Consider the following 56,282-nt stretch of genomic DNA (forward strand, 5'->3'; position numbering starts at 1 on the left):
CCACTAGTCGACTTGGCGCAGCCTCAGATCGTTGCCGAGACGTGCCGTTCGCGGCCGTAGAGTGAGACCAGCAGCACGATGGTGAAGCCAAGCGCGGCCTGCACCGCCGAGGGCTGGAAGCCGAGGCCGATCAGCAGCGTGTTGATTTCGGTCAGCACCAGAACGCCGGCGATCGTGCCGAGATAGCTGCCCCGGCCACCAACCAGCGCCGCGCCGCCGACAACGACCGCCGCAATGGTCTGGAACAGATAGGGCTGGCCGACATCGCCATAGGCCGAACCGGTGAAGCCGAGCAGCAGCACCCCCGCCACGGCGGCGAAGAAGGCGCTTGCCGCATAGGTGACGACCCACATGCGAACCGGGTCGATCAGCGCCAGCGGTGCGGCGCCGGGATTGCTGCCCAGCGCGTAGAGCCGGCGTCCATAGGGTGTTCGCTCCAGCACCAGAACGACGAATGCCGTCAGCACGACGAGACAGGGCACCAGCCACGGCACCGGCAACGGCCCGGCCGAGCCGCCGATCGACACGAAACTGGAAACGGCTTGCGGCGCGGAGCCTGACGGAAAGCCCGCTGTCCACAACAGCACCAGCCCTTGCACGACCATGCCGATGCCGAGCGTGACGATAAGCGGCTGGATGTCGAGGCTGCGCGAGATCAGCCCGTTAAGTCCGCCGATAATGATCGCCAGCACCCCGACGAGGCCGCAGACGAGAAAAAAGTTCCAGCCGTCGCCATAGAGCTGCGCCGCGACGACATTGGCGAAGCCGATGACGAAGGGAATGGACAGGTCGATGCCGCCCATGATCACGACCAGCGTCTGCCCGATCGAGGCGACGGCAAGCAGCGAGGCGAGCACCAGCATGGCGCGTACGGCAAACGGCGTCGAGTAGCCCGAAATGAGAGCGGTGCCGACCGCGTGCAGAAGGGCGGCGACGCAGAAAGCACCGATGACACGGGCGTTGGTGGTGGCAAACAGGTTTCGGCCAAAGCTCATGTCGGCCTCCTGTTGGCTAGACGTTCCTGCAACGCCGTCAGCATCACGGCCAGCACCAGTATCGCGCCATAGGCGATCTGCAGGACGAAGGTCGAGACATTGAATGTCGTCAGCACGCTTTGCAGGAGGAAGATGTCGATGGCGCCGATCGCCGCGCCCGCCACACCGCCACGGCCGCCGGCCAGGCTGACGCCGCCGAGAGCGACGGCGGCAATCGCGATCAGCGTGTAGGTCGGTCCGATATTGGGATCGGCGGAGCCGATCAGTGCGGTCAGCATCAGCCCGGCGCATCCACCAAGAATGCCGGTCATGACATAGGCGATGAAGCGCACGCGCGTGACGTCGACACCGGCGGTGTAAGCGGCGCGGTCGTCGCTGCCGACCGCCATGAGTTGATCGTAATAAGGGGTGCGCCGCACCAGCCACCAGGCAATGAACATTGCCGCCAGCGGCAGCATCGACAGCGGGCCGGACAAAGCCTTGAGCCAGGCCGGTGCGGGACCGATCGGCGCCGGCAGGATTGTCAGCGTGACGCCGGTGAGGATCAGATAGGTGCCAAGCGTGGCGACGATCGGCTGGATGCGCACGATCGTCGCCAGAAAGCCGTTCGCCGCACCGACCAGCGCGCCGACGAGCAGCGCGGCAGGCACGAGGATCAGGGGCGAGGAGATGCCGGCTCCAAGGAAAAGCACCTGGATCACCACGGCGTTGACGAAACCCATCAGCGGCCCGACCGAGATGTCGATGCCGCCACGGCCGGCAAGGATCACCGGCGTCGAGGCGATGGCCGCGCCGATCAAGGGCGCGGCCAGTCCGATCAGCGCGCCCCACGACCCCGGCTGGAACCGCGCCGGACCGAGGGTGAGATTGACCGCAAGCAGGATGACCAGCAGCACCGCGGCGAAGCCGACGCTTCGCCAGAGAGCCGGGAAGCGTTTGGTCAGGCTCATGCCGCACGTCCGAACATGGCTGATATAACGGTGTCGGTGGTCAGCGCCTGGCCGGCAATCTCAGCGGCGACCTCGTTCTCGCGAAACACCAGCACGCGATGGCACAGGAGAAGAATCTCCTCGATCTCGCTGGAAAGGATGACAAGTCCCATGCCGTCGGACGCCAGGCCCCGAAAGACGTCGTAGAGCACGTGCCGTGTTGCGACATCGACGCCACGTGTCGGGTCGTTGAGCAGCAGGATCGCGGGTTCCAGAGCCAGTGCTCGTGCCAGCAGCACCTTCTGCTGGTTGCCGCCCGACAGTGTGGTGATCGGCGCATCGGGCCGGGGCGCCACGATCGACAGTTTCTCCCGGTAGATGTCGTAGCGCGCCCTTCGTGCCGCCGGACTGATCAGGCCGAGGCGCGTATCGCGAGACAGCGTCGAGACGGCGAAATTGTCGAGCACCGACTGGGTCGGGAAAATGCCGTTCGCCCGCCTGTCGCGCGGCAGGTAGGCGATGCCGCTGGAGACGGCCTTGCGGAACCCGGTGATCTTGCCGCCTCCGCCGGGCAGGTCGAGCACGATCGAGCCGCCAAGCGGTGGCGCAAGGCCGGCGAGCATCTTGAGGAACAGCTCCTGGCCATGGCCGTCGAGGCCGGCAAGGCCGACGATCTCGCCGGGAGCAATCGCTTGGCGGATCGGACTGGCGCCGGGCGCGATGACGAGGTCGCGAATGGCGAGACCACCAAAGTCAGGGCCACGAAAGTCGGGGCCACCAAAGTCAGGGACGTGGCGATCAGCCATGCGCCAGCTCCGCCGCGGTGCGTGGCGCCATTGCCTTGAGAAGTTCAGCCGGTGACGAGGCGCCACGCTCTTCGGTACGCACCACGCGGCCCCCGCGCAGGATCGAAATACGATCCGACAGCGACATCACTTCATCCATGCGATGCGTGATGAACAGGATGAGGCAGCCTTCGCCGGCAAGGGCGCGCATCAGCGAAAAGACGGACTCGCGGTCGGCGAAGTCGAGCGCGGCGGTAACCTCGTCGAGAATGAGGATTTTTGGGTTGCGCACGATCGCGCGGGCGAGAACGACCAATTGCTGCGCGGCAAGCGGCAACAGGCCGGCTTGTACGTCAAGGGGAACGTCGGTGACCGCGAAACGCTTCAGCGCCAGCGCTGCCCTGTCGCGGCGCTCGTTGCGGGCAACGGTGCGCCGGACCAGTCCGTCGAGACCAAGCAGGATGTTGTCCGTCACGCTGCGATCCGGTGCGATCAGCACCTCCTGGAAGACCGTCGCGAAACCTTGCGGCTGGAAGGCAGAGGGGTTGGTGCCGGAGAACGGCTTGCCGTGCAGCAGGATCGCGCCACTGTCCGGCTGGACGATGCCGGACAGGAGCTTGACCATCGTGCTCTTGCCCGAACCGTTCTCACCCAGAATGGTGTGGATCGTCCCCGACCGGAACTCGATCGAGGCATCGGCAAGAGCGATCGTCTCGCCATAGCGTTTGGAGATGTTTCGGATTTCAAGCATATCGCGTTTCAATGATGGCAAGCCGGCTCCCAGAAAGAAGCCGGCTTGTCGAAACCTTATTTCGCGCAGGCGTCACTTTGCACAGGCATCTGGCACCTTCGAATAATCCCAGCCCTTGGTTGGCGCCGGGTTCGAGAAATAGGCGTCGAGCCATTCTTCCGGCATCGGGTCCGTCGGCGGCACCGGGAAAATCGACACCGCATCCGTCGTCATGCAGTCCTTGTACCACGCACCGAGATCGGCGCTGTGAACAGGCGGGATCGGGATCAGCAGCGTGTTCAGCTTCGGCTTCTGGCCGTCGAGCATGCGTTCGCCGACGCGGAACAGCGTCTCGGCGGTCCAGTGCGGCAGCACGGCATGGCCTTCGAAGCGGTACTTGTCGGGATTGGCCTTCCAATAGCCCAGCGCATCGCCGGTAATCGAGCCGGTGATCAGCGGCGCCGGCCGTCCGGCCTCGGCGAAGGCTTCGGCAACGACGCGGCTTTCGCTGCCTGTCGTCCACACCGCGTCGATCGGCGCTGGATTGGTGGCGATCGCCTGCAGCACCACGGTCTTGGTGACGTTGGCCGTCCAGTTGCCGTTGACGTTGCGCGAGATCTTCAGCTTCGGATTTTCGGCCAGCGCCTTGTCAGCGCCCTGGCGCTCCTGGACCACGATCGGGTGGCCGGCGATGCCTTCGACCAAAAGGATGCTGGCACCGTCCGGCTGGGCCTTGCCGATCGCCGTCATCATGTCATAGCCCCAGCGCGCATAGTTGGAATCGACATTGATCGCGTTCGGGCTGGTCACCGAACCGGCCGCCGTGATGAACGGGATGCCGGCCTTGGCGGCCGCGTCGATGGCATCGTCCAGCGCCGTCGCCGAACCCGGGATCGACGTGATGATCGAGCACTTCTTGTCGATGAAGGCGCGGATCTGGTTGATCTGCTGGCTGGCGTCATTGTTGGAATCGGAAACTTCGAAGCTGGAGACGGTGCCGTCGGCGATCAGCCCGTCGACAAGACGCTTCAACTCCTTGGTCACCGTGACCCGCCACGGGTTGCCTTGGTAGGATTCCGAATGACACCACTTCCATGGCTTCGGCGGCGGCATGAAATTGTCCCAGGCCGAAGGCAGTACCTTCTGCGGCGCGCCGTCATATTGCGCCTTGAGTTCGGCCGGCAGCCCGCCGATGACGCCTTGCACGTCCTGCGCCAGGGCAGTCGTTGCAATCGAGGCAAGGGCGGTTGCGGCCAGCATGCCGCGGATCATTCCTGTCATCTTTTTCTCCTCCATTCGGTTTCGTTCAGGCTCCTCCACCGGCAGCGCCGGACGCCTGCGCCGGAACACTGTCCCGAAACAAGCGATTGAGATCGGCAACGACCCGGGCGGCTTGGCGCCCGGAGGTCATGCCGGAAATGATGTAGTTGGATGCCGCCTGCTGGAACGCCATGTAGCCGTCATGGCGCGGCCGCACCCATGCGCCTTCCAGCGTCGAGCGCGTATCCCTGTAGAAATTGCCGGTCGCGGCGTTGACGGTTCGGTCCTCCCACGCCGCCGCATGGCCGGGCTGGCCACCCGAGGCGGCATAGGCCCCGCGCTGGACTTCGCCGCTGGCGACCCAATAGGCGAAATCGATTGCGGCATCCTTCGCCCTGGAGAAGGCAGAGACCGCTATGCCCGTGCCGCCAAGCGCCGAGCCCATCGGACCACCAGAACCGACCAGCGGAATGTCGGCAAATGCCAGCCGGTTCGCGCGGAAACCAGTCGCTGCATAGGAAACATAGCCATAGATCAGCGGTGCGCAGACGATCCTGGAACCGGCCTCCGCCATGCGTTCCGAAACGGCGATCGGATCCATCTCGAAGCAGGCAGGATCGACCAGCGCCGCGATCTCGCGCATCGTCTCGAAGACGTTGCTGCCGGCCCCGCTATCGATGAGATCGACTGATGGATCGGTCGCGCAGGGATGGCCGAGATTGCCGGCAAGCGTGAAGAACGTCATCAGGCAATGGGGCGGGCGCAGCGGCAGCAGCACACGGCCTTGCCGGGCGAGATCGAGCACCTCGCTCCAGCGCGCGGGCGGTGCATCAAGCGCGTCCGGCCGCCAGGCCTGGACTTGGCTTGCCGCATCGATCGGAAATGCCCATTGCCGTCCCTGCCAATTGTAGCTCGGATAGGATTGGCCGACGCTGCCTGAGGCCAAGGCCGCAAGCTCCGCCTCGCGGCCGGCGACATCCAGCGGTTCGAGGCAGCGTTCCGCCGTTATCTGGCCGACATGCGGATGGTCGATGACGATCAGGTCGTAGGCCCGCGCCAGTTCCTCGACCGGGAAGGATTCGAAATCCTGCAGCGAGTGCTTGTCCCATTCGATGGCTACGCCGGTCTTCTGCTCCCAGAGGGAAGAGCAGGCGACCATGGGGTCGTAGCCGCGCGTATGGCTCCAGGTCATGCCTTTGAGCGTGCGTGTGCTCACAGGCCGAACTCCTCGCGGATTTTCGTGCTGTGCTCGCCGATGCGGGGTGCCGCCCGGTCGACCTTGGCTCTGATACCGTCGACCCTTAGCGGCGAACTGGTGGTGAGGATCGAGACGTTGTCCTCACGCGTTACGGTCTGCAGCATGTCGAGCGACCGGAACCCCTCGCTTGCCAGCATTTCCGGCCAGCTCAGCACCTTGGCGCACCAGATGTCGGCCGGCTCCAGAATGGCCAGCCATTCGTCGATCGTCTTGGTGGCGATCCTTTGCGCGATGATCGCCTTGATGTCGTCGCGCGCTGTGAACCACGATGCCGGTTTGTCGCGATAGGGCGCCAAGTCGCTAAGCGACAGCAGATCGGCGAGCTTGGGGATCGGCGTCATGGCGACGGCGAGGTAGCCGTCCTTGGCGGGGTACACGCCATAGGGCGCCGACAGATAGGCATGCGCGCTGCGGAAGCTGGAGCGCCTGGGTAGGCGGCGGCCGTCATTGAGGTGCGTGGTCAGCACTTCAAACTGGAAATCGATCAGCGCTTCCAGCAGGCTGGTTTCGATATGACTTCCCTGGCCGGTGATGCCGCGCCGCACAAGTGCTGCCAGGATGCCTTGCGCGCAGGCAGCACCCGCCAGCATGTCGCCGATGGCGAGGCCGAACGGCACCGGTCCCTGGTCCTCGTCGCCGTTCAACCACATCACACCGGAGCGCGCCTGCGCCAGCAGATCCTGGCCCGGCCGCTTGACCCATGGGCCATCCTCGCCATAGCCGCTGATCGAAGCATAGACCAGGCGCGGGTTAAGCTTGCGGACGGACTCATAGTCCAGGCCGAGCCGCTCGATGACGCCCGGTCGGAAGTTCTGGATCAGCACGTCGGCCTTGGCCAGAAGGCCGCGCAGTACCTTGAGATCGGCCTCGTTCTTGAGGTCGATGGCGAGGCTTTCCTTGGCCCGGTTGATGGCATGGAAGATCGTGGAATCGCCACCGATCTCGGTGTCGCTGAGGTAGAGCCTGCGTGACAGGTCACCGCCATCCGGCCGCTCGATCTTGATCACGCGGGCGCCAAGATCGAGCAGCCGCAGCGAGCAATAGGGACCGGACAGGAACTGGCTCATGTCGACGACGGTGAGACCGGCAAGCGGCAATTCGGCTGCTGCCGGCATTGTTATTTCTCCGTCTTGCCGACGAAATCGGCAGGGTTGCGGTACTTCACCGTCTGCAAGTGCTCACAGTAGAGAACAAGCTCGCCTTCGCCCTTGAACACTTCATAGCTGGCGCGGATCAGCCCCATCTCCTTGTAGCGGGGCTTCTTGTCGAGGTTGGAGCGGATCGAATAGATCGTGTCACCAATGAAGACAGGCTTTATGAAGCGAAGCTTGTCGTAGCCATAGGAAAAGGCGTTGACGCAATTGGTGGCGACCAGCCCCAGCCCGGCCGAGAAGACAAAGGCGCCAGCGATCAGCCGCTTGCCGAAAATGCCTTCGCTCTCGGCAAACATCTGGTCCTGCACATAAGGGTGGATATCGAGCACCAGCGTGTTGAAGAGGTGGCTGTCGCCTTCCGCCATCGTGCGGCGCAACGAGCGGATTTTCTGCCCTACCGGCCAGTCCTCATAAAACCAGTTCTCCGCATTCCACACCGGCAGCGCGGCGTGATCCCCGGGCATGTTGGCAGGATGCGTCGAGGCGACACCGACAGTTGGCGCAAAGTCGTTCATGCCCGGCTCCGCCAGCCCTGGGCGCGAAGCCGCACAACCGCTTGAACATGCAGCAATGCGTCGAAAAGCACGACGTCTCCTCCGGTCAATCTTCTTTTGTAAATAGTATTTTCACATATGGGGTTGCGTTGCAAGCGTGAACAGGCGAAATTTTGGCTGTTCCCGCGCGCCGAAGCGCTGGCGGGGCAGGGAGGAAATCATGCGCAATGCCTGTCTGGTCTTCATCGGCAGCCTGAACCGTGAGGCGCCGTATTTTCAGGGCGCGCGCGGTGTCGGCCTCAGCGTCCACGGCTTCAACGAAGAGACGCTGGAAACGCGAAAACTGGCCGAGACCAATGACATCGACAATCCGACGTTCCTGTCGGTGACCCCCGACGGCGCACGCATCTACGCCAACTCGGAAGTCTTCACCTGGCGGGAAGGAACGGTCTCCGCCTACAGCTTTGACCGCGCGACGGCTACGCTAAGCTATCTGAACAAGCAGCCTTCGCTGGGCAGCATCACCGCCCACAACGCCATCACCCGCGACGGGACGAAGCTTTTGGTGGCGAATTACGGCATGGGCGAGGGTGGACCGGATCGGGCGGTGGCGGTCTATGGTTTTGAGGAGAACGGCGCACTGTCGGCGCCGCTGGCCAGCGTATCGCATACCGGCACGGGTCCGAATCTGGCGCGGCAGGAGCGGTCCCATGCCCACAGCGTAACCGAAACCATTGGCGGTGGAACAGTGGTCGTCGCGGACCTCGGCATCGACCGGCTGGTCTCCTACCATATCGAGCCGGATGGGAGGCTGAGCAAGCTCGCCGAGTCCGCCCTGCCGCCGGGCGCCGGCCCACGCCATCTTGCCTTGCATCCCAATGGACGGTTCGTCTTCGTCATGAACGAGCTGGACTCGACCATCGTTTCGATGGCGCTGGATGAGGACACTGGCAAGCTCTCGATCATCGACGCCAAGCCGGCGGTGCCGGCCGAGGCGCGCGACAGCAACCATTGCGCCGATATCCAGATCGCGCCGGACGGCCGTTTTGTCTATGGCTCCAACCGTGGTCACGACAGCATCGTCATCATGGCGGTCGACCAGCAGACAGGAGCATTGAGCCTTGTCGATTATGTCCCTTGTGGTGGTTCAACGCCACGCAATCTTGCGCTGACCCCGTCCGGCGGCCATCTCTTCTCAGCCAACCAGAATGCCGACCGCATTTCGATCTTCGCACGCGGCGCCGACAGTGGCATGCTGACCGACACTGGACGGGCTATCGAGATCGGCACACCGATGTGTGTGAAGATGGTGCGTTGAGGTGTTTTCTGCGCTACTCGACGGCGTCGGCTGGGCACCTGAGAGATCCAAATCCTTAGCCCAGCAGACCGACCAGCACGTCGAAGGCCGCATCGATGTCGGCGCGGACCGCGGCCCGAACCGCCTCCGCATCGCGGTCGCGCAGCGCCGCGAACATCTCCTGATGGTGCTCGTTGGCGGTCGAATAGTTCCCGGAATCGTGCAGCATGTTGAAATAGGGGCTGATCTGCAGCCACAGGTTCTCGATGATGTTGAGCATGTTCTCGGAACCGGCCGCCCGATAGATCGAGAAGTGAAAGGCGTAGTTGGCTCTGAGATACGACTTCACGTCGCCGGCGGCATTGGCCTGTTCGAGCGCATCGAGATGCTGGCGCAGCAGCGCCACGCCTCGGTCGTCCATGCGCTCCGCTGCCCAGGCGGCGGCGATCGCTTCGATCTCGTATCGGACATTCCTGAGGTCGATGAGGCGCGCGCGACTGAGCGCCGGAATGCCGATCGATCGGCCCGAAACCACCATGAGCGCATTGGCGGCGGTCAGGCGCCGTAGCGCTTCCCTGACCGGCATCGGGCTGACGCCGAAAGCATCGGCGAGGCTCTGAACCGTAACCATCTCGCCGGGCACGATGCTGCCGTCGAGGATCAGTTCGGTGACATGGCGATAGACCCTGTCCTGCAGGGTTTCCCGGGACAAGGGAGTTATCTCGACCCCCGGCTTCCTGAACGCCGATCCAGCCATCTCCCGTCAACCTTCCCGCCCTAATGCATGTCGCGCAAAAGCGTGCGGCGGTTTTGCGATAACGACATGCATAAAAACAACAACCTAAAGCGCGTCGCATGAGGCCGGTCAAACGCGGCGCGCTTTAGGGCGACGCTACCGCCTGTGTCCGGAATGCAAGGTTCGGATTGCCGCGTCAAGCCGCCTCGACCACCGGTTTGGAGTTCAGCAGATTTCATCATTGATCTTTGATCAAATCATGATACGGTCGATGGCATCGAATGACAAGGGTTACGTTTCGTGCCCTTGGGAGGCATTCGGTCGTTCGGATTGGGAGGAATACATGGGTATCGGATTGAAAGTCCGGCCGCTCGCGCTGCTGGCCGGCATGGCTGCATGCGCTTTTGGCCTGTCCGCCGCGCAGGCGGCTGAAAAGCACAAGATATTTCTCAGCATGAGCTACATCGGCAACGATTGGCAGGCGGAGGCGGCCAACATGGTCAAGGCCATGGCCGCTCATAAGAGCCTGGCCGACAAGGTCGACCTGCAGGTCCAGGTCGCCGGACCCAACGCGCAGCGCCAGATCCAGCAGATCAACGCAATGGTGCAAAGCGGCGCCGAGGCGATCGTCGTGTATCCGATCTCGCCGACCGCGCTCAATCAGGTCGTGAAAAATGCCTGCGACAAGGGTGTGAAGGTCTTTGCCTACGACGCGGAGATCACCGAGCCTTGTGCATACAATGTCCATATCGACCAATTGGAAGCGGGCAGGGTGACCGCCGAATGGCTCGCAAAGAAGCTCAATGGCAAAGGTAATATCATCGCCATCACCGGTGTTCCCGGAACATCCGTCGACGATCAACGCACAAAGGCGGCCAAGGAAGTCTTCGCCAAATATCCTGACATCAAGATCGTCGGCGAGGCCGTCGGCATGTGGAGCCAGGCGGTTGCCCGCACCGAGCTTTCGAAAATCCTGGCCACCCGCAATTGGGACGACATCAACGGGCTGTGGATGCAGGTCGGCTGCTTCACCGCCAATTCGATGCAGCTCGAGGCCGGCAAGAAGACCAGCGAACTCCTGCCCTGCGCCGGCGAAGGCTCCAATGGCGGCCGCATCCAGATGCTGCCGGAGGGCACCGAGGTCGAAGGTGCGGCTTCCCCCTATGCGCCGCTCGGTGCGCAACGCATTTCCTACGCCTCGCCGCCTTATTCCGGGGCACTCGCCTTGAAGCTGGCCGTCGAAGCGATTGAAGGCAAGGATGTGCCGAAGACCACGATCCTGCCGCTGCCGGTCGTCACCAGTGAGACGATCAAACTATGCGATGAAGGCACCTGGGCGGAGATGAAGGCCGGCTGTAACGCCTTCAAGCCGTCGCTCGTCTCCAATCCCGGCTGGTTCGCCTCGATCTTCTCGGATCAAACACCCGAGATCGGCCTCGCAGCTGCTCTCGTCGGCCAGCCGGAAGAATAGTGCATGTCGCCCAAAAGTGTGCAGCGGTTTTGGCACAACGACATGCACAAAACAGAGACGTAAAGCCTCCCAAGGCGATCGTGACGATGCACGGACATCGCTGTCCGTGCATCGTCGATACGGGCGAAGGCTGGCGATCGAGGACAATGACAGAACACCCCGAGCTTCCCGCCGTCGAGATCGACGGCATCAGCAAGGCCTTCGGCCCCACCATTGCGCTGGACGGCGTGTCGTTCCGGATCGCGCCCGGCAGTGTCCATGCGTTGCTGGGTGAAAATGGCGCCGGCAAGTCGACACTGGTGAAACTCCTGTCGGGACTGGTGCGGCCGAGCGAAGGCCATGTCCGCGTCTTCGACAAGGAGATCGGCTACGGCGCACCGCGCGCAGCACACGCGTTGGGCGTGCAGACCGCGTTCCAGGAGATGACGCTGGTGCGCGATCTCACCGTCCTCGACAACATGTTGCTGCCTTACGCTCCCGTCGGCGTCTCCGGCCTGATCCGTCGCGCTGCCGCGCGCAAGGCGGTCCGCCGCCACATCGACGATCTCGGCTTTTCCGTCGATCTCGATGCCGAGGTGGGCGAACTTGAGCTTTCGGTGCGCCAGAAGATCGAGATCGCGCGCGCCGTCTATCGCAAACCGCGCATCCTGCTACTCGACGAGCCGACCTCGACGCTCGCCGGCCGCGACGTCGACTGGCTGGGCGACATCATCGCCAGGTTGAAAGCGGAAGGCACGACCATCGTCTTCATCACCCATCGCATGCGCGAGGTCCGCGCCTTCTGCGAGACGCTGACGATCCTGAGGAACGGCCGCCATATCGTCACCGCCCCGGTCGCTGATGTCTCGGACGCAGACGTGATCGAAAAGATCATCGGCCGCAGCATCGAGCAGACCTTTCCGCCCAAGCCCGACGGCGCCCAGGCTTTCGGGCCGCCGGTCCTGGGCGTGCGCGACCTGAAGGTCGGAAGCAAGCTCGACGGCGTCGGCTTCGACCTGCGCAAAGGCGAGATCCTCGGCGTCGCGGGATTGCAGGGCATGGGCCAGCAGGACCTGTTCCTGGCCTGCTTCGGCATGGCCGAAATCACCAGCGGCGACATCCTGGTTGACGGCCGCAAGGTATGGCTTGGTTCGCCCGCGGATGCATTGCGGCCTAACATGGCGATCGGCCTGGTGCCCGAGGACCGAAAATCCGAAGGTCTGTTCCTGAAATTGTCGGGCAGTGAGAACGCCACGCTGCCCGTGGTGTCGCGCTTCACACGTTTCGGCCTCGTCGATGCAGAGGCCGAGACGCGCTCCGTCGAGGAGGCGTTCGTCACTGTCAAAGTCGACCGTCGCGCACTGTGGACGCGGGCCGGCGCGTTTTCCGGCGGCAATCAGCAGAAGATCGCCATTGCAAAATGGCTGGTGGCGCAGAGCCGCATCCTGCTTCTGTTCGATCCCACCCGTGGCATCGATGTCGGCACCAAGCACGAACTCTATGTGATGATGCGAAACTACGTGGCCGCCGGCGGCTCGATCCTGCTGCACTCGACCGAGATTCCCGAACTGGTCCATCAATGCGACCGGGTCCTGGTTCTCTATGACGGACGCATCGCGGCCGAGCTCGAAGGTGACGCTATCACCGAACCGGCCATCATGCGCCCGGCGCTCGGGCATGCCGGGGACGCCGCCGCATGAGCAGCGCAGCGCTTCCATCCCCTGCCTCCAGCGGCGTCGGGCTGCGCCGCGCGCTGGTGCGAAATAGTGGCGCGCTGATCGCCGCGGTCGTCCTGGCGATCCTGCTCTTCATCGTCGACTGGGTCAGCGCCGGGCCGCTCACCTATTTTGACGTGTCGTTCCTGTCGAGCGGCGGCGCGACCTCGGCGCTCGCGGCGATCGGCCAGACCATCGTGATCCTGTCGGGCGGCTTCGACCTGTCCGCCGGCGCGGCGATATCGCTGGTCAATGTCGTGTTGGCCTCAAGCATGGATCCGATGGCGCCTGGCGCCAGCGTCATCCTGTGGACGGCGGCCGGCATCGGCGTCGGCATGGCGGTTGGCGCCTTCAACGGCTTCTTCATCGCGGTGCTGCGCATGCAGCCGATCGTGGTGACGCTGTCCACCATGTTCATCCTGCAAGGCGTGACGCTGCTGGTGATGGACAAGCCCGGTGGCTTCGTGTCGCCCGATCTCGGCACATTCTACCTCGGCGACGCGATCGCCAACTGGCTGCCGATGCCGCTGGTGGTGATCGGCGTCGTCCTGCTCGCCTGGTTCTGGCTGAAGGGGACCCGCTTCGGTACCGCGCTCTATGCCGTCGGCAGCGACGCGGATTCGGCCGCGGCGGTCGGCATCAACGTCGTGCTTGTGCGCTTTGCAGTCTATGTGATCGCCGGCGGCTGCTACGGTCTTGCCGGCGTGTTCATCAGCGCTCAGACCGGCAGCGGCGATCCGCTGGTCGGCAATCCGCTGCTGCTCTCGATGTTCGCGGCGGTCGTAGTCGGTGGCACGCGTCTCGGCGGCGGGCAGGGCGGCCCGGTGGGCACCGTCTTCGGCGCCTATGTCCTGATGATCGTGGTGAACATCCTGCTGGTGCTGAACGTGTCGGCCTACTATTCGACGATCGCCGAAGGCACCATACTCGTGCTGGCGGCTCTTGCCGGCTCGATCTCTCACGCTTCGGTGCTTGCGGTTCAGCTTCGTGCCGCGCGAGCCAGGGTCGCCGCCTGGCGCGCCGGCATATTGCCCTCGCAGCTCGAGCGCGTGGACCGGCGTCTCAAGATCGCCCGGCCATCGCATGACCAACGCAGCGAGATATCGCCGCGCCCGGCTTTCCGTCTGCGCAATGCCGAGACGCTGCGCTATGCGCTGCCCGCCTACGTCTGCCTCATCATCATCGTGGTCGTCACCCAGATATGGCTCGGCCGCACCATCCTCAATCCGGGTTACTGGAACTCGTTGCTCGTGTTGTCGACGTTCCTCGCCGTCCTGGCGCTAGGGCAGGGAACCGTCATCCTGACCGGAGGCCTCAATCTCTCCGTGCCGTGGACGATCGGCATTTCCGGCATCATCCTGGCCGGCATGGTCAACGGCTCCGATGCGGCGCTCGTCTATGCCTTGCCGACCGTGCTCCTGATCGCTTGCGCCATCGGCTTCGCCAATGGTTTCGGCATCGTCTATCTCGGCATCTCGCCGATCGTCATGACGCTCGCCACCAACGGCATTCTGCAAGGTTGCGCGCTGCTCTATTCGCAGGGAACGCCAGCCGGATTTTCGTCGCCGATGCTGCGCTGGTTCATGACGGCCAGGCTCGGTCTCGTGACGCCGGTCGTTCTGCTGATGGTCGTCTTCGTTATAGCGGCGGTGCTGCTGCTGGGGCGCACGCCGTTCGGACGCCGGGTCTACGGCATCGGCAACGGACTGCGCGCGGCACGAATGTCGGGGATCGGCGTCGAGCGCACGCTGATCCTGGTCTACATGCTTTCGGCTGTCTGTGCTGCGATCGTCGGCATCATGCTGACCGGCTTTTCGGGCCAGGCGAGCCTCGGCATGGGCGACGACTATCTCTTGCCGTCGATTGCCGTGGTGGTGGTCGGTGGCGCGCTGATCACTGGCGGGCGCGGCCACTATCTCGGCATGCTCGGCGGCGTTTTGTTGCTGACGGCGTTGCAGATGCTGTTGGCCGGCACCACGCTTCCCTACGCCACGAGGGCAATTCTTTACGGGCTGGTCGTTCTGGGCGCCGTCATGGCGCTGCGCGAACGGCGACTGCAATGAGAAGGACAGGATGATGAGTGCAAAGGCGCCTGAAACGGCGGACGAATTTCTGGGTGGGCTGAAGGGACAGCGCGTGCTGGTGACGGCCGGTGCCGGCGGCATCGGCCTGGCCATCGCCGACACGCTGTCGCGGCTCGGCGCGCGCATCGTGGTGTGCGACGTTTCCGACGAAGCGCTGGCAGCCGCACCCGGCAAGATCGCGCTCGTCGATACGGTCAAGGCCGACGTCTCGCGTGAGGCCGATGTCGACCGGCTATTCGAGGCGGTCAAGGAGAAGCTCGGCGGGCTCGACGCGCTGATCAACAATGCCGGCATCGCCGGGCCGACCGGCGGCGTCGACGAGATCGATCCGGCGGACTGGCGGCGCTGCATCGACATCTGCCTGACCGGCCAGTTCCTCTGCGCCCGGCGCGCCGTGCCGTTGATCAAGGCGGCGGGCGGCGGTTCGATCGTATCGATGTCGTCGGCGGCGGGCCGCCATGGCTACGCGTTCCGCACGCCCTATTCGGCGGCCAAGTTCGGCGTCATCGGCCTCACGCAGAGCCTCGCCAAGGAACTCGGGCCGCACGGCATCAGGGTCAACGCCATCCTGCCCGGCATTATCGAAGGCCCGCGCATCGAAAGCGTCATTGCGGCACGCGCCAGGCAGGTCGGCATCAGCCATGAGGAGATGACGGGGCGCTATCTCCAGAACATTTCGCTGCGCCGCATGACCAGCCCCTACGACGTCGCCTCGATGGTCGCCTTCCTGCTCTCCGATGCCGGCGTCAACATTTCCGGCCAGTCGCTCGGCGTCGACGGCAATGTCGAAACACTCTGAGGAACCGATCGATGGCAAAGGTGGCGATTGTCGGCAGTGGCTTCATCGGGCGGGCCTGGGCGATCAGCTTCGCCCGCGCCGGCCACGATGTGCGCATGTGGGACCAGTCGCCGGCTGCGACAGGCGGCGCCCGCGACTATATCAGCGGTGTGCTGGGTGATCTCGCGTCGAACGACCTGCTGCGCGGGCAGACGGTCGACGCCGTGCTCGATCGCATCGCCGTCGTCGCGGAGCTCGAGGAGGCGCTGACCGAGGCCGTTCATGTCCAGGAGAACACGCCGGAAAACCTCGACGTGAAGCGCGAGGTGTTTTCCCTGATCGATGCGCTGGCCGGTCCGCAAGCGGTGATCGCCAGTTCGACCTCGGCGCTGCTGCCGTCGAAATTCACCGACCATCTCAAAGGACGGCACCGCTGTCTCGTCGTGCACCCGATCAATCCGCCCTATCTCATCCCGGCGGCCGAGGTGGTGCCGGCGCCATGGACCTCCGCTGAGACGGTCGAACGGACCAGCGCCTTCCTCGTTGACGCCGGCCATGCGCCGCTGGTGATGCAGCGCGAGCTCGACGGCTTCATCATGAACCGTTTGCAAGGCGCGCTGCTGGAAGAGGCTTTCCGGCTCGTCGCCGACGGCTATGCCAGCGTCGAGGATGTCGATATCGGCATCCGCGACGGGCTGGCGCTGCGCTGGTCGTTCATGGGACCGTTCGAGACGATCGACCTCAATGCGCCCGGCGGCGTGCGCGACTATGTCGAGCGCTACCAGTCGATCTATTCGAACATCTTCCCGCAGATGCTGCGCCGCGTCGACTGGGCCGGCGAGGTCATGGCGACGGTGGAAAACGGCCGGCGCAAGCGCCTGCCGCGGGAGAGCCTCGGCGAGCGGCAGCTGTGGCGCGACCGCCGGCTGATGGCGCTGGCGGCGCACAAGAAAAAATCGGATCGGGAGTTTGGAAAATGAGAGAAACAAGCCGCAAGCCCGGCGCCATGCAGACCGGCGGCAAGGTCATCATCACCTGCGCGGTGACGGGGGCGATCCATACGCCGACCATGTCGCCCTATCTGCCGACCACGCCGGACCAGATCGCCTCGGAGGCGATCGCCGCGGCCGAAGCCGGCGCCGCGATCCTGCATCTGCATGCCCGCGATCCTAAGACCGGCAAGCCCGACCAGACGCCCGAGGCCTTCGGCCGTTTCCTGCCGCGCATCAAGCAAGGCACCGACGCCGCCATCAACATCACCACTGGCGGCAGCCCTTACATGAAGGTCGAGGAGCGCGTGCGCCCGGCCGCCCAGTTCAAGCCCGAGGTGGCCTCACTCAATATGGGTTCGATCAATTTCGGGCTCTATCACCTCGCCGACAAATACCAGACCTTCAAGTTCGATTGGGAAAAGCCGCATCTGGAAGCGACGCGCGACCTCGTCTTCCGCAACTCGTTCAGGGATATCAAGTACATTCTGGCGACCTGCTACGACAATGGCACGCGCTTCGAGTTCGAGTGCTACGATATCGCCCATCTCTACAACCTCTCCCACTTCGCCGATCGCGGGCTGGTGAAGCCACCGTTCTTCGTGCAGTCGGTGTTCGGGCTGCTCGGTGGCATCGGCACGCATCCCGAAGACGTTGCCCACATGAAGCGTACAGCCGACCGGCTGTTCGGCGACCAGTTCCGCTGGTCGGTGCTGGGCGCCGGTGCCAGCCAGCTTCGCATCGCCGCGCAGTCGGCGGCCCTTGGCGGCAACATCCGCGTCGGGCTGGAGGACAGTCTCTGGGCGGGCAAGGGCAAACTGGCGAAGTCGAATGCCGAACAGGTGTTGCTTGCCCGCAAGATCATCGAGGGGCTCGGCATGGAGGTGGCAACGCCCGACGAGGCGCGCGAGATCCTGTCATTGAAGGGCGGCGACAAGGTGGCTTTCTGACCAGTCGCGGCGCCGGCGCCAAACAAAGGAGGAAGGCATGAAGATCGAAGTCGTGGTGGACGTGAAGACCACGCTGGGCGAGGGACCCCTGTGGGACGTCGAACAGCAGCGCCTCTACTGGATCGACAGTTTCGACGGGCGCGTGTTTCGAGCCACCGCCGACGGACGCGAGATCCGCTCATGGGACGTGCCGATGAAGATCGGCTCGATGGCGCTGCGCAAGGACGGCAGCGGCGCGGTGGTCTCGCTGCAGCGCGGCTTCCATCTGCTCGATTTCGCCACCGGCGATGTGACTTTGATCCACGATCCGGAGCCGGACAGGCCGACGAACCGTCTCAACGACGGCAAGGTCGACCGGCGCGGCCGTTTCTTCGCCGGCTCCATGGACACGATGGAAGAGGGGCCGTCCGGCGGTCTCTACAGACTCGATTCGGATTTTTCCGTCACCAGGATCGATTCCGGCATCATCTGCTCGAACGGCCCGTGCTGGAGCCCCGACGACCGCACCTTCTATTTCGCGGATACCTGGACTGGCGAGATCTGGGCCTACGACTACGACATCGCCACGGGTGCGGCGACGAACCGGCGCACCTTCACCCGTGTCGACACCAGCCGCGGCGGCGCGGCCGACGGATCGACGGTCGATGCCGAAGGGTTCCTGTGGAATGCGCTGGTCTATGATGGTCGGCTGGTGCGCTATGCGCCCGACGGCAGCATCGATCGCATCATCGACATGCCGGTGAAGAAGATCACCAGCGTCATGTTCGGCGGACCGAAGCTGGACACCCTCTACGTCACCTCGATGGCCAAGCCGCCGCTGCCGCGTTTTCCCGGCGACGGCGTCCTGCGCGGTAGCCTTTTCGCGATCACCGGCCTTGGCGTGACCGGAACACCGGAGCCGAGATTCGGCGGCTGAAATGATCTTTTTCGTCCGCTGATACCGTCCGGCACATCGATGGTCACGACGGCCTGGTCGGCCATGCTGCGGATGAGCGCCTCGATCGAAACACTGGATCTGAGGACCGTCAACACTTTCACGTCGCGACTCTTGTCTCATCGGCCTGCAAGCTCGGCGCCGCGAAGCCTGATCTTCGTACGGATTCCGACATGACCCGCGCGATTTCGGCTCTGCGCTCCAGGCAGCGTGACACCGGCCCGGCCATCACCACGGATAGGCGCTTGACGCCGAGCGGGATCGGGAAGGAAACGCCGGCGAGATCCGGAATGTATTCGGAATTGCTCTGATGGTAGCCCCGCTCAGCGGCGGCGCGCAGCTCCGCTTCGATGCGTTCGATGCTCATCGGCGTGGTATCGGTATACTTTTCGAAGACCAGCTTGCGATACAGCGTCTCCCTCTCCTTCGGCTCCATCTGCGCGAGGATCGCACGGCGGGCCGAACTGGCATGGATCGGAACCCGCGTTCCCACTTCGGCGAAGCAGCGGATCGGCTGGCGCGACTCGCGCACGTAGAGGAAGACGGCGAAGGGCCCGGAGGCGGATCCTAGTGCAGTCGTCTCACCAGTGCGCGTAGCGATCTCGTCAACCATTTCGCGCAGCGTGTCGGGCAGCGGGTCGTTTTCGCTTATCGTCTGCACGACCGATTGCCAGCGCGGACTCGGATAGTAGCCGCCGCGCAACTGGGCGGCTGACCTTCGATCCGCCGCTCGATCATCTAGGCCGCGTTGACGGCCAAGTTTTCCTGCCCTCGTCCCCCAATTTCATGGACCCGGCGACCTGCAGGTACCAGCTGGATGTCTCGGATCAGTCAGTTGCTTAGTCGATAGGCACATCCATTGCTTGACACTGTTTTGGGCAACTCCTAGAAATCTGGACCAAATGGTAAAATAAGGGGATCTGAGCCATGACGACCGACGTGCTTCTATCTCGCCGAGCCTTGCTCGCTTCCGCCGCGGCACTTGGTGCAACCGCATTCCTTCCGAACGCCCGCGCATCCGCTCCAATCAAGGTTGCGGGCATCCACGGCTCGCCGGTCGAAAACGCCTGGAACTCGGTCCTGCACAAGGCGCTGCAGGACGCGGCATCCGAAGGCGTCATCGAATATGTGTTCTCCGAAGGAGTGTCTGGCACGGACTATGCGCGCGCCATGCGTGAGTATGCCGAGCAGGGCAACAAGCTGATCATCGGCGAGGCGTATGCGGTGGAAACCGAGGCCCGCGAGGTAGCCGCCGACTATCCGGAAACGACCTTCGTGCTCGGTTCGAGCGGCAAGGAATCAGGTGACAATTTCGGCGTCTTCGGCACCTGGAACCATGACGGTGCCTATCTCGCCGGCATGCTGGCAGGCAAGATGACCAAGAGCAATATCGTCGGCTCCGTCGGCGCCATGCCGATCCCGGAAGTCAACATGCTGATCAACGCTTTCGGCGAAGGCGTGAAGGCCGTCAATCCGGACGCGAAGCTGCTTGTCGCCTTCATCGGCACTTTCTTCGACCCGCCGAAGGCACGCGAAGCCGGGCTTGCCCAGATCGACGCCGGCGCCGATATCCTGTTCGGCGAGCGCATCGGCACCGCCGACGCCGCCAAGGAGAGGGGCATCAAGTCCGTCGGTTCGCTAATCGACTACACGCCGCGCTACCCGCAAACCGTCTTCGCCAACGCACTTTGGGGTTTCCGCCCGATTCTCGACGCCGCTCTTGCCGACGTTGCGGCTGGCAAGCCGGTCGGCAAGGACTACACCGCCTTCGGTCTCCTCAAGGAAGGCGGCAGCGACATCGCTTATGTGAAGGGTGTCGCCCCGGCCGATGCGGAAGCCGCGATGGAAGCCAAGCGTGCCGAGATCAAGGCCGGCACCTTCGAGGTTCCTCGTAACATGGATGAACCGAAGTAAGTCAGTTCCTTATGGACGCCGACGCGACAGCTCTTGTCGAAGCGATCGGCTCCGGAAAGTTGACGGCGCGGGAGGCGATGAAAGCATCGCTGGCCGCTGCCAGATCCCACGCTTGGCTTGGGGCGATCGTCTATCTGGACGAAGGGAGGGGCCTGGCAGCCGCGGAGGCCTTCGACGCGCTGTCATCGGACGACAAGGCCGTGAGAGCGTTTGGTGGCGTGCCAACCCTTGCCAAGGATCTCGGCGGCCCTTTTAGAGGTTTTCCCGTTAGCGCCGGTTCGAGATCGATCCCGCGACTTGGCGGCCTTGCCGATTCCGATCTCGCCAAGCGCTTTCGCAATGCCGGCTTTTGTCTGTTCGGCCTGACGACCAGCCCCGAATTCGGCCTTTCGCTCGCCAGCGAACCAGCGATCGGACCGATCTCCAGAAATCCTCTCGCACCCGACCTCAGCTCCGGTGGCTCGTCCGGCGGCGCAGCGGCTGCCGTTGCCGCGGGCATCGTCGCTATCGCCCATGCGACCGATGCCGGTGGCTCTATCCGGGTTCCCGCTGCCTGTTGTGGCCTGGTGGGCCTGAAGCCGGGCCGTGGCGTCATGCCGGCAGGGCCTTCCTACGACAACTATCTCGGCGGCATTGCCAGCGAACTCGCGGTCTGTCGTTCGGTGCGCGATGCGGCCTCGGCCCTTGCCGCCTTGAGCGGCGAAGCGAAGGGACCTTTCCCGCCGGTACGGCAATCCGGGCTGCCGTCCTCGCGGTTGCGCATCGGTCTGCTGACAAATACGGGCAGTGCGTCGCCGACCGAAGCAGAGCGACTCGTGGCGGTAGAGGCCGCGGCCAAATCTCTGGAGAAGGTCGGGCACGAGATCGTACCGACCGACTGGCTGCGCATCGAGCAGATCGCGACGGCCAGTACACGGGCCTTCGCCGATGTCGTCGCGATCAATCTTGCTGAAATGGTCAAGCGGCTATCCGCCGATCTGTCGAGTGCCGAGCCGATGACCCAGGCCGTGCTTGAACGCGGTCTTTCGAAGGACGGAACGGAGATCTGGCGGCTGATAAACGCCATGGCCTTCATCAGCCGGGACCTCTGGCGCGTCTTCGACGACATCGATTGCCTTGTCACGCCGATGCTGTCGACGGCACCGAAGCCGGTCGGCTCGTTTCCGACCGATCATCGCGATGTCGATCTTCATTTTTCGCGAATGACGGCCTTTGCGCCGCTTGCACCGCTCGCCAATGTATCGGGCTTCCCAGCCATCACCCTGCCTTTCGGGATCGACGATGCGGGCCTGCCGCTTCCGGTCCAGCTTCTCGCGCCCATGGGCGAGGAGGGACGCCTTCTTGCGCTTGCAGCCCTCCTGGAAAAGGAGGAACGTTGGTCCCACGGCTTTCTTCTCGCGGGGTTTGCTCGATGAACGATGCCGCCCTGGAGATCCTAGGCGTCAGCAAGCGCTTCGGCGACAACCTCGCCAACGACGACATTTCGCTTTCCCTCGCCAAAGGAGAGATCGTGGCCCTTCTCGGCGAGAACGGTGCCGGCAAGACCACGCTGATGAGCATTCTCTTCGGGCACTATGTCCCTGATACCGGTTCGGTTACGGCAATGGGCAAGGAACTGCCGCCCGGCAAGCCGCGCGCGGCTATCCGCGCCGGCATCGGCATGGTGCACCAGCATTTCTCGCTCGCGCCAAATCTGACGGTGCTCGAAAACGTGATGACCGGCACGGAGAGCCTCTGTTCGCCGGTCTCGAATGTCGCGGCGGGCCGCAAGAAATTGCTGGGCATATCCGAGCGCTTCGGCCTGAAGGTCGATCCGGCTGCCCGCGTGGGCGATCTCTCCGTTGGCGAGCAGCAACGCGTCGAGATCCTGAAAGCGCTCTATAACGATGCCCGCATCCTGGTGCTGGACGAACCGACGGCCGTGCTTACCAATATCGAGGCCGAAAAGCTGTTCTCTACCTTCAAGGAGATGGCGCGGCTGGGCTTGTCGCTGATCTTCATTTCCCACAAGCTCGATGAAGTCATGGCGACAGCCGATCGCATCGTCGTCCTGCGCGGCGGCAAACTCGTGGCCGAGCGCAAGGCATCCGAGACCAGCAAGGCCGAGCTTGCCGAACTGATGGTCGGCCGCAAGGTGACGAGACCGGTCCGCGATCCCTCCACGCCCGGCCAGGTAGGGATTGAAGCGGCGGGCGTCACGGTTCGGGTGGGCGGCGTCGACCGCTTGAAATCCATCGATTTCCGCGTACTGACGGGAGAAGTGCTGGGTATCATCGGCGTTTCCGGAAACGGACAGGCGACGTTGGCGCAATTGCTGAGCGGCACGGTCGGGCGAACTGCGGGTGACCTTTTCCTGTTCGGGCAGCACGTGGGGGACCTGACGGTCGCAGATGCCGTGGCAACCGGCATCGGCCGCATTCCCGAGGATCGTAACCGCGAGGGCGCGATCGGCGAAATGGCGATTTGGGAAAATGCCATCCTCGAAAGGCTTGCCCGGTTCTCCCGCCGCGGTCTGGTCGACCGCAAGGCCGCAATTGCCTTCGCCGGTCGGATCCTGTCGGCATTCGATGTGCGCGGCGGTTCGCCGACGAGCCGCACCCGCCTTCTGTCCGGCGGCAACATGCAGAAACTCATTCTCGGGCGAAACCTCATCGAGCACCCCCGCATTCTACTCGCTGCCCAGCCGGCCCGCGGCCTGGACGAAGGTGCCGTCGCCGCCGTGCACGAGCGAATCCTCGATGCGCGTCGGGCAGGCACAGCGGTACTACTGATCTCCGAGGATCTCGACGAGGTCATGATGCTCGCCGACCGCATCCAGGCGATCGTCGGTGGCAGGCTGTCCCCGCCGGTCCGCGCGCAAGACGCCGATGCGCGCAAACTGGGCCTGATGATGGCCGGCGAATGGGAAGGACGCGAGGTAACCGATGCGGTTTGAGAGGCGGGAACATCGGTCGACAGCGCTGGTCATAGCGGCGCCGCTGATTGCCGTGGCCGGCGCGTTCGCCATTACCGGCATACTAATCGCCATTGCCGGGGCGCCGGTGTTCGAGGCCTACTGGAGGATTCTGACCGGCGCCTTCGGTTCGCGCCTGTCGGCCACGGAAACGCTGACGCGTGCCACGCCGCTGATCCTGACCGGACTTGCGGCGGCAGTCGCTTTTCGGGCGCGGCTCTGGAATATCGGTGGCGAGGGCCAGTTCTATCTCGGCGCCATCGCCGTCGCCGCCGCAAGCGCCCATATTGCACGTGGCCTGCCTTCGCTCGTGCAGATCCCCCTGCTCTTCGTCGTCGGCGCCGCGGCCGGCATGTTACTCCTTCTGCTGCCGCTCTGGCTGCGCCTGCGCTTCTCCGTCGACGAAGTGGTGACGACGCTGCTTCTGAATTTCGTCGCGCTGCTCTTCGTTTCCATGCTGATCGACGGCGTGCTGAAAGATCCGGCAGCCTTTGGCTGGCCGCAGTCGGAGGCGGTCGATGCCGCTGCCCGGCTGCCGAAACTGCTGGCCCGCTCGCGCCTGCATATCGGCCTGGGCCTCGCCGTTGCGATTGCCTTCATCGTCTATTTCGTCCAGTCACGCACCGTCTTCGGCCTGCAGTCGCGAGCGGCGGGCCTCAATCCGTCCGGCGCCGCCTTTGCCGGTGTGCCGCTGGCCCGCACACTTGTCATCGTCGCAATGATCTCCGGCGGTCTCGCTGGTCTCGCCGGAGCCATCGAGGTGCTGGGCGTAAAGGGCTATGTAACCAACGACCTGTCGCCGGGCTACGGCTATTCCGGCATCGTGGTGGCCATGCTTGCCAACCTGAACCCGCTCGGCGTCGTGCTGGCGGCGCTCTTCACGGCGGTCATGTTCGTCGGCGCCGACGGCATGAGCCGGAGCATGGGCATCCCCACCTATATCGCAGATGTGACCGTCGCATTGTCGCTGCTTTCCATGCTGATCGCCGTCTTCTTCACGCAATACAGGATACGCCGATGACCGCGCTGATCGACATCCTCGGTTCTGCCGGTCTCTGGGCCGCGGTCCTGCGCATTGCCACGCCGCTTATCCTCGGCACGCTCGGGGCGCTGCTGTCGGAACGCTCGGGCGTGCTCAATCTCGGCATCGAGGGCATCATGACCTTCGGTGCCATGATCGGCTGGCTTGCGGTCTACAACGGCGCCGGTCTATGGACCGGATTGCTCGTTGCAGCGTTGAGTGGCGCGATCTTCGGCCTTCTGCATGCCGCGCTGACGGTCACGCTGGGCCTTTCGCAGCACGTCTCCGGCCTCGGCGTCACTTTGTTTGCGTCGAGCTTCGCCTACTACGCTTTCCGACTGATGGTGCCGGTCGCCGGCACACCGCCGACGATCGTGCCCTTCCAGCCGCTCGATATCCCCTTTCTCTCCTCGTTGCCTTTCTTCGGGCAGGCATTCTTTACCCAGACGGCGCCGACCTATATGGCAATCTTGCTTGCCGTCCTGCTCGCCTATTTGATCGCGCGCACGCCGGTCGGACTTGCGATCCGCATGACAGGCGAGAATCCGCACGCGGCGGAAGCGCAGGGCATAAACCCAATGACCATCCGCTATGGGGCGGTGGTCGCCGGCAGCGCCTTGATGGGCGTCGGCGGTGCTTTCCTGACGCTCTCTGCGTTCAACAGCTTCTTCCCCACCATGGTGCAGGGCCGCGGTTGGATCTGCATCGCGCTGGTTGTATTTGCCTCGTGGCGTCCGGAGCGGGCGTTGTTCGGTGCCTTGCTATTCGCCCTCTTCGACGGTTTTCAGCTTCGTCTGCAGACGGTGCTCAGCGGTGTCGTTCCCTACCAGATATTCCTGATGATCCCCTACCTGTTGTCGATCGCCGCACTCGCCGTCATGGCGCGCCGCGCCCGCGTTCCGCAGGCTTTGATGCAACCCTACCGCCGCGGCGAGCGCTGAGGGAGGCTCCAAGGAGCAACTTATGTCGACCTGATAAGAAGGGGCGCTGCGCTGCCCGCCTGCGAGCCCATGTTGATGATCGTTCGCTTGCGCCCTGCGGCGAATGCGGTTCCCGATTTCAGGCAGACGCCAGACCGGCCGTCTACATGCCTCACGACCATGAATGGTGAAGAGCCGTCCCACCTTCCCGCTTGACGAACGCATATCTCCGTGGCTATACGTCAATCAATAGCCATTTGGTTATTGATTTTGAAATCAAGCGGCGCACATGGCGAACGTGACAGACGGAGAAAGTGCAAAAATGAAGCTCAAATTGACCAGCGTGTATGTGGACAACCAGGAAAAGGCCCTGCGCGTCTATACCGAAGTGCTCGGCCTTGCGAAGAAGGCCGACTTCAGCAACGGACCGTATCGCTGGCTGACCGTGGCCTCACCCGACGAGCCGGATGGAACCGAGCTGCAACTCGCGCTCAACGACAACCCGGCGGCCAAGGCCTACCAGCAAGCCATATTCCAGCAGGGCCAGCCCGCGGTCATGTTCTTCACCGACGACGTCAAGGGCGACTACGAGCGCATCAAGGCGCGCGGCGCCGAGTTCACCATGCCGCCGACCGAGGTGACCGGCTCGACCATCGCCCAGCTGAACGACACTTGCGGCAACCTTGTTCAAATCACCCAGCTGGCGCGCTGGTAAGGCGAGGATTATCGATCCGACATGACGAACGCTCGCGATGTGCTCTTCAGGACGCTCGCCGACCCGACGCGGCGGGCGATCTTCGAACGGCTGTGCCGCCAAGGAGAGCAGACCGTGGGCGCCCTGACTGCGCAGGCCGGGATCTCGCAACCGGCCGTCTCGAAACATCTCGGCCTTCTGAGGCAGGCCGGCCTGGTGCGCGATCGTCATGAAGGACGACAGACCCATTATAGCGCGCAGCTCGGCGCGCTTGCCCCCTTGATGGACTGGACAAGCGAGATGGCCGGGTTTTGGGAAGCCCGGTTCGACCAACTCGAAGACTTGCTGAAAAGGATGGACCAATGAATGAAACAACGGCCGAAACGCGTTCCGTCGTTGTCGAGCGTGAGATCCCTTATCCGCCGGAAAAGATCTGGCGCGCGCTCACGCAATCACACCTGATCGAGGAGTGGGGCAGCCGCTTCAATCTTACCGCGGACTGGGGCGCGGTGGACTGTCAGGTTCAGGCAGTCGAGCCGGCCAAAACGCTGTCCTACACCTGGGACACCAAGGATCTCAGGAGTGTCGTCACCTGGACGCTCACCCCGACGAGCACGGGAACCCATCTGCGCATGGAGCAGTCGGGCTTCCGGGCGGACCAGCGGCCCTATTATCAGGGCGCAACGGTCGGGTGGCGCAAATTCTTCGCGAACCTGGAACAAGTCCTGGCGCGGTTGGATTGACGTCTGCCGGTTGCAAGGAAGGCTGCCGTTTCGTCTTCAGGGGAGGTGTGAATTGAATTGGAACAACTGGGTCAGGCAGATCCACCGCTGGCTGTCTATTGCCTTTACGGTGACCGTCGTCGCCAACTTCGTCGCCATGGGATCGGGAGAACCTCCTCTCTGGGTGGTCTACTCGCCGCTCCTGCCGCCCGCCTTGCTGCCGTTCACCGGCCTGTACATGTTCGTGCTGCCCTATGCCACCAGGTGGCGCAGCGGGCGAGGCGCCAGCGTACTGGAGTGAACAAAATGGCCAGGACGTCCAGGAAGCCGGCGAAGACCGCAAAGGAGACCACCGCCCAAGAGGCTGCTGCGAAGCCGGCCCTGTTGTCAGGCGGCAACCCCCAGATCGCAAAGGCCTATGGGGATGCCCCCGTACAGGCCTACATCGCGGCCATGCCGGGCTGGAAAAGCGACGTCGGCCTACGCCTCGACGCGCTCATCGTGCGCGCTGTCCCCGGCGTATACAAGGCGGTCAAGTGGAACTCGCCCTTCTATGGCATCGAGGGCCAAGGCTGGTTCCTCGGCATCCACTGCTTCACGAAATACGTCAAGGTGGCTTTCTTCCGCGGCACGTCGCTGCAGCCTGTTCCTCCCGGCCAGTCCAAACAAAAGGAAGTGCGCTATCTCGACATCCACGAGGACGACCAGCTCGACGAAGCCCAGTTCGTCGCCTGGGTAAAGCAAGCCAGCCAATTGCCCGGCGAACGGATGTGACAACAACCATGAAGACAGCGAGAACAGCCATGAAGAGGAGCGACTCGAATGAAGGGGAAGCCTCTCCCTCCCAGTTGATGGATGCGAGAATCAGGGAGTTGGGCGATTGGCGGGGCGAGACGCTCGCCCGGATTCGGCATCTCATCAAGCAAGCCGATCCCGAAGCGGTCGAGGAGTGGAAGTGGAGAGGGGTTCCGGTGTGGTCGCACGCCGGAATCATCTGCACCGGCGAGACCTGCAAGAATGTCGTGAAGATGACCTTTGCCAAGGGCGCCTCGCTGGAGGATCCTTCGGGCCTCTTCAACTCCAGCCTCGAAGGCAACACCAGGCGCGCCATCGATATTCATGAAGCCGACACGATCGATGAAGAGGCGTTGAAGGCGCTCATTCGCGCCGCCGTGGCACTGAACATGTCGGCGCGAGCCCGCCCCGCCCGCTCTCGGAAAACGCCAAAGAGCGCCTGAAAGCATTTCTATCCTCGCGTTATCGAAGCCGGCTCTTTGCGCACGACTGCGATCCGCAACTGTTCACAAAACGACGCAAATCACCTCTGCGGCAGGGCAGTATTTTATTGCATCTTGCCGCTATCCTCGGCAGAAGCGATCGGGGAGTGCGGGTGGAGAAGCGTGCGTCCTGACGGGCCGCAAATTTTACAGCCATGGGAGCACCTTCGTGACCAAAACAACCGCCTCAAATCCACTGGGTGTTCATGCTCTTGTGTGGGCTGGCGACACGTCGCGTCAGTCGATCGAAGTCGCCGTCGCCCGCACCTCCGAGTCTGGCTTCGACCTTCTCGAACTGTCGCTGCACGATCTCGACCGCCTGGACGTCGCTCATGCAAAGGGCTTGCTGCTTAATGCGGGGCTCCACGTCGCCTGCTCGCGCGGCCTGGCCTTTGATGCGGACGTGTCCAACGAGGACACAGCGGTGGTGGAACGCGGCGCGCAATTGCTCAAGGCATCGCTCGATGCGACGGCGGGCCTCGGCGGCCGCGTGCTCACCGGCGCGCTCTACAGCGCCCTTGGCAAATACGGCTATCCGGTAAGCGCCCGCGGTCGCGCCAATGCAGTATCCGTGCTCCGCGACCTTGCCAAGGCCGCCTCGGCAGTCGATGTCGTGCTTGGCCTGGAGGTCTGCAATCGCTACGAGACAAACGTCGTCAATACGGCAAGACAGGCCCTCGAACTGGCCGACGACATCGGCGCCGACAACATCATGATCCACCTCGACACCTATCACATGAACATCGAGGAGGACGACCTGGTGCGCCCGCTGCATTTGGTCGGCGACCGGCTCGGCTATGTGCATATCGGCGAGAACCATCGCGGTCTGCTGGGCTCCGGCCATATCGACTTCACCGGCTTCTTCCATGCGCTCGACGACATTGGCTATCACGGGCCAATAACGTTCGAATCCTTCTCGTCTGCGGTGGTGGCGCCGGGACTGTCGCACGATCTGGCGATCTGGCGGGATCTGTGGACCGACGGCGGCGCGATCGCCTTGCATGCCCGCCAGTTCGCCGCATCCCAGATCGAGGCGGCGAAGGCCAGGCCAAGTTCGGGCGAGCGACGCTAGACCGATTTTGTGGTGCTGCGAACAGCGAGAACCAATCGATGACCGGGAAGGCCATGCCTATCGACCACGAGTATTTTCTGCGCCAGGCCTTCAAGGTCGCGATCCGGGCTCAGGAAACCGGCAACCATCCCTTCGGCGCGATCCTGGTCGGACCGGACGGCAGCGTGCTGATGGAGCAGGAGAACGCTTTCAATCCGACCCGCGACATGACCGGTCATGCCGAGCGCGTGCTGATGACCCGGGCTTCGCAAGGCTACGAGCCCGCTTACCTGCGCCAATGCACCATGTACACGTCAGCCGAACCCTGTGCGATGTGCGCAGGCGCCGCCTATTGGGCGGGCATTGGCCGGGTCGTCTATGGGCTCGGCGAAAGTGAGCTGAAGGCGATCACCGGCAATCATCCGGAAAACCCGACCCTCGACCTGCCCTGCCGGACGGTTTTCGAAGCCGGTCAGCGCACTGTCGAGGTCATCGGGCCGATGCTGGTCGAAGAAGCCGCGAAAATGCACGAGGGTGTCTGGTAGGGCTCAGCTTAATCCCCGAGCAGGCGCCGCTACCAGTGTCCGAGTGCAACTGGCGCCAGCGATATGCATGGCGCGAGCCGCTAGTCCGATCACCCATGTGAAATGACGTTGTTGCACTCAAGGCTTACTGCTGTACCTTCAAAGGTTGTGGAGGTGTGAGCTCTTATGCTGCTTGAGCGAGAGGGGCCGCTTGGAACGTTGTTGGCCCGGGCCGAGAGAGCCGCGGCCGGACACGGCGCGACCGTGCTGGTGGACGGCGAAGCGGGCGTTGGCAAGACTTCGCTCCTGCGCGAATTCGCTGAGGAGGCCGACGGGAATTGCCGGGTGCTGTGGGGCTGGTGCGAGGCGCTCTTTACACCACGCCCGCTCGGTCCTCTTCAGGACATGGCGCACCTGCTACACCCTCGCGTGGCGGCGCTGCTCGAGGAGACCGCGGCGCCGGAGCGGCTTTTCCCGGCATTGTTGAGCGCGCTTCAGCACACCAAGGGCACGACCGTGCTTATCTTCGAGGATATGCATTGGGCTGATAATGCGACACTTGACCTGGTAAGATACCTCGGTCGCCGCGTCTCCCTGCTTCGTACAATGCTGGTGCTCAGCATGCGCAGGGACGAGATAAGTGCCGATCATCCTCTGACCCACGTGCTCGGCGACCTTCCGTCCGCCTCGGTGCGCCGCCTGACGCTGGAACCGCTGTCTTCCCAGGCAGTGACAGTGTTGGCCGAGCAGGCCGGCCGCTCCGCCGACGGGCTTTATCGCATTACCGAGGGCAATCCCTTCTTCGTCACCGAGCTCCTGTCCAGCAGTGAGGCCGAACCGGGGCGCGTGCCCGATTCCATACGCGACGCGGTCTGGTCGCGCCTGTCACGCCTGACGCCCGGAGAGCGCGAGGTGCTGGAGGTCATGAGCATTATGCCGGGCAGCGTCGAGCCATGGCTGATCCGGTCACTTCTCGGGGACGAGGCCGAGGCTCTCGTGGACCGGTGCGTGGGGCGTGGATTGCTGCGGCGGGACGGTCAGGGCGCGCTGACGTTTCGCCACGAGCTTGCCAGGGAAGCCACCCTCGACCGCCTCGCTCCGTCTCTCCAACGGTCGCTTCATGCGAAAGTCGAAGCGGCACTCTCCGAGCTTCCGGCGGCGCAGGCAAGCGCTCTGCTTTGGCGACGGGTACACCATGCCGGGGGCGCCGACAACGGCGAACGCGTACTGGAGCTCGCGCCGCGGGCCGCCCGGCAGGCCGCGCGTCTGGGCGCGCATCGAGAGGCAGCTTCACATCTGGCGACCGCGCTGAGATACGTTTCAGGGGCGCCGTCGGCGCTGGCAGCCCAGCTTTGTGAAGACTGGGCCTACGAGGCGGGCCTGTCACTGTTCGTCTATGATGAAATCATCGAGGCACGGCATCGCGCGATTGCGATCTGGCGGGAGCTTGGGCGCATCGATAAGGTCGGTGCCAATCTGCGCTGGCTGTCGCGTCTCCACTGGCGCCGCGGAGAGGGTCAGGAGGCGGAAGACCACGCGGATCAGGCGGTGCGCGAAGTGGAGACTCTGCCGCCCGGGCCGGAACTGGCGATGGCCTACAGCACGCGCTCGCAGCTCCACATGCTGCATTATCGCTTTGATGAAGCAATCGATTGGGGCTCGCGCGCGATCGCGCTGGCCGATCAATTGGGCGAAGTCGAAACACGCGTCCACGCTTTGAACAATGTCGGCACCTCTCTCCTGTTCGCTGACCGTCCGGGCGGCCGCGAACGGCTGGAGGAGAGCCTCGCGCTGGCACTCGAACACGGGTTTCACGACCATGCGTCGCGAGCCTATACCAACTTCGCCGAAGGCGCGGTGGTGTCCAAGGACTTCGCCCTGGCCGAACGGCTGCTCGCGGAAGGGACGGCGTATTGCGCAAGGCATGACCTCGATTCGGCGGCGCAATACCTGCTCGGCCGGCAGGCACAGCTTCGTACCGAGCAGGGCCGCTTTCGCGAGGCCGAGACGATTGCCCAGGGCGTCATGAACCTGGAGCGCCTGCCGATGGTTATGCACCTGCCGGCTCTGACGGAACTCGGCAGGGCGCGGGTCCGGCTGGGTGAACCCGGTGGCGCGGCCCTGCTGGAGCAGGCACTCCAGGAGGGTCTGTCGACCGGCGAGGCTCAACGCGTCATACCCGTTCGCCTGGCGCTGGCCGAGGCCGCTTGGCTTGCCGAGGAGCCCGACGCCGGCCGCGAGCAACTGACGGCCCTCGCCGAAATGGACCTCGACAATTTCCGTCCCTGGGATGTCGGCGAACTGGCAATCTGGTGGCAGCGCTGCGGGATGGCGGGATCGCTGCCGGTGCCGGCCGCCCGCATTCCCTTGCCGCGAGCACTGGAACTTCGCGGCGACCCGACGGCGGCTTCGGCCGAATGGTCCCGCCTGGGTCTTCCCTATGAGTCGGCGCTCGCTCTCATGCAGGTCCGCGGAAGCGATGCCGGCGCGGCGCTGGCTCGCGCCGTAACTACATTCGAGGGCCTCGAAGCGCGCCCAGCGGCAGTGCTGGCGCGAAAGCTGGCGCAGCGCATTGGAGCCGCCGGTCAACTGCCGAAGCAGCGCCGGGGGCCGTACGCCGTGGCCAGGCAGCACCCGCTAGGCCTGACGAGGCAAGAACAACAGGTGCTCACAATGATCGCTCAAGGTTTGGGCAACAAGGAGGCGGCACGGCGCCTGTCGCGCTCGCCGCGGACAATCGAGCACCAGGTTTCCGCCGTGCTCGGCAAATTCAGCGCGGCAAACCGGATGGAAATTCTGCTCCGCCTTCGCGGCGAGCCCTGGCTTTTGCCGCCGGCGGACGCCCTGCAAGCCCGTGAAAATTAGGCAAGCTCGCGAAAACCGGAAAGATCGGTTGCCAGGAAACCAAGCGACCGTGCCGATGTGCGCGGATGCCGCCATCGGAGCCGCCGCCGACCGCATGGCGATACCGCTGCGTACAAAACGCGTCGTTCCTGACGAACGCCTGTCCGCTGGAACCGCACGAAACTTAGGTAGTTCCCGCAAAGGCAAGAACATGCCCGCGAAAACCGGGAAACCGGCTGCCTAAAAATGGGTGATGGCACCGATTTGCGTGCCCGCCGGCACGCATAGAGTTGGGCTCGCAGCGTGGAAGACTTCCCAAGATCATCCACGCCTTCCTGATCCGAAGGAAGAGGGCAGTGGGGTGAGGCGCAGGAAGCCGCCGACGGCGTCGAAATCGCGCGCCGTCGGCGGGTGCCCGCACCGATCCTTCAAGTCGGGAGCGCTGCCCCTCTGCGATCCACGCGTGATCAGGAGGGAATGCCGTGTCAAGCTCGCTTCTTTTGTCGACGGCCATGTTTCAATTCCTGGCGGCCTACACGGTGATCGTGATCACGCCCGGGCCCATCGGGCTCGCGACCGGCAGCCTTGCCTCCCTGCACGGCTTCGCCAGGACGATCCCGCTCCTGGCGGGCATCGGCGTCGGAACCGCCGTTCTGGCGACCTTGGTGGCATTCGGCGCCATTCACCTCGCCGAATCCCTGTCGATGCCGACGGTCAAGATCGCGGGCGCGACGGTCCTTGGCTGGATGGCACTGCGCATCGCCAGAACGGCGCCGCCTGCCACCGGTGAAGCGCCTCGCAAACGGCAGACCGAATTGTTTGCCGGAGGTTTTCTCATCAGCTTTCTTTCGCCTGAAGCTGCCACCTTCTTCGCCGTCGTCTTCCTGGGGCTGATGCTGCCGATCCAGAATTCGAGCGAGGTGCTCATGGTGGCTGCCGTCGTCGCGATCTTCGATATAGGCTGGTATGGCTTTCTAGCCATTGTCCTTTCGCGTCCGGTCGTGCGCGCTGCCGCGGTGCGGCGTCACCGCGCCATCTCCCGGGCGGCTGGGGCAGTGCTCGCAATCCTGGCCCTCGTCTCGGCCCTATCCGCCTTTCCATCCGACTGAGACGGACGTTTCGCGGCTATTCAGGTGGCCGACGACCTCTGGGTTTGCCGGCCCTGTGCCACAGCGAGGTATCCACTCGGACCGACATCCGATCCCCGTTGAGGGGAATTCAAACCATGCCGGTCACGGTTCGAATTCGGCCTAATCCCGCAGCAGGTCGAACATCAGTTTGAAGAAGCGGTCCGCATCGACTTCGTGCGCGATGCGGGCATTGTCCTGTTCGCCACGCTCACCCCAGAAATCGGCAACGGTCGCGCCGAATGCGTAGGTGCCCGATAAGTTGACGCCGATATGGGCGGGACGCGTGCGAACCAGTGTTGGGTCGATGGCCAGCGCCAGCACCAGAGGATCGTGCATCGCCCCACCGACGCCCATCGAGTTGCGATGCAGCTTCTCGTAGAACAGCAGCCAGTCGTTGACGAGCCGGCCGAGCGGCGTGTCGATCGTCGCCAGTTCGGCATATTGCGGCGCCTCGATCAGAACCTGCATGGTGACATCGAGGCCGACCATCAGGATCGGCACGCTACTGTCCAGGACGATCTTCAGCGCTTCCGGGTCGCAGAAGGCATTGAACTCGGTCGGCGTGATGATCTCGCTCCTGCGATAGAACACGCCGCCCATCCAGATCAGTTCCTTGATCTTGGGCAGCACGTCGCGATGCTTCAGGATCAAAAGGCCGATATTGCTCAGCGGTCCGGTGGCGACCACCAGGATCGGCTCGGGCGCGGCGCGCAGCGTGTCGGCGAGGAAATCGACGGCATGCTGCTCGACCGGCTTGATTGTGGCCTGCGGCAGATAGGGCGAGCCTTCGAGACCGCTCGGCCCGTCGGCGGTACCGAGCACCAGGGGCCGCGCCAATGGACGGTGGCAGCCCTGCGCCACCGGCACGTCGCCGGCGCCGATGAATTCGAGGATGCGCAGCGCATTGGTCGTCGTCTTCTCGACCTCGGCGTTGCCGCAGGTCGTGGTGACGCCGAGCAGTTTGATGGCCGGTGAGCGATGCGCCATGACCAGCGCAATGGCATCGTCGTGGCCGGGGTCGCAATCGAACAGGATGGGAGTGGCAATGGTCATCGTATCGTCCCTCACGCCGCCCGTTCGTATCGCGCGACAGTCTGCTTGAACATGTTGAGGAAGCGCCGGCCGTCGAGGTCGGTGCAGATGCGCGTGGTCTTCGGCCCGCCACCGGGCAGCAATTGCCGGCCGCGATGGGCGACGGTCTGTCCGCGCGCAATGCGCCCATCCAGCACGACATCGACGAACAGCGGCTCGGTCATGGTGGCAAGGCCAGGATCGAACGCCAGTGCCACGGTGATCACATCGTCCATCGGGAAGCCGACCAGATCGAAGAACTCGCGCCAGATGTCGATATAGATCGGGAAACTGTCGGCGATCATCTCGAAGACCGGATTATCCCTGGCGAGCGCTTGCATGTCGGCGATGTCGTCGCGCGTCAGCATCGAGGCGGCGACGCGGTTGTCCTCGCAGATATCGAGCGGCACCAGGATCTTGTCGACGTCGGCGTTCAGCACGATGCGCGAGGCCTCTGGGTCGGCCCAGATGTTGTATTCCGACAGCGGCGTCATGTTGCCTGGGGTCTGGAAATTGCCGCCGAGCACCAGCAGACGCTTCAGCGCAACCGTAAGCAGGGGCTCCTGCAGCAGCGCCATCGCCGCATTGGTCAGCGGGCCTGTGGTCACCAGCGTGATCTCGCCGGGATTGGCCATGACCGTGTCGATGATGAAGTCGACGGCGTGACCTGGAGTTGCCTGACGGGACGGTGTCGGCGCCGGCGGATTGAACTTCTTCAGGCGGTCGCCGAAGCGGGCGACGAGCCGTTTTTCGAAGTGGACCGGCGCCTCCATGTCGGCCTTGGCGTTGCCGACGATCGGTCGCCACGCGCCGGCATGAACCGGGATGTCGTCGCGTCCGGCAAGCGCCAGCGTGTTGAGGGCGACGTTGGTGACCTGCTCGATCGGTCCGGCTGCGCCCGTCACGGTGGTGACGCCCTCAAGCTTCAGTTTTGGATTCGCCGCGGCAAACAGCACGGCGAGAATGTCGTCGCCGGCAGAATCCACGTCGAGGATTATGCGTTCCATGGAAAGTTCCTTCATAAGGGATGTTTGCCGTCAGGCCCGGTGTTTCTGTCCGTCGACAACAATCTCTGCATCGAGGCCAACGTCTCGGCGATGATCTTCGGCCGCGCGCGATAGGAGAGCGCGAACAATGCCGTGAGCGCGACGACATAGGGTACGGTGAGAACCAGGTAGGACGGATAGCCGAATGTCTGCAGGCGCAGCGAGGAGGCATCGGCGAAGCCGAACAGCAGGCAGCCGGCCAGCACCTTCAGCGGATCGCCATTGGAAAAGATCAGGATGGCGACCGCCATGAAACCGCGGCCCGACGACATGTTTTCGGTGAACATGGTGATGTAGCCGAGCGACAGATGTGCACCGGCAAGGCCCGCCAGCAATCCGCACAGCAGCGAGGCGATGTAGCGGACGCGGGTGATCGAGATGCCGAGCGCCTCGGCGGCCTCGGGCTTTTCGCCGACGACGCGAATATAGAGCCCGAGCCGGGTGCGGTTGTAGAACAGCACCAGCAGCGGCACCGCGATGAAGGCGACATAGACGATCGGCGTGAAGCCGGAGATCAGCGGCGCCCATGAGCCGAGAACGGCCCGGGCGCCGGGCAATTGGACTTTCGGCAGGCCGACGATGCCTTGACCGACGATCGAGCCACGCGTGCCGAAGATCGCTTTCATCAGCGAGATCGTCATGCCGCCGGCAAGGATGTTGAGCGCCAGCCCGACGACCACTTCATTGGCCCGGAAGCTCACCACCAGGACGGCGAAGACGAGGGCAAATACGAGTGCGGCAGCGACCCCGCACGCAACGCCGGCGAATGCCGAACCCGTCCAGATCGAGCCGAGGACGGCGAAGAAGGCGCCTGCCAGCATCTGGCCTTCGAGGCCGATGTTGAAGATGCCGGCCTTGGTGGTGAACGAGCCCCCGAGCGCGACCAGAAGAATGGGCGCGGTGGTCCGAAGCGTCGCCGCGATCAACGCGACATTGACGAGCTTGTCTAGAATTTCCATCGCCGCTCCCCGGCCTGGCTGTCGCCGCGGCGCCTGACCAGAACCTGCGCCGACACGCTGAGGATGATCAGCGCCTGGATGACGGTGATGATCTCGCGCGACGCGCTGGTATCGACTTCGAGCAGCAGCGATCCGCTGCGCAGGGCGCCGAAGAACAGCGCGGTGAAGATGGTGGCGACCGGCGAGCCGTTGGCAAGCAGCGCGGCGATCAGCCCATCGAAGCCGAAGCCGGGAGCGAAGCCCTCCATGAACCGGTGATGGACGCCGAGCGTCTCGATGCCGCCGGCCAGGCCGCCGACGGCGCCCGAAAGCAGCAGGACGACAAAGCCCTGTCGTTTCACGTTGACGCCGCCATATTCGGCGAATTTCGGCGCCGAGCCGACCATCGTCACGCCGTAGCCCCAACTGGTGTAGCGAAAGATCAGCGCCGCGCCGAGCGCCAGCACCAGGCCGATGACCAGGCCCCAGTTCAACCGCGAGAAGCTGAACAGTTCCGGCAGATAGGCCGTCGGCAGGATCGGCGGCGTCTCCGACCAGCCGCCTGGCCGCTTGAAAAGGAAGATCGTGAAATAGGAGGTGAGCAGCACCGCGACGTAGTTCGACAGGATCGTCGAGACGACCTCGTTGGTATTGTAGCGGGCACGGAAATAGGCGGGGATGGCAACCCAGGCAGCACCGGCCACAACCGCCAGCGCCAGCGCCGCCAGCATGTGAATGCCGGGAGGCAGCGGCATGGCGAAGCCGACCCAGGCGGCAGCAAAGCCGCCGAGGAAAAGCTGGCCCTCGATGCCGACATTGAACATGCCGCCGCGCAGGCCGATGCAGGCAGCTATGCCGCAGATCAGGATCGGCGTCGTCTGCAGCAAGGTGCCGGCGATCTTTTCCTGATCGCCGAAGGCGCCGCGCAGAAGCGTCATCAAGACACGCACCGGGCTTTCGCCGACCAGGAGAATGATGATCGCACCCAGGATCAGCGCCACGGCGACGGCGATGACCTGACCGGAAACCTCACGCAAGCGATCCCTGATCATGCCGGCTCCGCAGCGCGTTCCGGCGCGGCCACGCCCGCCATCATCATGCCGATACGATCTTCGTCCGCGCCATCGCCGGCGACCTCGCCCATGATCCGCCCGTTGAACATCACCAGGATGCGGTCGGCAAGTGCGGCAAGTTCGTCGAGCTGCACGGATATCAAAAGGATGGCACGACCGGCGGCGCGCTGACGCATGATCTCGTCATGGATGGCCTCCTGCGCGCCGATGTCGACGCCGCGCGTCGGCTGATCGATCAGCAGGAAATCGGCGCCGTTGGTGAATTCGCGCGCCAGCACGACCTTCTGGATATTGCCGCCCGAAAGCCGCTTCACCGCATCGCCCGGTCCTTGCGCGCGAATGTCGAAATCCTTGATCAGCCTGGAGGCATTCTGGCTGATGGCGGTCCAGTTGAGCACGCCGCTGCTGCTCCAAGGTGCGCGGTGCTGCCGGCCCATCAGCATGTTTGCCGCAATCGATGCGTTGCGGTCGACACCGCGCACCATCCGGTCGCCCGGAACATGGGCGAGACCGGCTTCGCGGATGTCTCTGGGGAAAAGCGTGGCAAGATCCCGGCCCTTCAGCCGGGCCGCGCCGTGGCTCGCAGGCCGCAGGCCCGAAAGCACCTCCGCCAGTTCCGTTTGCCCGTTGCCGGCAACGCCGGCGATCCCCACGACCTCGCCGGAGCGGACCGTGAAGCTGACATTGCGCAGCGCCGGCAACCGGCGGTCGTCGCGCGCCCACAAGTCCTTGACTTCGAGCACGACGTCGCCTTGCGACGGCGCGCGCGGCCGGCGGTCGAAGCTGACCTCACGGCCGACCATCATGCGCACCAACTCGTCCTTGCTGAGTTCGGCCGTCGGGCGCGTCGCCACCCTCTTGCCGTTGCGCAGCACCGTCACCGTGTCGGAGACCTCCATCACCTCTTCCAGATGGTGCGAAATGAAGATCACCGTCATGCCTTCCGCCACGAAGCTGCGCAGCGTCTGGAACAGTTCGCGGCTCTCCTGTGGCGTCAGCACCGCGGTCGGTTCGTCGAGGATGATGGTGCGCGCGCCGCGCACCAGCACCTTCAGGATTTCGATGCGCTGCTCTATGCCGACCGAGAGCAGCCCGACGCGCTCGGTCGGATCGACCTGCAGCCCGAACCGCTTCGACAGTTCACGCGTGCGTGCGATCTGCGCGGCATGGTCGATCAGCCCATGGCGACAGATCTCCATGCCGAGAAAGACGTTGTCGGCGACCGAGAGCGAGGGAACCAGCTTGAAATGCTGATGCACCATGCCGAGGCCCGCCTTGATGGCGACGGCCGGGTCGGTGACCACCGTCTCTTCGCCGTTCAGCCGGATCGAGCCTTCGTCGGGCTGCAGCAGCCCGAACAGGATGTTCATCAGCGTCGTCTTGCCGGCGCCGTTCTCGCCGATGATGGCGTGGATTTCGCCCCGGCGCACGGCAAGGTCGATGCCGTCATTGGCAACGAACGCGCCGAAACGCTTGGTGATGCCCGTCAATGCGACGGCCATCTCGGCTTTCATATGAAGGGTCGGCGACCCGGCGTTCGACACCATGGCTCTCGCAGATTGGACGCTGATCCGTCGCGGCAAGCAGCGGCGGATCAGCGTAGCGCTTTCTTGGGAGGATGCGCTGTTGTTGTCTTACTTCGCCTTGGCGATCTCGATCTTGCCGTCGAGGATGCCCTTCTTGATCTCGTCAAGCTTGGTCGTCACGTCGGCCGGGATCGTCGGGGCGATGTCATCGCAGACCTTGACTTCGACGCCGCCCGAAGCGAGGTCGAAAGTGCGGGTGCCGGCAGTGACCTTGCGGCCCTCGACCTCGTCCTTGATCAGCGTGTAGACGGCGATATCGCCGCGCTTCAGCATGCTTGCGAGCACGTTTCCGGGAGCCGAGCTGCACATGTCGATGTCGACGCCGATCGAATATTTGTCGGCCGCCGCACTCGCCTGCATGACGCCTTCACCCGTCGGGCCGGCAACGTTGTAGACGATGTCGGCGCCCTGGCCGTAAAGCGCCTGGGCAAGTTCGCTGCCCTTCGCCGGATCGTCGAAGGTTCCGGCGAAGACGGAGTTCACCTTCACGTCGGGTGCGGCATATTTGGCGCCTTGCTCGTAGCCGCCGAGGAAGTTGCGGATCACGGGAATGTCGCGGCCGCCGACAAAGCCGATCGCCTTGCCGTCGCCGATCTTGGGAAATTCGCTGCCCTTGGCCTCGATCATGCTGGCCAGCGCGCCGGCGACGAAGGATCCCTGCTCCTCGGCGAAATTGGCATAGATCATGTTGGGATTGTCGAGCACGCCGTCGATGAACACGAAGCGCTGGTCGGGATATTCCTTGGCGACCTTCTGCAGCGAATCCACCAGCTCCCAGCCCATCACGAAGATGAGGTCGTATTGCTTGGCCTTGGCGAGGTTCTCGAACTGCTCTTCGTAGTCGAGAGCGCGATTGCCGGTATCGACCAGTTTGAGGTCGATGCCGAAATCGGTCTTGGCCTTGTTGAGACCGTTGACGATGGAAACACCGAAGCCCTGTGCGAAATATCCCGAGATGGCGGCGATGGACACCTTGTCCTGTGCCGCGGCGGATCCGAACGAGATGGCAAGCATCGTGCCGGCCATGAACAAACTCTTGAGCGCCCTTTTCATGTCATTCCCCTTCAGCTTTTTTCAGCTTTTGAAGCCACGCCTTGACCACCCGCGCATTGTGCCGAGACAGCCGGCTATTTTCGTTGATGGTCATATGAGTTTATGAGCGGCCCCGCAGGCTGTCAATCGCCATGCGAGGCAGTTTCGTCGGACCTTTTTTCGCTTGCCTGACATCGAAGCTTGACAAATGGCGGCCGGGGATAATTGTTGATACTCTAACGAGTTAGCAAACGACGGGAAGAGAGAGCGGACAATGCCGGCTGTGGTCGTCAGGAAATTTCTGGTTCAGGTCGAGGAGATATTTCATGAAGGCGGTCCCCCTGCCGCGCGTCCGCTCAAGCGCGGCGCGGTCGTGGCCGTCATCGCCAATCCCTTTGCCGGGCGCTATGTCGAAGAGATCACCGGGTTCATGGACGATCTGAAGCCGCTCGGTCTCGATATGGCTCGACGCCTGATCGACGCCATCGGCGACGGCGCCTCGGCGATCGAAGGCTATGGCAAGGGCGCCATCGTGGGTGCTGCCGGTGAGCTCGAACACGGCGCGCTCTGGCACAATCCGGGCGGCTACGCGATGCGCGAGTTGCTCGGAAACGCCAGGGCGATCGTGCCCTCGACCAAAAAGGTCGGCGGCCCCGGCACGCGGATCGACATTCCGATCACGCACATCAATGCCTCTTATGTGCGCAGCCATTTCGATGCGATCGAGGTCGGCGTCACCGACGCGCCGCGCGCAGACGAGATGGCGGTCATCCTGGCGATGACCACCGGTGCGCGGGTTCATGCGCGGGTGGGTGGCCTTGCCGCCGCCGATATCAAGGGCGAGGACGGATTGAGATGAGCGCAGAGATCCGCCGGATCATCACCATCGTCGAGGAAACCTTGAGCGAGGGCGGCCGTCCCGTCGATCCGCCGACCCGCCGTGCGGCAGCCATTGCCGTGATCCGCAACCCTTATGCGGGCGCCTATGTCGAGGATCTGTCGGCGTTGAGCGACATCGGCGAGGAACTGGGCGAGATTTTGCCGAAGCGCGCGGTTGCGGCACTCGGCATTCCCGGCAACCGGGTCGAGAGCTTCGGCAAGGCGGCCGCGGTCGGTGCCGATGGTGAACTGGAACATGCCGCAGCCATCCTTCACCCCAAGCTTGGCGCGCCGTTCCGCGATGTTCTTGGCAAGGGTGCGGCGCTCATTCCTTCGTCGAAGAAACGCGGCGGCCTCGGCGTGCCGCTCGACATCCCGCTCGGCCACAAGGACGCGGCGCGGGTGCGCAGCCATTTCGACGGCATGGAGGTTCGCGTGCCCGACGCGCCGCGTGCCGACGAGATCGTCGTCGCCATCGCCGTGGCCGATTCCGGCAGGCCGCACCCACGCGTCGGCGGGCTGACCACGGACAGGATCGTCGGCAAGGACGGCGTCAGCTGATCACGTACCTGACAGTCTGCGCCATCATCCGGATACGACTTCCGGCACCCGCATTGCCGGTGGCGTGTTGCGGCTCCGGCCGGTCCGCGTCACGCCGTCGATGACGACCATTCCTATACCCGGAAGATTGCCCTGCACCATGCTGTCGAGCAGCCCGTCGCCGGCCCCGCCGATCGCCTGATCCATGAAGACCAGGTCGGCGGCGCGGCCGACCTCGATCATGCCGCGATCGTGCAGCCCGCGCACTCGCGCCGGGTTGCCGCTGGCAAGGCAGAACGCCACTTCCGGCGCGACGCCGCCCAGCGAGGCCAGCATGGTCAGGGTCCGAAGGATGCCGAGCGGCTGCACGCCGGATCCGGCCGGGCTGTCGGTGCCGAGCACGATGCGTGAAAGTTCGCCACGCTCTTTGGCAAGGCCGAGCACGAACAGTCCGGTGCGCAGATTGCCGTTGTGGACGATTTCCAGCGCCCGCGAGCCTTTCTCGCAGATTTGCCGGATTTCCGCTTCGGGCAGCGCCGTCGGTCCGCCATTGACGTGGGCGACAATGTCGGCGTCGACCTCAAGCACGGTATCCGCGCCGATGCGGCCTGAGCCGGGCAGGGACGGCCCGCCGGTATGGGTCATCGAGGTCATGCCGTATTTGCGTGCCCAGGCGATCATCTGCCGGCCGGTAGGCCCGTCCTTGACGCCGCCGAGGCCGACTTCGCCGATAAGCGTCACACCGGCTTCGGCCAAATAGCGGAAATCCTCTTCGGTCAGGCCGGGTTCCAGGATCGGCGCTCCGGCCAGGATCTTCATGCCGTTCGGGCGGAAATTGGAGAAGGTCCGCTGCGCCGCGATGGCCAATGCCTTCAGCCCGACCAGATCGCGCGGGCGGCCCGGCGTATGGACCTCTCCCGCCGAGACGATGGTGGCAACACCACCATGCACCGTCGAATCCATCCAGCCGATCTGGTTCTGCCGCGGCGTCCAGTCGCCGGCCACCGGATGCACGTGATTGTCGATAAGCCCGGGCGCGACCGCCGAGCCGCCGGCGTCGATCACGGTGTCGGCAGCACCGACGTCAAGCGCGCCAGCCTTGCCGATCGCGGTGATCTTGCCGTCGACCGCGACGATCGTGTCGGCGTCGAGGATCGGCCGGCCGAGATCGCCGGAAAGCATCAGACCGATATTGCGCACGACAAGCGTGTTGGGTTTCGGGTCGTGCGACATCGGCACCTCGTCTGTCATTCCTGGAAGTCGTTGCGACGCGAATTATTTCCCGACGTCGCCATTCGACGGATCGTCGTCATTGATGCGGTTGAGCAGGCGAAGCAGCGTCGCCTGCTCGGCTGGCGTGAGCGGCGACAGAAACCGCCGCCCGACTTCGACGCTGCGTTCGAGTCGGTCGAGCGTGTATTTGGTTCCCATGTCGGTCAGCGCGATCATCGACAGCCGCTGGTCGGTGTCAGAGGCGCTGCGGGTGATCAGCCCGTTCTTGAGAAGCTTGCGGACAACGATGCTGATGGTCGAGGGATCCATCGCGGTCAGCCGTCCCAAATGGTTCTGCGAGACCTCGCCATGCCTGAGGATCGTCGCAAGCGCGGCGAACTGCGTCGGCGAAAGGTCTTCGCCCGCCATCACCTGTTGGAAGCGCAGCGTCGCGCGCTGATGCGCCCGGCGAATCACGTGCGCTGGATGGCGATCGAGCTCGTAGCCGGTCTTGGCGTATCGCTGCAGCACCTGCTCGCGGCTCAGCGGCTTGGCGTCGTCGCCTGATCCCTTGGGCGCCGCTGCGCTGCTTTCGGGTTGCGATTCGATCTCAGTCTTCACGCCGCACTCCTGTCGCCGCTGTCTCGGATGCCGCAGTCTCGAAAGACGTTCAAGCCGCGACTTCAGTCGGTTGAAGCGACGTTCCGTCGCGAAGGGCCGCGACGACGCTCGCCGAATCGCTGACCACGCCGAAATGCGTCGCTATGTCGTAGAGCGAACTTTCCTGCTCGCGCGGCCCGGTCGCCGCGCAGCAATCGCTGGGCACCACCACTTCATAGCCCTGGAAAAAGGCGTCATGGACGGTCGAGCGCACGCAGATATTGGTGACCACGCCGAAGATCACCAGTTGATCGACCTGCATGTCTTTGAGGGTCAGGTCGAGGTCGGTTTGAAAAAACGCCGAGTAGCGCCGCTTGATCAGGTGGATTTCATCGTCACGGGCACCAAGGTCCTCGATGATTTCCGGCCCCCAACTGCCCTCGAGGCAATGCGGCGTGCGCTTCACCCATTCGCGCTCGCGCCGCATGCCGGCCCGATGGGTGTCGTGGACCCAGATAATTGGCACGCCGCCGGCGCGCGCGGCCTCGATGACGGCCAGTTGCGGCACGACCAGCGTCTCGTATCCCGGCAGCACCATGGCGCCGCCGGGCTTGCAGAATTCATTGACCATGTCGATGACGATAACCGCCGCGCGTTGCGGATCAAGGCGCATCGCGTCATCGTGCCGATGTGAGGAAAAACTATCCACGGGCATGGCGAGCTCCTTTGGTCGATTGTTGATACTCATACAAAAAACCGTCGCGGATGCCAAGTCAATCCCGTTAAAGCAAAGCCGCTTGCCGAATCGGCGCAAGCCGGTCCGACGAGGGCTTGCGCCGTTTTCCGTTGCGAAAATGGCATTGACAAGGGGGTACGATCACGTGTTCGATTTGTATGACCATCAATGATATTCAATTCGCCAGACTTTGCCGGGCGGAGGGCTGAGCCATGAGGACAATCGTTACCGGATCCAGCGGTCTGCTTGGCCGCCATGTTGCGGCAGCGCTGGCCGCTGCCGGTCATGATGTGTTGGGTATCGATGCCGTCGCGCCTGGCACCGTGCCGTGGCGGCATGCGACCGCGGATCTGACCGATCTGGGATCGGCGCTGCAACTGGTACGCGATTGCGACGCGGTGGTCCATGTCGCGGCCATTCCGCGCCCGACCGGACGGGCCGGCGGCGAGGTGTTCAAGACCAATGTCGCGACCGCCTATAATGTCGTCGAGGCGGCCACCATGGCTGGCGCCCGGCGCTTCGTCTACGCCTCGTCCTTCAGCGTTTTCGGTTATCCTTTCTTCGAGAAGACCGTGCGCCCACCCTATCTGCCCGTGGATATGAACCATCCCGTCGGCGCGCAGGATCCTTACGCGCTGTCGAAATGGCTCGGCGAGGAAATCGTCGACGCGGCGGTGCGCCGCGGCGCTTTTTCGGCCGTCAGCCTCCGCATGCCCTGGATCCAGACCCCGGAAACCTTCTTCGCCGGTGTCGGCCCGCGCCGCGCCACCGCCGACAGTGCCCGCGACCTGTGGAGCTATCTCGACGCGCGCGACGCGGGCCAGGGCTTCCTGCGGGCGTTGCAATGGAGAGGCGCGGGCCATCTCCGCGTACTGCTCAGCGCCGCCGATACTTTCATGGAGGAGGAAACCGAGCCGCTGGTGCGCCGCGTCTATCCGGATGTCCCGCTGTCGCGGCCGATCGCCGGCCATGGCGCCGTGCTCGACACGAACCATGCCCGCGAAACGATCGGCTTCGAGCCCAGCCATTCGTGGCGCTCCTATCCCCAGCCGGAGTCTGGAAAATGAAGCGTTTCGACGAAAAATGCGTGCTCGTCACCGGTGGCGCCGGTGCGATCGGCAGTGCGGCGGTAAGGCGTTTCCTCGATGAGGGTGCAAAGGTCGCGATTGTCGACCGCAACGCCGAGGCGGCGCAGCAACTGGCTCAGGCTCTGGGCGAGCACGCAGTGGCGATCGAAGCCGACGTCACCGATGAAGCCGACGTGCGGCGTGCCGTTGCAACGACAGTCGAGACCTTCGGCGGTCTCGATGCCGTCTTCAACAATGCCGGCATTTCCGGCGCCGTCGCGCCGGTTCACGAACTGCCTGTCGAGGACTGGGACACGATCATCCGCATCAATCTGCGCGGCATGTTCCTCGTCCTGCAGGCATCGCTTCGGGCGATGATCGCGGCCGGCAATGGCGGCTCGATCGTCAATATGGGCTCGTCCATGGCCGGCTGGGACGTGCTCGCCGGCGGCGCCGGCTATGTCGCCTCAAAGCATGGCGTGATCGGGCTGACGCGGGTCGCAGCACTCGATGCCGCGCCCTACGGCATACGCGTCAACGCCATCTGCCCGGGCGTGATCGAGACGACGCTCGGCGTGCCGGCGGCCGGCGACGGCGATTTCAAGAGCAGCGTCCAGCATTTCGCCGACCGCATCCCGTTGCGCCGTATCGGCCAGCCGGACGATGTCGCGGCCACCGTGGCCTTCCTCGCCTCCGACGAGGCCAGGCATGTCACCGGCGCGGACTGGCTGATCGACGGCGGCCAGACCTTGCAGAGCTGGGCCAACGCGCCGGCCGGCGGCGCGTTTCCGAAATTCAGGTAAAACATATACCGTGTCATTGGGGCTGGCGCAGTCGCGTCAAAGCCTCTTTGGCGGCATTGCCTGGATGATCTGGACGGCGAGATCGAGGTCGGCAAGCCCGCCCGAAAGCGGCGTGCGCGGTGTCGCACCCGCCAGGATGCAGTCGGCGAAATGCAGCCATTCGCGCCGGAAGGCGGTGTCGGGAATGCCCGGTATCACGCGTTCGGATGCCGTCTCGCCGGCCGCTTCGCGCACCCGCACGATCGCCGAGGCATTGCGGAAATAGGGGTTCTGGAAATCGATCCGCACCTCGTCGCGCTCGCCATGCACATGGATCCATTCGTCCCACCATTCATATTGGGCGAGCGCCATGTCGAAGATACAGGGGATGCCGTCATAGTCGAGCACGGCCAGAAGCTGGTTCGGGCCGGTCTGCTGCGCGTGCACGACGCGGCTCGGGGTGCCGAACGCGCCGCGCATGACGGCAAGATCGTGGCTGCTCAGGCCGAGCAGCAGGAGATAGAGGTCGCGATAGCCGGCATGCTCCGGCCCCAGTGCCGCCTCGACGCGTCGTGCGACGGCGTCTCTCCCGGCCGCGAGCAGATCGGCCGGCACATCGGCGATGCGGGTCTGCGTATAGAGCTTGCCGTAGCGGTCGAAGCGGCCGGCGAAATCGTGGACATGGATCGACTTCGGCTTGCCGATGGCGGCGATGCGCTCGAGGCCGATCTCATAGCCTGGATCGTAGAGTTTCATGTAGCCGACAAGGGCAACGAGGCCGCTGCGTTCGGCCTGCTCGACCAGCGGGCGTGCCTCCTCAGGTGTGAAGGCAAGCGGCTTCTCGACGATCAGATGCTTGCCGGCGCGGATGGCATCAGTGACCATCTCGCCATGGTCGTAGGTGCAGATCACCACGGCGTCGATATCAGGATCGGCGAGCAGGGCGCGATGGTCGGTATAGCGGGCCGCGACACCATAATGCTCCCCGACCTTGTCGACCGTGCCGGGTGAGATGTCGCAGAGCGCGGCGATGCGAAACGCAGGCAATTCCTGGAGATAGGGCAAGTGCATCAACTGGGCGATCTCGCCGCAACCGATAACGCCAACGCCGATAACGCGATCCTGCATGTCAACCCTTGACGGCGCCGGCCGTCAGGCCGGCGATGAACTGCCGTTGCATGGCGATGAAGACGACGATCACCGGCAGTGTCGTGATCGTCAATGCGGCGAAATAGAGTGTCCAGAGCGAGTCGTATTGCTGGAAGAAGCTGACCAGCCCGAGCGGAATGGTCTGCACGGACGGGTCGCGCAGGAGCAGGAAGGCGAGGAAGAAATCGTTCCAGATCTCGATGAAGCCGAAGATCAGGATCAGCGCCACGCCCGGCCGGATCAGCGGCAGCATGATATGGATCAGGATCGCCAGCCGGCTGGCGCCATCGACGCGCGCGGCGTCTTCCAAATCGGCGGGCAACGTGACGAAGAAGCTGCGCAGGATGAAGACCGAAAGCGGCAGGGAGGTCGCGGCGTAGACGAAGGCGATGCCGAGCCGGTTGTTGATCAGGCCGAGATCGCGCGCCACCATGAACAGCGGAATGGCCATGACTTGCGGCGGCACCAGCATGGCCGCCACGGCCACCGCCAGCACAAGGCCGCGTCCGCGAAAACGAAGGCGCGCCAGCGCATAGGCGCAGGGCGTCGCCACGACGACCAGGATGATCAATGCCGAACCGGTGACGAAGACGCTGCTGACGATGCGCGATCCCATGCCGGCGATGCGCCAGGCATCGGCATAGTTCTGGAACACGAGGCTCGATGGCGGCCCCCAGATGTTGCTCAGCATTTCCTGCTTGGTCTTGAGCGAGCCGAACAGCACCCAAAGCAGCGGATAGATCGTCTCCATGAGCACGAGCACGAGCGCGGCATAGATGCTCACGAGTTCGAGAATGCCGCGTGCGCCGAGGCGGCGGCGATGGCTGGCCATACCGTTGCCAAGCGAAAGAGAAGGGTTGGCCGCGCCGCTCATCAGACGTCAAGCCTTTGCCGCCGCATCAGGGCGAGCAGCCCGACGCTGGCCAGCCCGACGATCAGGAAGAGCACGTAGCCGATGGCCGCGGCATAGCTCATGGCGCCGTCCTGGAAGGCCTTGCTCATCATGTAGGTGAGCACGACCTCGGTGGCGTGGTTCGGGCCGCCCTTGGTCAGGACATAGACGATGTCGAAGTTGCGAACGAAGGCGCCGGAAAGGCCGAGAATGGTGTTGATGAAGACGATCGGCATCATCATCGGCAAGGTGACATGCCAGAAGCGCTGGACCGGTCCCGCACCGTCCATCTTCGCCGATTCGTAGAGCTCGGACGGGATCGTCTGCAGCCCCGCCAGATAAATGACGGCGTGGAAGCCCAGCCATTTCCAGACATCGACGACGATGATCGAATAGAGCGCTATATTGGCGTCGCCAAGCCATGACTGTTTCAGTCCGCCGAGGCCGAAAAGATCGAGCGCGCCATTGAGCAGCCCGAAGACCGGATTGTAGATCCAGGACCAGAGCAGTCCGACGGCGACGAAGGACATCGTCACCGGGATGAAGGCGGCGGCGCGAAAGAAGGTGCGGCCGATGAGCGCCCGGTTGAGCAGCAGCGCCAGCCCGAGACCCAGCACGTTCTTGAGCACGACGACGGCGACGACGAAAATCAGATTGTTGCGCAGCGCGCCGAGAAAGATGCGGTCGTGCGCGAGGCGCTGATAGTTGGAAAAGCCTGCCCATGTCGGGTCGGAGAATCCGTCCCAATTGTGCAGGCTGAGCCAGAAACCGTTGACGAAGGGCCAGAGGTAGAACAGACAAAAAAGGATCGCGGCCGGCAGGATCATGACGAAGGCCACCGCGCCATCGCCTGAAACGAAGCGCCCGAAACGGCTCGTGGAAGGAGCCGCCTCTTGCGGTCGCGTGCTCATGCGGCCTTCGCGGTTTTCGGCGTCAGCACCAGCCCGAGCGTGTCGCCGATATAGGCGATGCTCTCCAGCGTGCTCTGCTCGGCCGTCTTCTTCGAAGCGTCCAGTTCGATGATGGCAAGGCCATCGTAGTTCGCTTCAAGCAGCACGTCGACGATTCCCGCGAGATCGACGACACCGGCGCCGAGCTCGCAAAAGGCGCCGTAACGGTCGTAGCCTTTCAGCGCCGGATCGACCTTGGTGTCCTTGAAATGCATGTAGCGCACGGCCGGGATGTAGGTCCTGACCACATCGACCGGATCGGAGTTGGTATGGGCAAGATGCGCCGGATCGATGCAGAGGCCGGCAAGGTCTGTATCGAGTTCATCCATCATCCGGTCGAGCTGGTCGCGGCGTTCGATGAAGGTGTCGAGATGCGGGTGATAGACCGTCTCGATGCCGAGGTCCTTGGTCCGCTTGCCGATATCCTCGAGCGCGCGGCAAAAGGCGTGGTAGTCGTCGGCGGTGTGAGGGCCGGCAATGGCTTCCGACGGGCCGCCGCCCAGAACCAGCACCGGTGAGCCGAAACCCTTCAGCATCCTGGTCAGCGCGACAAGCACATCGCGCTCATAGGGCCAGGCGACAGGGTTGGTGAAGATCGCGTTCACATAGAAGGAGGAGAGCTTGATGCCATACTCGCTCTGGCCTTCCGAGAGCAGCGCGTAGCGCCGCAATATGTCGGTATCGGTCGTGACTCCCATCGGCGCCTGATTGCCGAGCTGCATGTATTTGCGGGCGTACTGGTCCGAGAGGCTGGTGAAGGCGAGGATCTCGAACCAGCCGAAACCCTGATCGGCCAGGAATTTCATGGCCGGTCTGAGCGGAAGGCCGGTCAGGTCCCAGCTGTTCAGGTGATAGCCGATCGAGAAGCGCTGCCGCTCGGCGCGATTTGTCGTCATGTCCCTTGTCTCCGGTAAGCGAGGCAGCCCGAGACGGGCGGCCTCCTTGTTCAATGGCTAGTTTTCATGCCTGGCGCATCAGCCCGGCTGGATGCGCACTCGCCTGCAGGCGACTTCACTTGGGCGGCCAGTTGCCCTGCGCCCTAAGGTCGTCGAAGGTGGTCTGGATCGAGGCCGCGGCATCCTCTGGCGTCGTCGTGCCGCCGACGATGCCGGCGATTGCCGAGGCGGTGGCACTCGCTACTTCCGATGGCCAGATCCAGTCGAGGAACTTGATCGTGCTCGGGAAGGCTTCCTTGCGCAGCTCGACGGCATAGGCGTCGTCAACCTGCGGCACGCCCTTGATCGAAGCCGCGATCGGCTGCTCCGGAGCAAGATAGAGCGTCGCCACCTCTGGCCGGGTCAGATACTCGACAAACTTGATGGCCGCGTCGAGCTTCTCTGGCGGGATCGACGAGGCCACGCAGATGCCGTTGTCGGCGCCGCCGCCATGGCCTGGCGCGCCCGGCGTTCCGTCCATTTTCGGAAAGGCGAAGACGCCCCATTTGAAGTCCTTGACGCTCGTCTGGAGCGACGGGATTTCCCAGGTGCCGCCATAATACATGGCGCTCTTGCCGGCGGCGAAAGCCGCGCGCATGCCGTCCTGGTCGACGGAAAGCGAATCTTTGGAAAGGATGCCGTCATCGACCCACTGCTTGATCAGCTTGAACCCTTCGACGTCAGGCGCATCGGTGAATTTCGCCGTGCCTTCCAGGTTCTTCTGCGTCTTGCCGATCGGGTCGCCCGAAGCCTGCGAAAAGGTCTCGAAATACCACATCGGCCACATGACGGTGTTCGAGCCCTGATGCAACAGCGGGATCACGCCTTCGGTCTTGAACTTCGGCACGGCCGCCTTCAGGTCGGCATAGGTCGGCGGCGCCTTGATGCCAAGCTTCTGGAAGAGGTCGACATTGTAGAAGATCGTCGATGTCGACAGGGTGGAGATGGGAACGCCATAGACCTGGCCGTTGATCGTGAACGCGCCGAGTGCCGCGGCATCGATCCTGTCCTGGAATGGTTTGATCTTGTCGGTGATAGGCATCACCAGCTTGCGCCGGACATAGGCGCCATTGGTGTAGAAGGCCGGGCAGGCGATCAGGTCCATTTCCTGGCTGGCCAGCTTGGCGGTCATCACCCGCTGGATGGAATCGGTCTGCGGCCCCTGCGCGTCCCACTCGACCGCCGAGACGTCGGGATTGGCTTTGAGGAAGCCGTCAATGACCTGCTGCTGAATCTTCTTCTGCTCGTCCGGCGGTTGACGCGGAGCGAGCTGGTCGAGGGCCGAACCGCCGAAAACCTTGAGGGTGATCCCATCGGCAAGGACGGTGCCGGGCATCGCGATCAGGCTCAGGCTGAGCAGTGCGGCAAGGATGGCGGGGCTTTGTTTTGAACGATGGGTCACTCTCTGCTGAACGGGCATCTGGCTCTCCTTTACGCCAATGCCGAGGGGCAACCTCGGGACCAAGATCGTTGATGGTCATATGATCTTGGTCGCCTGTTTAGAATTTTGTCAATCGGAAGATGTGCCTGTTGTTTGATCAATCCCAAGGTCGGAGTTGGGCAGATACGCGCACAGATTGCCGCGTCGGCCGGCTCGCCCTGTCCGGTTGCTGAATCTCGGACTCGTTCGGTTGAGTGCTGCGACCTCGGCCGCCGCTGCGGGGCATTGTCGTTGACTGGCCGACCGGAGATTTCGGGTCGCTATCTCAGGCGCCTGGCCGAAATGGATTGGCGATACGCAGCCCTTCGTCGAGCGCCATGCCATGTTGCATGTCCTCCGACCAAAGTGTGTCGCAGCCGGCGTGAAGCGCTGCGGCGGCGATCATGGCGTCGTAGATGGAAAAACCGTAACGCTCGGCCAGCGCCAGCCCTGTCTCGTGCGTCTCGATGGTGACGGGATGGACGGTCAGCAGGCCGCGTAGCGTGGACAGAAACATGTGGGTCTCCATCCATGACAGCCGCATCTTGCGGCGGGCGACATTGGCAAGTTCGTTGAGAACCTGCACGCTGATCGCGCCGCCAGCGGCGATGGCCATCTCCGCCTGGTCGGCTTTTACGGGATCGCCCGCCGCGATATAGACAAGAACATTGGTGTCGAAGAAGCTACCGGGCATTCGCCTCATCCCGGTCAAACTTGAAATCGGCGGGAAGGCGACCGCGGAAGGCACGAAGCCGCTTCAGCAATTCCTCGCGCCCAGGCTTGCGCGCGACGTCGAGCCGTCGGGCATCGGCGATATGGATTTCAATCTCATCGCCTTCCCTGAGTTCGAGAGCTTCGACCACAGCAGCGGGAAGACGGATGGCGAGGCTGTTGCCCCACTTGGCGACCTGCATCACACTCTCCTTTGGATATACGTCAGGCGGTATGTATATCCATGGGAGGTTGGTTTCAAGACCGCGCCCCCCAGGGCAATCGCATATGGCGCTCCCCCACTCCGTCTCGGCTTCGCCGAGCCACCTCTCCCCCACAAAGTGGGGCAGAGGAAACGCCAATCGCCGTGGTCGCGGCCTTGAAAGGCCTGGGTTTCCTCTCCCCATGTCATGGGGGAGAGGTGGCCGCGCAGCGGCCGGAGTGGGGACAGGCGCTGCCATATGCGATTGCCCCGCCGCGCCCCCCGATGCAGGTTGACAAAAAACCAACACGCTATTAATTCCGTATATTGGATGCAATTTTTTGAAAACCCTCTGCTTTGAAACCCTCTGCGAAGGGGCCGTATCCGCCGGCAGCTGCGTCGCAAATCTAAGGATGCCCGTCAATGAACCTGGATCGCGTTATTACCGTCGTCGGAGCCCATGCCGAGGGTGAGGTGGGCCGGGTCATCACCGGCGGCGTCCTGCCGCCGCGTGGTGCGACGATGTTCGAGCGCATGGAGGCGCTGGAACGCGATAGCGCCTGGTTGCGCAACATGCTGCTGTTCGATCCGCGCGGCAGCGTCAACGCAGCCGTCAACCTCATCACGCCGCCGATACGCGCCGATGCCGATATCGGCATGATCGTCATGGAGTCGGACTATTTTGTGCCGATGTCGGGCTCGAACCTGATCTGCACGGTCACGGTCGCCCTAGAGGCCGGCATGATCCCGATGCGCGGCGCCAGGACCATCGTCAGGGTGGACACGCCGGCCGGCCTCGTCGAGGTCGAGGCGGATTGCAGCGGCGGCAAGTGCCGCCGCATCACATTCCGCAACATCCCGTCCTTTGTCATGCATCGCGACCGCATGGTCGAGGTGCCCGGGCTGGGATCGCTGCGGGTCGATGTCGCCTATGGCGGCATGATCTACTGCATCGTCGATGCGCAGGACGTCGGCGTCACGCTGGCCCGCGATGAGGCGCGCGACTTGATCGGGCTGGGCGAGCGCATTAAAGCCGCTGCCGCCGAACAGCTTCCCTCGATCCATCCGGAAAACCCGTCGATCAACACCATCAACCAGACGGAATTCGCTGGCCCGCTGCGGATCGTCGATGGAGTGAAGACCTCGAAGAATGCCGTGGTCGTTTCTCCCGGTCGGCTCGACCGCTGCCCCTGCGGCACGGGAACCTCCGCGCGAATGGCCTTGCTGCATGCGCGCGGCGACCTCGCTGTGGGCGAGAAGTTCCGGCACACCTCGATACTCGACACCGTCTTCGATTGCCGCATCGTTGGGCCGGCCATGGCTGGCAGTGTTCCTGCGGTGGTTACTGAGGTTTCCGGGCGCGCCTGGCTGACCGGAGTAAGCCACTACGGGGTGGATCCGGAGGATCCATTCCCCGAGGGCTATAGGCTGTCGGACACATGGTTCAGATAACCGCCGGTGTTCAGGTAACTACGGTATATTTCGCCGGCTAATCATACTGCGCAAGACCATCACGCAACACGAACCGGACAGGCAAACAAACCGATGACGACATTAGGGAATACCGGCCTGACCTGGCTCAACCCGCCGCCGCATCACGCATTCGGCGACAACACTTTGCAGGTGCGCACCGGCAAGGAGACTGATTTCTGGCGCGAGACATTCTACGATTTCTGGCGCGACAACGGTCATTTCCTGTATCGCCAGGTCGAGGGCGACTTCACAGCCGAGGTCACGATCAAGGGCGACTACAAGGTGCTCTACGACCAGGCCGGATTGATGGTGCGGCTGAGCGAGACGCACTGGGTCAAGGCCGGCATCGAATATACCGACGGGCTGATGTATTTTTCCGTCGTCGTGACCAACGATGCGTCCGACTGGTCGCTGGTCAGCATTCCGGCAAGTCCGGACGGCATCAGGATCCGCCTGACCCGCCACGCCGAAGCGATCCGCGTTCAATATCTGGATGCGTCCGACGGCCACTGGAAGCCGGTGCGGCTTGCCTATTTCCCGCCCTCGAAAACGGTCGATGTCGGCATGATGTGCTGCTCGCCGCAACGCGAGGGCTTCGAGGTCACATTCAGCGATTTTTCGGTCGGCCCGGCGATTTCGAGGGAACTCCATGACTGAGGCGCCCCAAGCAGGACCAGTTGCGGGCCGCGCGCGCCGGGATGCGGGCAAGGTCCGCTGGGCAATCGTGGGGGCGAGCCAGATCGCCCGCTCCTGGGTCGCCAGGGCAATCCAGTCCGTGCCGGATGCGGAACTGGTGGCGGTCGTCAGCCGCAGTGCTGCCCGTGGCCGTGCCTTCGCCGACGATCTCGGGATTCCGGTATCCGCGACAAGCCTCAAATCGCTTCTAGCCGAAACCGCGATCGACGCGGTCTACGTTTCGACCAACAATGACAGGCATCGCGACGACACGCTCGAGGCTGCGGCGGCCGGCCTGCATGTGCTTTGCGAAAAGCCGCTCGGGCTGACGCTGTATGATGCCGTCGAGATGGCCAGGACCTGCGACCGCGCCGGCGTCGTCCTGGCGACGAACCATCATATGCGTGGCGCAGCGACGCACAGAGCTATCCGCGACCTGGTGCTGACAGGCCAGATCGGCCGGCCGCTTGCCGCGCGTGTGATGTATTGCGAGTACCTTCCCAAGGAATTGCAGACGTGGCGTACGAAGGACAAGGCGCAGGGTGGGGTCATCTATGACCTGACCGTGCACAATGTTGACGTTCTGCGCTTCGTGCTTGCTGACGAACCGGTCGAGGTCATGTCGATGAAGGCAAGCAGCCTGATCGGCGAGAATGGCGTGGAGGACCAGGTGCAGTCCATCGTCAACTTCGCTTCCGGGTTGATTGCCTACATGCATGAAGGCCAGGTCTTCGCCCATCACGAGACGGCGCTTGAGATCCATGGCACCGAGGGCTCGGTCTATGGCCGGGGCATCCTGGATGAGGCGCCGTCCGGTCGTGTCTATGTTCGCCGCGGCACCGAGATGACGGAAATCCCGGTCGAGCCCGCCAACCTTTACGCCACCACGATCGCCCAGTTCGATGCCGCCGTGCTTCATGGCGATCGTCCGGCGGCGACGGGTTGGGACGGGGTCGCCTCGCTTGCCACGGCGCTGGCCGTCAGGCGCTCGGCACAAGAGGGGGTGCGTGTGTCCGTGCCACGCTTCGAGGAAAATCCGCCCGTTCCGGTGGCGTGACATGCCCATATTGGCGCTGCCGCAACGCGGATTTCACAGTGGACTTTCGGATAGAATATTGTAGATTGGATACATTATTGCGGAAAGAGAGTCCAAGGAGAGACCAGAAGATGACGCATTGGCAGGGGGTATTCCCGGCGGTTACGACCAAGCTCGACCAGGACGGTTCGATCAATCTCGAAGCGACGCAGGCAAGCATCAACCGTCTGATCGACAACGGCGTTTCGGGCATCATCGTCCTGCCGATGCTGGGCGAGAATGCCTCGCTGTTGCCGCGGGAGAAGGAAGCCGTCATCCGGGCCGCCAGGGAGGTCGTCGCCGGCCGCGTTCCGCTTCTCTCCGGCCTTGCCGAGATCTCGACCGCGGGGGCGATCGCCGGCGCGCGCGCCTTCCAGGATTACGGCGCCGAAGGCCTGATGGTGTTCCCGAGCCTCGGCTATAAGACCGACCCGCGCGAGACGGCCGAATGGTACAAGGCGATCGCCGGCGCCAGCGACCTGCCGATCATGATCTACAACAACCCGATCGCCTACGGCGTCGATGTCACGCCCGCCGTCCTCAAGATGCTGGCCGATTGCCCGACCATCGTGGCGGTCAAGGAAGAGACCGGTGACGTGCGCCGCGTCACGGATATGTTCATCGAACTGGGCAACCGCTTCGATATCTTC

General features: G+C 63.8%; 57 protein-coding genes (1 of these 57 running past the window's edge). 31 read left to right on the plus strand and 26 right to left on the minus strand.

Annotation, left to right across the window (positions count from 1 at the left end; all coding sequences use genetic code 11):
• Positions 1–23 precede the first annotated feature (23 nt).
• The 8 genes from MESS2_RS19025 to MESS2_RS19060 form a co-directional block, all read right to left on the minus strand.
• Positions 24–995 carry an ABC transporter permease gene (locus tag MESS2_RS19025; protein WP_008876042.1) on the minus strand — a complete coding sequence of 324 codons (972 nt, stop codon included), beginning with the start codon at positions 993–995 and terminating at the stop codon, positions 24–26.
• Positions 992–1,945 (minus strand): ABC transporter permease, encoded by a 954-nt coding sequence (locus tag MESS2_RS19030; protein WP_008876043.1) that lies wholly within the window; start codon positions 1,943–1,945, stop codon positions 992–994. Before MESS2_RS19030 ends, MESS2_RS19025 begins: the two co-directional genes overlap by 4 nt.
• Complete coding sequence (locus tag MESS2_RS19035; RefSeq protein ID WP_008876044.1) at positions 1,942–2,730, minus strand: ATP-binding cassette domain-containing protein; 789 nt, start codon at positions 2,728–2,730, stop codon at positions 1,942–1,944. The genes MESS2_RS19030 and MESS2_RS19035 overlap by 4 nt, the downstream gene beginning before the upstream one ends.
• Entirely contained in the window at positions 2,723–3,460 is a 738-nt protein-coding gene (locus MESS2_RS19040; protein ID WP_008876045.1) for an ATP-binding cassette domain-containing protein, read from the minus strand. Before MESS2_RS19040 ends, MESS2_RS19035 begins: the two co-directional genes overlap by 8 nt.
• 72 nt (positions 3,461–3,532) lie before the next feature.
• A complete protein-coding gene (locus MESS2_RS19045) occupies positions 3,533–4,720 on the minus strand; it encodes an ABC transporter substrate-binding protein (protein WP_008876046.1) in 1,188 nt (395 codons plus the stop codon).
• 25 nt (positions 4,721–4,745) lie between these two features.
• Positions 4,746–5,915, minus strand: a complete 1,170-nt coding sequence (locus MESS2_RS19050) for an extracellular solute-binding protein (protein ID WP_008876047.1) — start codon at positions 5,913–5,915, stop codon at positions 4,746–4,748.
• Positions 5,912–7,072 (minus strand): CaiB/BaiF CoA transferase family protein, encoded by a 1,161-nt coding sequence (locus tag MESS2_RS19055; RefSeq protein WP_008876048.1) that lies wholly within the window; start codon positions 7,070–7,072, stop codon positions 5,912–5,914. The genes MESS2_RS19050 and MESS2_RS19055 overlap by 4 nt, the downstream gene beginning before the upstream one ends.
• Positions 7,073–7,074: 2 nt before the next feature.
• Positions 7,075–7,626, minus strand: coding sequence for a MaoC family dehydratase (locus tag MESS2_RS19060; protein WP_008876049.1), 552 nt, complete (start codon positions 7,624–7,626; stop codon positions 7,075–7,077).
• 199 nt (positions 7,627–7,825) lie between these two features.
• Here MESS2_RS19060 and MESS2_RS19065 point away from each other — a divergent pair, with 199 nt between their 5' ends.
• Complete coding sequence (locus MESS2_RS19065; RefSeq protein WP_008876050.1) at positions 7,826–8,923, plus strand: lactonase family protein; 1,098 nt, start codon at positions 7,826–7,828, stop codon at positions 8,921–8,923.
• Between the two features lie 55 nt (positions 8,924–8,978).
• Here the strand turns inward: MESS2_RS19065 and MESS2_RS19070 are convergent, their stop codons facing one another.
• Positions 8,979–9,659, minus strand: coding sequence for an FCD domain-containing protein (locus MESS2_RS19070; protein ID WP_040593524.1), 681 nt, complete (start codon positions 9,657–9,659; stop codon positions 8,979–8,981).
• 322 nt (positions 9,660–9,981) lie between these two features.
• Between MESS2_RS19070 and MESS2_RS19075 the strand changes: the two genes are divergently transcribed.
• From MESS2_RS19075 to MESS2_RS19105, 7 genes are all read left to right on the plus strand, one after another.
• On the plus strand, positions 9,982–11,109 hold the full coding sequence (locus MESS2_RS19075; RefSeq protein ID WP_008876053.1) for a sugar ABC transporter substrate-binding protein: 1,128 nt from the start codon (positions 9,982–9,984) through the stop codon (positions 11,107–11,109).
• Between the two features lie 146 nt (positions 11,110–11,255).
• The gene (locus MESS2_RS19080) at positions 11,256–12,788 is read left to right on the plus strand and encodes a sugar ABC transporter ATP-binding protein (RefSeq protein ID WP_008876054.1); all 1,533 of its coding nucleotides are present in this window, start codon (positions 11,256–11,258) and stop codon (positions 12,786–12,788) included.
• The gene (locus tag MESS2_RS19085; RefSeq protein WP_008876055.1) at positions 12,785–14,866 is read left to right on the plus strand and encodes an ABC transporter permease; all 2,082 of its coding nucleotides are present in this window, start codon (positions 12,785–12,787) and stop codon (positions 14,864–14,866) included. Before MESS2_RS19080 ends, MESS2_RS19085 begins: the two co-directional genes overlap by 4 nt.
• 13 nt (positions 14,867–14,879) lie before the next feature.
• Positions 14,880–15,686, plus strand: coding sequence for an SDR family oxidoreductase (locus MESS2_RS19090; RefSeq protein ID WP_083918603.1), 807 nt, complete (start codon positions 14,880–14,882; stop codon positions 15,684–15,686).
• 11 nt (positions 15,687–15,697) lie between these two features.
• Positions 15,698–16,645 carry a 3-hydroxyacyl-CoA dehydrogenase gene (locus MESS2_RS19095; RefSeq protein WP_008876057.1) on the plus strand — a complete coding sequence of 316 codons (948 nt, stop codon included), beginning with the start codon at positions 15,698–15,700 and terminating at the stop codon, positions 16,643–16,645.
• Entirely contained in the window at positions 16,642–17,604 is a 963-nt protein-coding gene (gene kce, locus MESS2_RS19100; RefSeq protein WP_008876058.1) for a 3,5-dioxohexanoate:acetyl-CoA acetone transferase, read from the plus strand. The genes MESS2_RS19095 and kce overlap by 4 nt, the downstream gene beginning before the upstream one ends.
• 37 nt (positions 17,605–17,641) lie before the next feature.
• Positions 17,642–18,520, plus strand: coding sequence for an SMP-30/gluconolactonase/LRE family protein (locus MESS2_RS19105; protein WP_008876059.1), 879 nt, complete (start codon positions 17,642–17,644; stop codon positions 18,518–18,520).
• A gap of 118 nt (positions 18,521–18,638) precedes the next feature.
• On the opposite strand, the gene MESS2_RS19110 is transcribed toward MESS2_RS19105, so the two are convergent.
• Complete coding sequence (locus tag MESS2_RS19110) at positions 18,639–19,199, minus strand: IclR family transcriptional regulator (RefSeq protein ID WP_157357765.1); 561 nt, start codon at positions 19,197–19,199, stop codon at positions 18,639–18,641.
• A 266-nt stretch (positions 19,200–19,465) separates the two neighbouring features.
• Here MESS2_RS19110 and MESS2_RS19115 point away from each other — a divergent pair, with 266 nt between their 5' ends.
• The 15 genes from MESS2_RS19115 to MESS2_RS19185 all read left to right on the plus strand — a co-directional run bounded on the left by MESS2_RS19115 (position 19,466) and on the right by MESS2_RS19185 (position 33,567).
• The gene (locus tag MESS2_RS19115; RefSeq protein ID WP_008876061.1) at positions 19,466–20,452 is read left to right on the plus strand and encodes a BMP family protein; all 987 of its coding nucleotides are present in this window, start codon (positions 19,466–19,468) and stop codon (positions 20,450–20,452) included.
• A gap of 11 nt (positions 20,453–20,463) precedes the next feature.
• A complete protein-coding gene (locus tag MESS2_RS19120; RefSeq protein ID WP_008876062.1) occupies positions 20,464–21,867 on the plus strand; it encodes an amidase in 1,404 nt (467 codons plus the stop codon).
• Positions 21,864–23,387: an ABC transporter ATP-binding protein gene (locus MESS2_RS19125; protein WP_008876063.1), complete on the plus strand. Its 1,524-nt coding sequence runs from the start codon at positions 21,864–21,866 to the stop codon at positions 23,385–23,387. The genes MESS2_RS19120 and MESS2_RS19125 overlap by 4 nt, the downstream gene beginning before the upstream one ends.
• Positions 23,377–24,426 carry an ABC transporter permease gene (locus MESS2_RS19130; RefSeq protein WP_008876064.1) on the plus strand — a complete coding sequence of 350 codons (1,050 nt, stop codon included), beginning with the start codon at positions 23,377–23,379 and terminating at the stop codon, positions 24,424–24,426. The genes MESS2_RS19125 and MESS2_RS19130 overlap by 11 nt, the downstream gene beginning before the upstream one ends.
• Entirely contained in the window at positions 24,423–25,367 is a 945-nt protein-coding gene (locus MESS2_RS19135) for an ABC transporter permease (protein WP_008876065.1), read from the plus strand. The genes MESS2_RS19130 and MESS2_RS19135 overlap by 4 nt, the downstream gene beginning before the upstream one ends.
• Before the next feature lie 301 nt (positions 25,368–25,668).
• Complete coding sequence (locus tag MESS2_RS19140) at positions 25,669–26,061, plus strand: VOC family protein (RefSeq protein ID WP_008876066.1); 393 nt, start codon at positions 25,669–25,671, stop codon at positions 26,059–26,061.
• Positions 26,062–26,082: 21 nt separating this feature from the next.
• Positions 26,083–26,406: an ArsR/SmtB family transcription factor gene (locus MESS2_RS19145; protein ID WP_008876067.1), complete on the plus strand. Its 324-nt coding sequence runs from the start codon at positions 26,083–26,085 to the stop codon at positions 26,404–26,406.
• Positions 26,403–26,783 (plus strand): SRPBCC family protein, encoded by a 381-nt coding sequence (locus MESS2_RS19150; protein WP_008876068.1) that lies wholly within the window; start codon positions 26,403–26,405, stop codon positions 26,781–26,783. The genes MESS2_RS19145 and MESS2_RS19150 overlap by 4 nt, the downstream gene beginning before the upstream one ends.
• Positions 26,784–26,835: 52 nt before the next feature.
• Positions 26,836–27,063, plus strand: a complete 228-nt coding sequence (locus MESS2_RS19155) for a hypothetical protein (protein ID WP_008876069.1) — start codon at positions 26,836–26,838, stop codon at positions 27,061–27,063.
• A 5-nt stretch (positions 27,064–27,068) separates the two neighbouring features.
• Positions 27,069–27,536 carry a DUF1801 domain-containing protein gene (locus MESS2_RS19160; RefSeq protein ID WP_008876070.1) on the plus strand — a complete coding sequence of 156 codons (468 nt, stop codon included), beginning with the start codon at positions 27,069–27,071 and terminating at the stop codon, positions 27,534–27,536.
• 29 nt (positions 27,537–27,565) lie between these two features.
• On the plus strand, positions 27,566–28,000 hold the full coding sequence (locus MESS2_RS19165) for a DUF1801 domain-containing protein (protein WP_008876071.1): 435 nt from the start codon (positions 27,566–27,568) through the stop codon (positions 27,998–28,000).
• Positions 28,001–28,208: 208 nt separating this feature from the next.
• Positions 28,209–29,111 carry a sugar phosphate isomerase/epimerase family protein gene (locus tag MESS2_RS19170; protein ID WP_008876072.1) on the plus strand — a complete coding sequence of 301 codons (903 nt, stop codon included), beginning with the start codon at positions 28,209–28,211 and terminating at the stop codon, positions 29,109–29,111.
• A gap of 38 nt (positions 29,112–29,149) precedes the next feature.
• Complete coding sequence (locus MESS2_RS19175) at positions 29,150–29,635, plus strand: nucleoside deaminase (RefSeq protein ID WP_008876073.1); 486 nt, start codon at positions 29,150–29,152, stop codon at positions 29,633–29,635.
• Positions 29,636–29,800: 165 nt separating this feature from the next.
• On the plus strand, positions 29,801–32,479 hold the full coding sequence (locus MESS2_RS19180; protein ID WP_008876074.1) for an ATP-binding protein: 2,679 nt from the start codon (positions 29,801–29,803) through the stop codon (positions 32,477–32,479).
• A 461-nt stretch (positions 32,480–32,940) separates the two neighbouring features.
• A complete protein-coding gene (locus tag MESS2_RS19185) occupies positions 32,941–33,567 on the plus strand; it encodes a LysE family translocator (RefSeq protein ID WP_008876077.1) in 627 nt (208 codons plus the stop codon).
• Positions 33,568–33,708: 141 nt separating this feature from the next.
• Here the strand turns inward: MESS2_RS19185 and MESS2_RS19190 are convergent, their stop codons facing one another.
• From MESS2_RS19190 to MESS2_RS19215, 6 genes are all read right to left on the minus strand, one after another.
• Positions 33,709–34,641 (minus strand): nucleoside hydrolase, encoded by a 933-nt coding sequence (locus MESS2_RS19190; RefSeq protein ID WP_083918608.1) that lies wholly within the window; start codon positions 34,639–34,641, stop codon positions 33,709–33,711.
• 11 nt (positions 34,642–34,652) lie between these two features.
• Entirely contained in the window at positions 34,653–35,666 is a 1,014-nt protein-coding gene (locus MESS2_RS19195) for a nucleoside hydrolase (RefSeq protein ID WP_083918610.1), read from the minus strand.
• Between the two features lie 11 nt (positions 35,667–35,677).
• Positions 35,678–36,664, minus strand: a complete 987-nt coding sequence (locus tag MESS2_RS19200) for an ABC transporter permease (protein ID WP_008876080.1) — start codon at positions 36,662–36,664, stop codon at positions 35,678–35,680.
• Positions 36,652–37,695: an ABC transporter permease gene (locus MESS2_RS19205; protein WP_008876081.1), complete on the minus strand. Its 1,044-nt coding sequence runs from the start codon at positions 37,693–37,695 to the stop codon at positions 36,652–36,654. Before MESS2_RS19205 ends, MESS2_RS19200 begins: the two co-directional genes overlap by 13 nt.
• Positions 37,692–39,263 carry an ABC transporter ATP-binding protein gene (locus MESS2_RS19210; RefSeq protein ID WP_008876082.1) on the minus strand — a complete coding sequence of 524 codons (1,572 nt, stop codon included), beginning with the start codon at positions 39,261–39,263 and terminating at the stop codon, positions 37,692–37,694. Before MESS2_RS19210 ends, MESS2_RS19205 begins: the two co-directional genes overlap by 4 nt.
• Before the next feature lie 87 nt (positions 39,264–39,350).
• The gene (locus tag MESS2_RS19215; RefSeq protein ID WP_008876083.1) at positions 39,351–40,355 is read right to left on the minus strand and encodes a BMP family lipoprotein; all 1,005 of its coding nucleotides are present in this window, start codon (positions 40,353–40,355) and stop codon (positions 39,351–39,353) included.
• Between the two features lie 253 nt (positions 40,356–40,608).
• Here MESS2_RS19215 and MESS2_RS19220 point away from each other — a divergent pair, with 253 nt between their 5' ends.
• Both MESS2_RS19220 and MESS2_RS19225 read left to right on the plus strand, forming a co-directional pair.
• Positions 40,609–41,193, plus strand: coding sequence for an amino acid synthesis family protein (locus MESS2_RS19220; protein WP_008876084.1), 585 nt, complete (start codon positions 40,609–40,611; stop codon positions 41,191–41,193).
• Positions 41,190–41,774 carry an amino acid synthesis family protein gene (locus tag MESS2_RS19225; protein WP_008876085.1) on the plus strand — a complete coding sequence of 195 codons (585 nt, stop codon included), beginning with the start codon at positions 41,190–41,192 and terminating at the stop codon, positions 41,772–41,774. The genes MESS2_RS19220 and MESS2_RS19225 overlap by 4 nt, the downstream gene beginning before the upstream one ends.
• A gap of 24 nt (positions 41,775–41,798) precedes the next feature.
• On the opposite strand, the gene MESS2_RS19230 is transcribed toward MESS2_RS19225, so the two are convergent.
• From MESS2_RS19230 to MESS2_RS19240, 3 genes are read right to left on the minus strand one after another with little or no spacing between them, the layout of a single operon-like run.
• Positions 41,799–42,986 (minus strand): amidohydrolase family protein, encoded by a 1,188-nt coding sequence (locus tag MESS2_RS19230; protein ID WP_040593531.1) that lies wholly within the window; start codon positions 42,984–42,986, stop codon positions 41,799–41,801.
• A gap of 42 nt (positions 42,987–43,028) precedes the next feature.
• Positions 43,029–43,586: a MarR family winged helix-turn-helix transcriptional regulator gene (locus MESS2_RS19235; protein ID WP_008876087.1), complete on the minus strand. Its 558-nt coding sequence runs from the start codon at positions 43,584–43,586 to the stop codon at positions 43,029–43,031.
• A gap of 49 nt (positions 43,587–43,635) precedes the next feature.
• On the minus strand, positions 43,636–44,280 hold the full coding sequence (locus tag MESS2_RS19240) for a cysteine hydrolase family protein (RefSeq protein WP_008876088.1): 645 nt from the start codon (positions 44,278–44,280) through the stop codon (positions 43,636–43,638).
• 233 nt (positions 44,281–44,513) lie between these two features.
• Between MESS2_RS19240 and MESS2_RS19245 the strand changes: the two genes are divergently transcribed.
• Together MESS2_RS19245 and MESS2_RS19250 are read left to right on the plus strand one after the other, a co-directional pair.
• Positions 44,514–45,368, plus strand: a complete 855-nt coding sequence (locus MESS2_RS19245; RefSeq protein ID WP_008876089.1) for an NAD-dependent epimerase/dehydratase family protein — start codon at positions 44,514–44,516, stop codon at positions 45,366–45,368.
• The gene (locus MESS2_RS19250) at positions 45,365–46,171 is read left to right on the plus strand and encodes an SDR family NAD(P)-dependent oxidoreductase (RefSeq protein ID WP_040593526.1); all 807 of its coding nucleotides are present in this window, start codon (positions 45,365–45,367) and stop codon (positions 46,169–46,171) included. The genes MESS2_RS19245 and MESS2_RS19250 overlap by 4 nt, the downstream gene beginning before the upstream one ends.
• Before the next feature lie 36 nt (positions 46,172–46,207).
• Here MESS2_RS19250 and MESS2_RS19255 read toward each other — a convergent pair whose 3' ends face one another.
• The 7 genes from MESS2_RS19255 to MESS2_RS19285 all read right to left on the minus strand — a co-directional run bounded on the left by MESS2_RS19255 (position 46,208) and on the right by MESS2_RS19285 (position 52,410).
• Entirely contained in the window at positions 46,208–47,278 is a 1,071-nt protein-coding gene (locus tag MESS2_RS19255; RefSeq protein WP_008876091.1) for a Gfo/Idh/MocA family protein, read from the minus strand.
• A 1-nt stretch (position 47,279) separates the two neighbouring features.
• Positions 47,280–48,173 (minus strand): carbohydrate ABC transporter permease, encoded by an 894-nt coding sequence (locus MESS2_RS19260; protein ID WP_008876092.1) that lies wholly within the window; start codon positions 48,171–48,173, stop codon positions 47,280–47,282.
• A complete protein-coding gene (locus MESS2_RS19265) occupies positions 48,173–49,102 on the minus strand; it encodes a carbohydrate ABC transporter permease (protein WP_008876093.1) in 930 nt (309 codons plus the stop codon). The genes MESS2_RS19260 and MESS2_RS19265 overlap by 1 nt, the downstream gene beginning before the upstream one ends.
• A complete protein-coding gene (locus MESS2_RS19270; RefSeq protein WP_008876094.1) occupies positions 49,099–50,037 on the minus strand; it encodes a sugar phosphate isomerase/epimerase family protein in 939 nt (312 codons plus the stop codon). Before MESS2_RS19270 ends, MESS2_RS19265 begins: the two co-directional genes overlap by 4 nt.
• A 115-nt stretch (positions 50,038–50,152) precedes the next feature.
• On the minus strand, positions 50,153–51,496 hold the full coding sequence (locus tag MESS2_RS19275) for an extracellular solute-binding protein (protein ID WP_008876095.1): 1,344 nt from the start codon (positions 51,494–51,496) through the stop codon (positions 50,153–50,155).
• 286 nt (positions 51,497–51,782) lie between these two features.
• A complete protein-coding gene (locus MESS2_RS19280; RefSeq protein WP_008876096.1) occupies positions 51,783–52,190 on the minus strand; it encodes a PIN domain-containing protein in 408 nt (135 codons plus the stop codon).
• Positions 52,180–52,410, minus strand: coding sequence for an AbrB/MazE/SpoVT family DNA-binding domain-containing protein (locus MESS2_RS19285; protein ID WP_008876097.1), 231 nt, complete (start codon positions 52,408–52,410; stop codon positions 52,180–52,182). Before MESS2_RS19285 ends, MESS2_RS19280 begins: the two co-directional genes overlap by 11 nt.
• 422 nt (positions 52,411–52,832) lie before the next feature.
• Here MESS2_RS19285 and MESS2_RS19290 point away from each other — a divergent pair, with 422 nt between their 5' ends.
• From MESS2_RS19290 to MESS2_RS19305, 4 genes are all read left to right on the plus strand, one after another.
• Entirely contained in the window at positions 52,833–53,861 is a 1,029-nt protein-coding gene (locus MESS2_RS19290) for a proline racemase family protein (RefSeq protein ID WP_008876098.1), read from the plus strand.
• 93 nt (positions 53,862–53,954) lie between these two features.
• Positions 53,955–54,539 (plus strand): DUF1349 domain-containing protein, encoded by a 585-nt coding sequence (locus MESS2_RS19295; RefSeq protein ID WP_008876099.1) that lies wholly within the window; start codon positions 53,955–53,957, stop codon positions 54,537–54,539.
• Positions 54,532–55,614, plus strand: coding sequence for a Gfo/Idh/MocA family protein (locus MESS2_RS19300; RefSeq protein ID WP_008876100.1), 1,083 nt, complete (start codon positions 54,532–54,534; stop codon positions 55,612–55,614). The genes MESS2_RS19295 and MESS2_RS19300 overlap by 8 nt, the downstream gene beginning before the upstream one ends.
• Before the next feature lie 110 nt (positions 55,615–55,724).
• Positions 55,725–56,282, plus strand: partial view of a dihydrodipicolinate synthase family protein gene (locus MESS2_RS19305; protein WP_008876101.1) — the 5' portion only. 354 nt of this gene lie beyond the right edge of the window; the window shows 558 of its 912 coding nt (coding positions 1–558); the start codon lies at positions 55,725–55,727; its stop codon lies beyond the right edge, outside the window.

It is taken from the genome of Mesorhizobium metallidurans STM 2683, assembly GCF_000350085.1.
Classification (GTDB): Bacteria; Pseudomonadota; Alphaproteobacteria; order Rhizobiales; family Rhizobiaceae; genus Mesorhizobium; species Mesorhizobium metallidurans.

Coding starts and splice junctions, on each gene's coding strand:
- MESS2_RS19025 (WP_008876042.1), bottom strand. CDS start 995: ATGAGCTTTGGCCGAAACCTGTTTGCCACCACCAACGCCCGTGTCATC.
- MESS2_RS19030 (WP_008876043.1), bottom strand. CDS start 1,945: ATGAGCCTGACCAAACGCTTCCCGGCTCTCTGGCGAAGCGTCGGCTTC.
- MESS2_RS19035 (WP_008876044.1), bottom strand. CDS start 2,730: ATGGCTGATCGCCACGTCCCTGACTTTGGTGGCCCCGACTTTCGTGGC.
- MESS2_RS19040 (WP_008876045.1), bottom strand. CDS start 3,460: ATGCTTGAAATCCGAAACATCTCCAAACGCTATGGCGAGACGATCGCT.
- MESS2_RS19045 (WP_008876046.1), bottom strand. CDS start 4,720: ATGACAGGAATGATCCGCGGCATGCTGGCCGCAACCGCCCTTGCCTCG.
- MESS2_RS19055 (WP_008876048.1), bottom strand. CDS start 7,072: ATGCCGGCAGCAGCCGAATTGCCGCTTGCCGGTCTCACCGTCGTCGAC.
- MESS2_RS19060 (WP_008876049.1), bottom strand. CDS start 7,626: ATGAACGACTTTGCGCCAACTGTCGGTGTCGCCTCGACGCATCCTGCC.
- MESS2_RS19065 (WP_008876050.1), top strand. CDS start 7,826: ATGCGCAATGCCTGTCTGGTCTTCATCGGCAGCCTGAACCGTGAGGCG.
- MESS2_RS19070 (WP_040593524.1), bottom strand. CDS start 9,659: ATGGCTGGATCGGCGTTCAGGAAGCCGGGGGTCGAGATAACTCCCTTG.
- MESS2_RS19075 (WP_008876053.1), top strand. CDS start 9,982: ATGGGTATCGGATTGAAAGTCCGGCCGCTCGCGCTGCTGGCCGGCATG.
- MESS2_RS19080 (WP_008876054.1), top strand. CDS start 11,256: ATGACAGAACACCCCGAGCTTCCCGCCGTCGAGATCGACGGCATCAGC.
- MESS2_RS19085 (WP_008876055.1), top strand. CDS start 12,785: ATGAGCAGCGCAGCGCTTCCATCCCCTGCCTCCAGCGGCGTCGGGCTG.
- MESS2_RS19090 (WP_083918603.1), top strand. CDS start 14,880: ATGAGTGCAAAGGCGCCTGAAACGGCGGACGAATTTCTGGGTGGGCTG.
- MESS2_RS19095 (WP_008876057.1), top strand. CDS start 15,698: ATGGCAAAGGTGGCGATTGTCGGCAGTGGCTTCATCGGGCGGGCCTGG.
- kce (WP_008876058.1), top strand. CDS start 16,642: ATGAGAGAAACAAGCCGCAAGCCCGGCGCCATGCAGACCGGCGGCAAG.
- MESS2_RS19105 (WP_008876059.1), top strand. CDS start 17,642: ATGAAGATCGAAGTCGTGGTGGACGTGAAGACCACGCTGGGCGAGGGA.
- MESS2_RS19115 (WP_008876061.1), top strand. CDS start 19,466: ATGACGACCGACGTGCTTCTATCTCGCCGAGCCTTGCTCGCTTCCGCC.
- MESS2_RS19120 (WP_008876062.1), top strand. CDS start 20,464: ATGGACGCCGACGCGACAGCTCTTGTCGAAGCGATCGGCTCCGGAAAG.
- MESS2_RS19125 (WP_008876063.1), top strand. CDS start 21,864: ATGAACGATGCCGCCCTGGAGATCCTAGGCGTCAGCAAGCGCTTCGGC.
- MESS2_RS19130 (WP_008876064.1), top strand. CDS start 23,377: ATGCGGTTTGAGAGGCGGGAACATCGGTCGACAGCGCTGGTCATAGCG.
- MESS2_RS19135 (WP_008876065.1), top strand. CDS start 24,423: ATGACCGCGCTGATCGACATCCTCGGTTCTGCCGGTCTCTGGGCCGCG.
- MESS2_RS19140 (WP_008876066.1), top strand. CDS start 25,669: ATGAAGCTCAAATTGACCAGCGTGTATGTGGACAACCAGGAAAAGGCC.
- MESS2_RS19145 (WP_008876067.1), top strand. CDS start 26,083: ATGACGAACGCTCGCGATGTGCTCTTCAGGACGCTCGCCGACCCGACG.
- MESS2_RS19150 (WP_008876068.1), top strand. CDS start 26,403: ATGAATGAAACAACGGCCGAAACGCGTTCCGTCGTTGTCGAGCGTGAG.
- MESS2_RS19160 (WP_008876070.1), top strand. CDS start 27,069: ATGGCCAGGACGTCCAGGAAGCCGGCGAAGACCGCAAAGGAGACCACC.
- MESS2_RS19165 (WP_008876071.1), top strand. CDS start 27,566: ATGAAGAGGAGCGACTCGAATGAAGGGGAAGCCTCTCCCTCCCAGTTG.
- MESS2_RS19175 (WP_008876073.1), top strand. CDS start 29,150: ATGACCGGGAAGGCCATGCCTATCGACCACGAGTATTTTCTGCGCCAG.
- MESS2_RS19180 (WP_008876074.1), top strand. CDS start 29,801: ATGCTGCTTGAGCGAGAGGGGCCGCTTGGAACGTTGTTGGCCCGGGCC.
- MESS2_RS19190 (WP_083918608.1), bottom strand. CDS start 34,641: ATGACCATTGCCACTCCCATCCTGTTCGATTGCGACCCCGGCCACGAC.
- MESS2_RS19195 (WP_083918610.1), bottom strand. CDS start 35,666: ATGGAACGCATAATCCTCGACGTGGATTCTGCCGGCGACGACATTCTC.
- MESS2_RS19200 (WP_008876080.1), bottom strand. CDS start 36,664: ATGGAAATTCTAGACAAGCTCGTCAATGTCGCGTTGATCGCGGCGACG.
- MESS2_RS19205 (WP_008876081.1), bottom strand. CDS start 37,695: ATGATCAGGGATCGCTTGCGTGAGGTTTCCGGTCAGGTCATCGCCGTC.
- MESS2_RS19210 (WP_008876082.1), bottom strand. CDS start 39,263: ATGGTGTCGAACGCCGGGTCGCCGACCCTTCATATGAAAGCCGAGATG.
- MESS2_RS19215 (WP_008876083.1), bottom strand. CDS start 40,355: ATGAAAAGGGCGCTCAAGAGTTTGTTCATGGCCGGCACGATGCTTGCC.
- MESS2_RS19220 (WP_008876084.1), top strand. CDS start 40,609: ATGCCGGCTGTGGTCGTCAGGAAATTTCTGGTTCAGGTCGAGGAGATA.
- MESS2_RS19225 (WP_008876085.1), top strand. CDS start 41,190: ATGAGCGCAGAGATCCGCCGGATCATCACCATCGTCGAGGAAACCTTG.
- MESS2_RS19230 (WP_040593531.1), bottom strand. CDS start 42,986: ATGTCGCACGACCCGAAACCCAACACGCTTGTCGTGCGCAATATCGGT.
- MESS2_RS19240 (WP_008876088.1), bottom strand. CDS start 44,280: ATGCCCGTGGATAGTTTTTCCTCACATCGGCACGATGACGCGATGCGC.
- MESS2_RS19245 (WP_008876089.1), top strand. CDS start 44,514: ATGAGGACAATCGTTACCGGATCCAGCGGTCTGCTTGGCCGCCATGTT.
- MESS2_RS19250 (WP_040593526.1), top strand. CDS start 45,365: ATGAAGCGTTTCGACGAAAAATGCGTGCTCGTCACCGGTGGCGCCGGT.
- MESS2_RS19255 (WP_008876091.1), bottom strand. CDS start 47,278: ATGCAGGATCGCGTTATCGGCGTTGGCGTTATCGGTTGCGGCGAGATC.
- MESS2_RS19260 (WP_008876092.1), bottom strand. CDS start 48,173: ATGAGCGGCGCGGCCAACCCTTCTCTTTCGCTTGGCAACGGTATGGCC.
- MESS2_RS19265 (WP_008876093.1), bottom strand. CDS start 49,102: ATGAGCACGCGACCGCAAGAGGCGGCTCCTTCCACGAGCCGTTTCGGG.
- MESS2_RS19270 (WP_008876094.1), bottom strand. CDS start 50,037: ATGACGACAAATCGCGCCGAGCGGCAGCGCTTCTCGATCGGCTATCAC.
- MESS2_RS19275 (WP_008876095.1), bottom strand. CDS start 51,496: ATGCCCGTTCAGCAGAGAGTGACCCATCGTTCAAAACAAAGCCCCGCC.
- MESS2_RS19280 (WP_008876096.1), bottom strand. CDS start 52,190: ATGCCCGGTAGCTTCTTCGACACCAATGTTCTTGTCTATATCGCGGCG.
- MESS2_RS19285 (WP_008876097.1), bottom strand. CDS start 52,410: ATGCAGGTCGCCAAGTGGGGCAACAGCCTCGCCATCCGTCTTCCCGCT.
- MESS2_RS19290 (WP_008876098.1), top strand. CDS start 52,833: ATGAACCTGGATCGCGTTATTACCGTCGTCGGAGCCCATGCCGAGGGT.
- MESS2_RS19295 (WP_008876099.1), top strand. CDS start 53,955: ATGACGACATTAGGGAATACCGGCCTGACCTGGCTCAACCCGCCGCCG.
- MESS2_RS19300 (WP_008876100.1), top strand. CDS start 54,532: ATGACTGAGGCGCCCCAAGCAGGACCAGTTGCGGGCCGCGCGCGCCGG.